Source organism: Vibrio sp. Vb0888, from assembly GCF_033338835.1.
GTDB classification, from domain to species: domain Bacteria; phylum Pseudomonadota; class Gammaproteobacteria; order Enterobacterales; family Vibrionaceae; genus Vibrio; species Vibrio alginolyticus.
In genome coordinates, this window is the sequence record NZ_JAWOTL010000012.1 from 1 (window position 1) to 57,671 (window position 57,671).

The following is a 57,671-nucleotide window of genomic DNA, read 5'->3' on the forward strand; positions in this document are numbered from 1 at the left end:
TCGAATAACTTTTTGTAGGATAAAATGAACGAAACAGATCTTGTAGAGTGTTTGGTCTAGCGAGTTTTGGGGCATTTTCGTGTTTCATGCCCCGTCAGCACACTGTTGGACATTTCTGAGTTAGCGATGTTGCTAAATTAGCAATCAATGAATGAGTTTAAGTATGGAAAAATCGCTTAACTCAGTGCCCAGTACTTAAAGGTACAGATCAACAGCTTGTTATAACTTTCTAACAAACAGCTCTGAGTTCTTCTTCAATTTTCGGTCTAACTTTATGCCAACCTCTCCTTCATTACAGGTATCTACTCCCTTACCATTAACTTGCAAGGATTCGACTTTAGCTCTTGAATAATCTCCTTGTTTTCTTACGATCAAGGTGTCGCCTACAGCTAGAGTTATATCATTTAAATTTACGATAGCAACTTGACCGTTCATGAAGAGTTCTTGAGGAACACCAATAGATACTAGGTCTGTAGGCTCTAGAGTAATTAGCCCTGTTTTAAAAAGTGATTCTCTAACATCTGATTTTTGCAAAATCCCGTCTTCAATCAGGAAATATGCTTTATAAAGATCGTATGTGGTTAAAAGCCCTCGCTTATCGTGGCCTGCATCTTTGACTTGATTCTCGGTAAACGGGGGGTTGGATCTCGATTTTGGTGGCATGTATCGCTGGTGATTGACAATATATAGTCCGAACACATCAAATTTTCCTCGTTGCTCGGCGCGTCTATACCTAATCTTGCTAATTTGAGAGCAGTCTTTGTCTGTCGATGTACCTCCAATGCCTTTAATCTCGATGACTAAAAACCGATCCCCACAATCAACCTGAATATCCTCTTCAAGAATATCTGGATTTGTATCGTCAAAGTTAACTACCGACTCAAACTCCAACCACTTGAGATAATGTTCAATCGACGATACTAATGCATCACCAGTTTCAGAAATTAAATCTGTCAGAAACTTGAACTCACTCTTTAATTTGAGCAGAGAGTTCTCGTTTTCAGTAATATCTTTGACGTATTTTTCCTCTATATCGGCCTTTTCTTGCAATAACTCGCTCTCTCCAGGCAACAAATAGTCCCCACTTTCTAACCAGCCGAATTCACCATGAAATGGGAATATATCTGGCATTATTTCTGGTAGGTATGTCTTAAGGAGACTAGCAACAAAGCTTCCTTTGTTCTCAATGTCTGGGAAGACTAATACCAGTGACTCGTTTTGGAAATGCGCGTAACTTACAATTTCATCTCTTTCATTAAGTAACAGTGGTATAAAATTACGGTCTTTCTGGTACTTTCCGTCCTCCCAAACATCAGGGTGGTTAAACACACTTCGGTACTCAATTCCATCTAAGTGTTGATTAAACAGCGGAGATAGTTTTGAGCCTTTTTCTGGGAGGGCAACCTTACGGCCATGTCGGTTTTTAGAGCCAGAAAAGCCTTTATAGAATGTATGGTTAGAATATGACTCTCGGCGTGTAATACTAGCCTCGTATGCTGTTATTTCTACAAATTGGTATTCAGAAGAAATTGCACTCCCGCAAAATGCGATCACTATTGCCTTCTTCCATGCCAGCTCATTTATTTCATCAGAAACGATATTAATGGATAATGGCCTAGGGTCGAAAACTTGTTCGGGGTATATGCTAAGCAAGGCATGAGCTTTGTTTCCAGTTGTATTTTTTAGGCTATGCAGGCTAGCATCAAAATCTTCTGATTTCTCAACAGTCAGATCCAACATAACGATGTCAAATTCATGTAGATTGCTAGGATAGTCATGGTGCAGCTTCAGGAGTTTTTCTTCATGACGTTTGTTCGCAACTTTCACAGTTGAACCGAAACTAGCAGTTACATAGTTAAACCTTAAGTTTTCCAGTTCTTTTTCTACATCTTCCTCGAAATCAAAAAGGCATATCATGGGATGTTTGTGGGGTTCTTCCACAACTACGGCAGTCACTTCTTCTATGGACTCATCCTTGCTTTTTGATTTGTGTATTTTGAACATTACCACTCCTACTGATGTGAATTCTGACTCGCTGATTTCTTTGAGATATGACGCTTTTTAGACAGAATCTTTCTGCTTTTGCTTTCGGACTATCTTGCTACTATCACGTATGCAACTCAAGCAATATAAGCACGTTATGTGATTGTTGGCCTTGCATGACGGAAAGAGTCCACCTGAAACTCTTACGCTGTACAATTAGGTTTAGTAAGGCAAAAAGAGATGAACAACATATGAATAAGTTTTTAGTCTAAGTAGAAACGGGGCAGAAAGATGGTTCAATCAATCGGATTTAATCGAGAGGCCATTGGAATACAGATATGTTTAGTTTAGTGCAGACTTACTGCACAACAGTTGCTGGGCTGTCTACCCCATACTTAGCCCGATAAAGCATCTAGATCTTTCTGCATTGCCGTCCTGAGGCTTTGTAGTTCTTCCAGATACTCTGACACTACCATTCCATCTTTTAATTTAGATTCAAGTTCATCTAGCCCCCTATCGAAAGCTTCATATGCCATTCTTTGACGAACTCTATTTTCAACACCATCGACATCTACCAATTCCGCAAATGCGAGATCAATATAATGATCAAGGCTATCCAAACTCTTATGGTTAGTATATTGCTGGACTTTCTTCTTAAATATACTACCATCAAGTAGAGCGAGCTTTAATTCTGACTTGTTTGAAGCATTAAATTCCTTTATCAAAGAAATAAACAATTTAGTTATAAATCTATGTCTAAACATTTGAGCACAGGCTTTTTCTTCAATCCCAGCCGCTCTTCTCAAATTTCCCACTTCATCGCTTAAATATTTTGCTGTTAATTTTATGCCTGTTTTTACACTTATAAAAACAAATCCATGATCATTTGACTCTCCAATCGTATCTTCGATTAACTTGCTTCTGTGTATTTCTATATATTTAATTAATGCTCTTAAGTCTTGATGTAAGATTGGTATAAATCTATATCCAGAGTCGTTTTTTTTCGTTATTAATTTAAGCATGGGGTTCTTCATTTCCTCAGCTTTTAAAACATCTTCAACTTTCAACTCTACAAGCTCCGCAACTCTTCCTCCAGTTGATTCAAGACCTCTTAATAAAGCTTCTCTACGCCTAATTAGTGCTTTATCTGACGTTACATTGATAATTGCAGAACGTAATGCATCAATCGATGCTTTTGAGATTGGTTTTCTTTTTTTCAGAGGACTAGGTGTATCAAATGAGCAATGCCACCATACTTCTTGTTTAACTATAGTTTTACCCTTCCTGACATTTCTGACCCTTTTGCTCGCCAATATCCTAGCTGGTAAAAATGTTGAGTCATCATTCTCCTTCGCTATAAAATCAAGAAAATCAAGCCAACGCCTAGCGTTTGAAATTAAAGTATTACTGACTCTTTTGGGCGTTAAAGAGTTGGTTTTCTCATCTCTTTGAATCTGCATGAGTTCAGAAAAATGATCGGAAGTTAAGTCAATAAAATCTACTTTATGCTCATAGCAATATCTAACTAATGCACTTATTGAAGATGCATATTGCTTAACTGTACCTTCCGATTTTCTTTCAGATACTTTTATTAAATACTTATTTGCAGCAACGCAGGCCTTCCCACTTGGTAATGTCATAAAAGGGAAATTTTTGATCACTTTTACTACAGGTTGTAAATCCCTTCCAACAAAATGGATGTTCCGATACTCTGGTATAATTTGCCACAACTGAACTTTAGACATAGACACCTCTAAATTTCAGAAACATTATTTTCCTTATCACTATCTTCAGGAAAAATATCTAATAGAGATAATGTCGAATTTAACTTTTTAACTGCATTTTTAGCTCGATGTTCCCTAAGTTTTTGGTCATCTATTTTAGAAATAGATAGGATTTCAGATTTAGCTCTATCGATTATCTGAATCCATACCAAATGCTCTTCTTTGTACAAATCGACCAAATTATCCCTTGATTTCAATGCATTATATAGACCTTGTTTAGTTCTTCTGTTCTCTTTTTTTTCTACACTTGGAGATGTGTTCAAGGTTTCTAATGCACTGATCCTCAAACGATTTATATACTGATAACCTTCAGAAAATAATATTTTTGCTTGTCTCTTTTGAGTATTAATTGAAGAAGGTGATACTTCTAACCTTTCCCCATTAATAACAATATGGCCTTCAAATCTAGCCAGACCGCCTTGGGACTCTAAAGATTTAATGAGATATGTAGATTCATGATATTTCTCTGGTTCTTTAATGATATCTTTTAAAATCAATTCAATATTTTTTAACGAATTAACTTTTTTCTCTGATAGCTTATTCATCATTTTCACCAACTATTTTAACTAATAGTTTATGCTTTTTCCCTTCAAAATCAGTTATAAACTCATAATCAAATATAATCGATCCTTTTGATGCTTGGTAATTTATATAATCTTCAAGCTCCTCTGAATCAAGTAACTCCACATTATTTACATTGTATTTTTGACATATATATGACTTGAGCTTTGGAAAGCTATCAATGTGTTCTGAAACATACTGAACCTCCACATCACGTAACACCTCACCTGTAACTGACTCTGTAATATAACGGTGGAGATGTTCTATATCTGTCTGCCCTAAAAACCAACGTAAAACATCTAGCCCCTGTTGGGATTCACCTGAAGACCATACGTAAAGTTGAACGAAAAATCGTCTTAGTTGATGCGGACGTAGATAATATCGCAGTCCATCTACTACTTCTGTTTCAAAATAGTCACAAGCCTTATCCATCGCTTGATATAAAGAATTATAAAAATTTGCCTCAGAAATTCTGACAGGATTAATATACGGATAGGAGAAAATATGAGGGATACTAGATAAGTATCCACAATCAATTAGTACTTTTTGGATTCGCTCCAAATTTTCAAGCATAGAAATACATAGCTCATCCATTGGGCGAGCAATTTTATCCCGTAATCCTCCTAAATTTTGAGTCGCTTTTTCTCTATCAAATATCACATAACGATTTTTTTTATCAAATGCACTACCATGCTTGATGGATAGATATTCACCAACTCTCCTTGCGGCTAAAGCTCCAAATATAATGGCCACTAGCCCAAAGTATACCGATATTAAATCAATTAAACTTTTGTTCTCCCTCAACTCTTTCGCAGTCCACCTCTGACCTCTTCCGAATTGATTACAACCTAGCTCTTTTATTTTAGGATGAATGCAAGTTATGAACTCTCTATCCGATATGAACTCTCTGAGCCGAGTTCTATCTTCTGAAGAACTTTTACTAAGTGCTTTATCATAATCTCGACTAGCTACTAGCCTAACCACACTATCGTATGATGAGACTAACTCTTCACCGTAATTTAAATGAAAATCGATGCATTTCTCGATCATATTAAATACAATAGGAAATGGAATACTTTTAAACCTTCCTGAGTTCTTAACTTTAACACGAGAAAAATCCACACAATCAATTATATTATCTTCAGGTACGTAGATTCCATTCTTTCTAAAGTCATGGCTAGATAACAACTTTAATGATTGCCAAGCAGAACGAAAATTAATAAAAGCCGTTTTAGATATTAACTCATCTTCTGGGGTATCTTGAACATTAATCCTTCTATACTCAATATGATATGGCGATTTATCAACTAGATGAAAAGCTTCAACCCAATCTCCCGATTTACTAATCTTCCCTCCCCAAATGGTTTTTGAACCAAGCAACTCCCTTCCTAACTTTGACACTTTTAAAACATATTTATAATCGGCGCTAGTTTTTGTATCTTCTCTAAAAAAGTCGTTAGATAGTAACCAACTTCTCATAATAGATAAATTATCTACATATTTACTATCAATCAAATCAAATGCATAAGAATTTTTACCAGTAAGTAAATCATAGCTAATATCAGACCTATCGGCACTATTATTACGAATAGAATTTACAGCATTAAAATAAATATATGACAACGCTCTATCTTTAAAGTTGTATATGGTCTCATATGTATCTTTTGAGGAAGATAAAATCGAGAACAATTGTATCACATCATCTTCAGATAATATTCTTAAACCATATTCTGATATTTTAATATATCCATCTCTTAGAATGAAATAATCAATTATTTTACAGATGTAAGGAAGTTTATCTCTTGTAGTTATTGGGGATGGCTTTACAATTAGCTTCCCGCTACTATTAGTAGATAGGTATGCTATTATCCACATCTTAAACGTATTTAGCAATGAACCATGACTTTCGCTAGTTAGCAACTCTCCATTGGGTAATGTGATATTAAAGTCTACTTCCGTGACAAACTTTCCTGTTGAAGTAGAAGTGTCAAACCGCCAAATATTTTCTATAAATTCGCTTTTAAGGTAAGGATGTTTCTTGAACCGCTCAACACCTGATTCAAAAATATTATTAAGAAAACCCAAGTCATCATGTAAATTCATGTCAAGCCCTTAACTATTTTTCCATCTCTTTCTCTGCCGTGTCTAAGTAGCTTTTTAGAAGAACATCATCTGAGTTTCTTATATCTTCCATTATAAGTTCACTAAGGCTGAGATAATAACTATCTTTGATAGATAACTTGTCGTCTTCAATAGTCCCATTTTGAATCGCTAAAAGAACCTTTAAAACTTCAACATTTATACCGACAAGAACTTTACCTTTCGCATCGTTTTCTGCAAAATCTTTACTATCACTTTTTTCAATTTTTAAGGAATGATTGAATAAAAACCTCTCAAGCTCTTTTATATTATTAAAGCAAGACGCCTTAAGAAGGTTTTTATTATCTTTCATTGCTTCACAAATAATTCCCTTTTGAAATATTCGAATCCAACGAGATTGAAAATACTTCAATATTGGGTCGGGTAAATAATGAGAAAGCAAGTCTTGTCTATATTTGTCATGCCCTAGATTTTTAGCCATTAATGATACATCTTTATCTTTCAAATAGCCTACAACAGCACATGATGCTCTAAACCTAGTTAAAGTAAGGTTTTTATTTAGATTATTCAGAGCCTCTTCACTTTTATTGGCATGTGCATTTTTTAGCTGTTCGAATCGAGATTTAATATATTTTTCAGATAATGAAGTAGAACCACTCACACATGGTCTTGGATGAAAAAATGCTTGACCAGTATTAATAAATAATTTTCTATAGTTATCATCCCCTTTCTTCTTTAAATATTCTCTTGGTCTAGAGGTGATAACCAATAGCTTTTCAACTAGCTCTTTTGAAACAGAATTTAATTTGATGGTTTGTTCAGCTTTGCGTCCATTTTTACGTAATTTATATCCCTGAAGATAATAATTATTATCAAGCTTATAAAATCCAACTCTATGCCCGTTCTTATCATATAAATCAAGGTTGTATAAGAAGCTATCCGTTATATCATTGTGTTCTTTTATCAGGAGTATTGATATTGGAATTTCGAAATACGATGTCGGCATTCCAAAACTTTCAGCCAATGATGTTTTACTACTATAAACCTTACGAATATTTCCATTAGAATCTATCAATCTTTCATAGCAATTAAGTCGATATTTGACGCGAAATTCATCTCTGGATAACTCAATATCCTCAAATTTAAACTTATGATTGTTATCTGAATATCTTGCCCATAAATCATTGAATTGATTTTTAGCCCAATTTATTACAATGTTATAATCATCTTCTATATCATCGAATATAGATTCTATAGCCTCATCATCAGTCAAATAAATCGGGACATCAGTAAGCAATTTTTCTTTAACCTGAATTATTTCCCCTGTAGGCGCATCTTTTATTTTCTTTATCTTTGCTTCTGAACCTGTCTTATACTCTGTAGGTATATATGTAATATCTATATTAGGTCTAGCAAAGAAGCCTGTTTCAAATAAAGTGTAGAAAAGAGCTGGAGAACCGTCATTCCAACGTTTCTTCGTTGTCATAAGGCAATTACCAGATTCTACATTTTTTTTAAAAAAATGAGCACAGAATCCACGCCAAATATCATCTGAAACATCCGAATTACTTTTTAAATCAAAATAATTTAAACCTTCGACTGAAGATAGATATAAAAAATATGCTGAAAATAAGGGGAGATGATTCTCTAATGCTTTAAATCCACCTAAAACACTGTTCGTATATTTTTCTAGTTGTCTAGCGGCATCAGCGCCTTCATTTTTCCATATATAAGTAAGATCTAGGAACCTCTCTTTACCACTTTTAGATTTTATTACCCACCAACTATAATAGTCCGCTTTATCACTATCTATAGTGGGCAAATCAACAGCGTCAAACGGTATATATATATCAATTAATCGCTTTTTCTTATGATAATCACCAATGCCAAATTTTGATGACAAAAATCTTAAGCATTTTCGTGAAAAATTGAGATATCCATCGAAGGTTGCAGGGCTTACATCGACCAAAATCCCATCTTTAATGCTCTTAAGAAATCGCCCAAGAAAGTCGGTAACATGCCCTAATTTTATCGATGTTTCACTTACACGGTCATCAAACACATCGGAATAGACGTACATTAATTTTGCATAAAAAACAATCGATGATTTACCATTGTTTAGCTGTTCGATGAGAGGGGAAAGAGTCTGAAGAAGAACATGGTCAGACTCCTCAATGTTCAAAAAGAGGAGTTTGTTTTTATTATGGACAATTGTCCGTTTTGATAGCTGCTCCATTTGCACCACAATGTCCTATAATTTCAATCCTATAGAACAATATAGACAACATTGGGAAAAAGGCAAAAACTCCATAGACACGGCCCATGTCGTCTTCGCCTTTACGGTATGGGTTATTCAACCAGGCATCATTTAGGTTGGCATTGGCATCCCAGGTTTTCGTGCCCAGCTTACGAAAATCTTCCGCATTATCGTAACCACGAATGTACCCTAGTAGCTCTGCAACAGCTGCTTTCCAAAAACTTTTACGTGTGGTGACCAACGGAAATTGATTGTTCGCAACATCGTAGGTTAAATCCGCGTTGATTACGGTCAGGCAGCGCTTGCCTGTACGCTCATTTTCAACCCAAACACCTTGGTCAACGATGCGTTGACACAAATCTAAATACTGTTTCACACCAATACCTTACTTCGTCTTTTGTGGTAATTCGTCTTTGTAATGACCACGTTTGTATGCCCAAACTATCATGAGGACACCGATAACCACCATTGGCAGAGATAAAATCTGTCCCATGGAAATAAAGCCACCGAATAAACCCAAATGAGCGTCTGGTTCGCGCACGTATTCTACTAGGAAACGGAAGGTTCCGTAACCCGCAAGAAAGAGTCCTGAAACAGAACCTAGAGGACGAGGTTTCTTGATGAACCAATTCAAAATGAAGAAAAGGACGATGCCTTCAAGCGCCATTTCATAAAGCTGTGATGGATGACGTGGCAGTGGACCGCCATTTGGGAAAACGATCGCCCAAGGCACATCCGTTACTCGGCCCCACAACTCGCTGTTCATGAAGTTACCTAAACGCCCCATACCCAAACCAAATGGCACAAGCGGCGCGATAAAGTCAGCAACACCGAAGAAAGTTCGCCCGTTTTTGTGTGCATACCAGAACATCGCAGTAATCACACCCAGTAAGCCCCCGTGGAAAGACATACCACCAGTCCACACTTTAAATAGATACAAAGGGTCAGCCAGGAAGAGCTCAAAATTGTAGAAAAGCACGTAGCCTACACGGCCACCAATCACCACGCCAAGGAAGCCTGCGAACAACAAATCAGAAACCTGCTCTCGTGTCCAACCACTTCCAGGCTTATCCGCACGTCGGTTCGCTAACCATAGAGCAAACATAAAGCCAACAAGGTACATCAAACCGTACCAACGAACCGAAACAGGACCAATAGAGATTAAAACCGGATCAATATTGGGAAATTCAATATATCCCTGAGACATAAATCATTCTCTTCTTATCACAACAAAATAAATATACCCAAGTAACCTCTAGATGCTTGGTTCAGCGAGAATGACTTGGGTACAAACTTAGAGCAGCATGGTCGCTGCAACAAACATTAAGAACACCGCGAATATCTTTTTTAATACCGCTGTTGGAAGGTTAGTTGCGAGCTTCGCACCCACTTTTGTTGTGAGCATCGAGGCCATAGCAATCGCTAATAAAGCGGGAAGATAAACATAGCCAATACTGTATGAAGGTAAGCCTTCCACTTTATAGCCATGTAAGATGAAGCCGATCATACCAGAAATAGCAATCACGCAACCACAAACGGAGGATGAGCCCACCGCTTTACGCATCTCTATCCCATGTTTATTTAAAAATGGTACCGACAGTGAGCCACCACCAATACCAGCAAGGCTTGATACGACACCAATTCCCGTGCCGTAAACTACAGTCACAGGGCTGCTCGGCATAGGTTTACTGCTCGTAACTTTAATGGAACGAAACATTTGTACTGACAGGCAAAGAACAATGACACCAAACACTTTCGGCAAATAGTGTGTAGGGATCCACTCAGCAATATTGGCACCAACAAAGCCACCAATGACCACACCAGGCATCAACCATTTTACGACAAACATATCGACATTGCCGAGCTTAAGGTGATTCATCGCCGATGAGCCAGACGTGACAATAATACTCGCTAACGAAGTGGCTAAGGCCATGTGCATACTCATTTCTGGAGAGATCCCAGCAAGAGGAAGCAAATACAACAAGGCAGGAACAACAATCAAACCACCACCGATACCGAGTAACCCCGCCATCACACCCACAAAAGCGCCTAGCGCCAACAATAACAAAAATAAAGAGACGGTCACGATTTCCTACTTTTTACCTGCACGGATAAAGCCCGCAAAGCCCTGTTGAATGAAGAAGTCATGCATCATTTGATGAATGTCCTCCCCATAGGACTTTGTCATTGCTTGCTCCGCTAATTTTTCTAATTCTTCTTGTTGGCTATGACGAATCAAATATTTCACCTTAGCCACATTGGAGGTGTTCATACTCAAACTGGTATACCCTAACCCAAGTAAGAGAAGAGCGCCAAATGGATCACCCGCTAGCTCACCACAAATACACACGGGCACCTGATATTTATCACACACCTCATGGATTTGCTTAAGCGCTAACAGTACCGCAGGATGCATAGATTCATAGACATCCGCTACGCGCGAATTGTTCCTATCTACCGCTAATAAATACTGAGTTAAATCGTTTGTCCCGACAGAAACAAAATCAACACGGTGAGCGATCGTTGGCAACAGATACACCATCGATGGTACTTCAATCATGACCCCAATTTGTGGGAATTGAATTCTATCATCAAGCAAAACGGCTTCGCTGTGAGCTTGATTAATCAAGCTAATGGCATCGTCTAGCTCTTTTACCCCTGACACCATTGGCAATAAGATACTTAAGTTTCCGCTTTCTGCACTCGCTCTTAACATTGCACGCAGCTGGATCAAGAAAATGTCTGGATGATCCAATGTAAAACGAATGCCACGCCAGCCTAGAAACGGATTATCTTCTTCGATGGGCAAATACGGCAAAGGTTTGTCACCACCAATATCCAAAGTACGCATCACTACTCGTTGATTCGGATAGCTGTTAAGTATTGCTTGGTATTGATGATACTGTTCATCTTCCGAAGGAAAGTGATGCTGAAGTAAAAATGCAATCTCAGTTCGGTACAACCCAACACCATCAACACCTGTGTTGATGGCAATATTACTGTCTGCACTGAGTCCCGCATTCAGCATAATTTCGATATGGTGATTATCTTGCGTAACCGCAGGGAGTGCGAGGTCCTTGTTTACCATGGCAAACAGTTCAGACTCTTCGCTTACTAAGCTGCGATACTCTCGCAACAACTGGCGGTTTGGCTCTAAGAAGATCTCACCCGTATAGCCGTCGACTATCCCGAGTTTGCCATTCACCACATCCGGATTAATGTTGGCGCCCATGACTGCAGGGACCCCAAGAGCTCGAGATAAAATGGCAGCGTGAGAGTTTGCGCCTCCCTCTAATGATACGACGGCTAACAAAAACTCTTTAGGTACAGAAGCGAGCAAGGTGGCAGTGAGTTCGTTCGCCACCAAAATAATGGGACGATCAATTGCAGAATTTTCTTGCTCACTGTTGTGCAGAAAATAGAGCAGCCTTTGCCCTAACTCTCGGATATCTTGCGCTCTTTCACGCATGTATACATCCGACATTCTTGCAAATCGATTCGAGTATGACTCTACAACTTGGCGTAACGCCCAGTCTGCCCTGTCTCCTTTTTCAATCTGCTTCTTCAAATCACCGCGAAGCATCGGATCATTCAGTAAGTGAGTAAACAGATCGAAGATCGCCAGCGCATCTTTGTTGATTTCACTGTCCAGTTTTTTCCGCATGCGGCGAAAGTCATTTAACGCTCGCTCTATGGCCACCAGTAGTGTCTCGTGCTCGCGTTCCTTATCTAACGTGGACGAAGGGAAAATATCCGATAAACTCGGCTGGGTATTGTCGAACCAAAACTCTCCAATCGCGACACCAGTAGACGCAGGCAAACCTTTTAATACCGTGGGTTTAGATGCTAACTGCCAATGCCCAAGATTCTGCGCATGTGCAATGAGCACCGCTAACTGAGCGGATAAGGTAACAAGAAACGATTCTTCCATTTCACTAAACAAGCGCGGCGTTTTTTGTTGGATCACCAACACACCTAAAACTTGTTTACGATGAATGATTGGAGTAGCTAAAAAAGAGTGGTAAATCTGTTCGCCGAGTTGAGGAAAGAATTTGAACTCGGGGTGTTTTGAGGCTTCGGCAAGGTTAAGGGGTTCAGCGCTTCGTTTTACCAACCCAACCAAGCCTTCATTGAAGTTGATATGAATACTATCACCTTCAAAAATAAGGCCTTGAGTTGCCATTAACTCAAGGCGCTGCATTTCTTCATTAGCAAGATAGATAGTACAGCACTCAGTACTAAGGGCAGCACAAGTCTCTTTCACCAATATATCGAGTGCCAGATGTACATCATCGACCCTAGAGACTTTCTCAACTATTTCCCTTAGCTGACTGAGCATGATTATCCTCTACGTTGCTTTTTTCTTTTCCCTTTCGCTTTTCTCTCTCGAAAAGGCATGGCTAAGGATGCAAATTCTTTCATCGCTCGTCGATAAACATCTCGCTTGAAAGAAACAACTTGCCTAACTGGATACCAGTAACTTACCCAGCGCCAACCATCAAATTCAGGGGATTTTCCGCGTTGCATATTAATGCGAGACTCATCGCATTCTAATCTCAGCAGAAACCATTTCTGTTTTTGGCCGATACAAACAGGCTTGGAGTCCCAACGCACCAATCGCTTTGGTAGCTTATATCTTAACCAATGACGACTTGTTGCAATGATCTTAACGTCTTTTTTCGTTAAACCGACTTCTTCGTATAACTCCCTGAACATGGCTTGTTCAGGGGTTTCACCTTCGTCAATCCCACCTTGTGGAAATTGCCATGAGTGTTGCCCGTATCGTTTAGCCCAGAAGACCTGACCATGGTTATTACATATCACAATACCAACATTAAGTCGGTAACCATCGCCATCTATCACTGGCTAACCTCTATGAATAAATTTTTTATTACCGTGATTTTTCCACATATCCCCATTACTAGCAAACTTACTGATGTGATATGAGCAAGATTTATTACCTTTTCAGCATTTTTGGATATCTTTTAATCAAACCATACCTTATCAACACAAGAGTGAGACATTGCCCACATTTATTCACCTTTTCTGTGAATAACTTTGTGAAGAATTCAATTCAAATGAGTAATTCAGTTCAATCCCATCAAATGAAAAACAAATGAATAAACAAAAAAACAAACATAAAGCATTGATAAAAAAGTATTTATTTTTAAAAATAACGATAATTCGATCTTCAATTTCTTGATGATCTTTTCACCAAACTCAGATCGGTCAAAGATCCACCAACAGGCTATTTATCCACACTTACCTGCTATTCGTTTAGATGATTACAACAAAATCAACCCCAAAAATGCATTTTAACCCCTGTTTATTCATACAGACCTCGTCAGGATCTTATCAATACCTCCTCCACCTGTGGATAAGTTATGAATTGATCGTTCTTACACCGCCTCGGTGAAATCTTAAACAGTAGATTTGGTCGGAGTTTGATAAACTATATTTTTTGTAATACCACCTTGTAACTATGAAACCAGAACCACAAACAGAAGCAGAGCTATTGGAACGAGCGCATGATATGGCAGGACTCAGTTTTGCTGAGTTGGCCGCCGAGGCGAATATGATTGTTCCTGAAAACTTAAAACGTGATAAAGGTTGGGTGGGTCAATTACTCGAATGGCACTTGGGCGCTCCAGCTGGCAGTAAACCTCAACAAGATTTCGCAAAACTAGGGATCGAGTTGAAAAGTATTCCGATCAGTTACTCTGGCAAACCTTTAGAAACAACCTTTGTTTCTGTGGCCCCCCTCACTGGTGTTCATGGTCTTACATGGGAAACAAGTCATGTTCGGAACAAGCTATCTCGTGTGCTTTGGGTACCCGTAGAAGGAGAACGAGAAATCCCACTCGCTGAAAGACGTGTGGGCAGTCCACTCATTTGGTCACCAGATGAAGAAGAAGAACGGATTTTGCGAAATGACTGGGAAGAGTTAATGGAGATGATCGTCTTGGGAAGATTTGATCAAATTTCCGCCAGACACGGAGAAGCGCTGCATCTTCGCCCTAAAGCCGCAAATGCAAAAGCGCTCACCGAAGCATATAACTCAAATGGTAAGCCGATGAAAACTCTGCCCCGAGGCTTTTACCTTAGAACACAGTTTACTGAACAGATCTTACTCAAGCACTACATTAACACTCAACCAGAATAAAACTATATCAGCTATTTAGTGCGTCACGAGCGATAACTCAATATCGCAGTACGAGGCTGCCTCTTCAGTGCCACATTCGTCATACGCATTACGCAGCCTTAAATACGCTTTATCGACCCCTAGCCTCAATAATTCTTCTTTTACTAAGTCTAGAGAGCCAAAATGTATCGGGTCTTCACCGTCTTTAATCGGCTCAAGTTGATGCTTGTACTCCACAGCTAAAAGATAGTCAGAGACATCAGAACACCCAATCACAAATACTTTGGGAGTTTTATAAGTATCTTTATGTGGACCATGTAGCCACATGTCCAATTGATGCTTCTGCATAACATACCTCCTTCACACGATTATTTAAGTGTAGTTAGGCTAACTGTAGCTTTCGAGTTTGCTCTCCCTTTATACGTAAATCATTTGCGATTGCGGCTAAAAATCCCCTATATTGGAGTCACTTATTTAGTCGGTAACTCTTCAAGGACGTGATATGCAATACACAAAACTACCGCACTCATCACTTGAGATCAGTAAAATCTGCCTCGGCACTATGACGTTTGGCGAGCAAAACACAGAAAAGGACGCCTTTGAACAGCTCGACTTTGCCCTCGATCATGGGGTGAACTTCATCGATACCGCAGAGATGTACCCTGTACCGCCAAACTCGGAAACACAAGGGCTCACCGAGCAATACATCGGTAATTGGTTAGCAAAAAGCGGCAAAAGAGAGAAAGTAGTACTGGCAACAAAAGTGGCAGGCCCTCGCAATGTTCCTCACATTAGAGACAACATGAGCCTTAATCGTCGCCACATCCATACAGCAATTGATGACAGCCTTAATCGTCTACAAACCGATTATGTCGATTTGTACCAACTACATTGGCCGCAGCGTCAAACCAACTGCTTTGGTCAACTCAACTACCCATACCCTGACAAACAAGAAGAAGTCACGTTAATTGAAACGTTGGAAGCGCTTACTGAATTAGTGAATGCAGGTAAAGTGCGCTATATCGGCGTATCCAACGAGACGCCGTGGGGTGTGATGTCGCTATTGCGTTTGGCAGAAAAACACGATTTGCCAAGAATTGTCTCCATTCAAAACCCATATAACTTATTGAACCGCAGCTTCGAAGTTGGCTTGTCTGAAATCAGCCATTACGAAGGCGTTCAGTTACTTGCCTACTCTCCTTTGGCATTTGGCTGCCTGAGTGGTAAATACCTAAACGGGGCAAAACCTGAAGGCGCTCGATGCACTAAGTGGGAGCGTTTTGCGCGCTACTTCACTCCGCAAGGTGTTAAAGCGACCGAAGCTTACGTCAATTTAGCTCAAGAGCATGGTCTAAACCCTGCACAAATGGCGCTCGCGTTTGTCAATCAGCGTCCATTTGTTGCTTCTAACATTATCGGAGCAACAAACCTAGACCAATTAAAAGCCAATATCGACAGTATTGATTTGCAACTTAGCGACGAACTACTTACTGAAATTCAAGCAATAGGTACAACTTACTCGAATCCTTGCCCTTAACAGTACCACCTTCAAACGAAAACAGCTGATCTTCAAGATCAGCTGTTTATCCAATGAAGTCATACTTCATATAAAAAGTTAAGCGTGTTGAATGACTCGTTAGCAACTCAGTCAGCCCAACACGCTAACGATTACGTCATTATTCGCGACGTTAAGACTCGACGAAGGTGACGAACTCGACGTTCAACTTTTACTGCATCCGGAACATTGGCACGTGTAGAACGACCATCGCGATCTAAACCAATATCTCTCAATAGATGAACATTCGTCCATGGAATATCATGAGCAGTTCGGCGTATGGTGCGCTGCCATTGCTTTTCTTCGCGTTTAAGGTCTGCTTTCAATAGCAAAGTGGCCAATTGTAGGTAAATAGAGTGACGCATAATATTTTCTCCGATTATCGATGTATTCGACTGGGAAAAATAGTGCGTAAAATGAACAGAAATATTCTGTTGATACTAAGCCGCTACTTTTCCGCAGCCTAGTAATAAATATGATAGGTTACGGATTAATTTTTATCTTGTGAGCCAGTGGTATTGGTATCATCCGATTTAAGGGTTATCGGAGCGATAGGCATACGATCAGCGCAAGCAGTGGTGTTAACAACGTAATGTTTCATCTTGCGCCTCCTAGCTAAAAATTAATCCGTTTATGAAAGGTATAACTCATTGAGTTACGGTTAAATTGTAAGCTTTGATGGATATATATCAAACATTTTTTGCCTTTTTGATTAAAAACAAATCAATACACCGCAATTTAGTTTCATATACTTTTACGTATAACATATTCACCTGAGGAATATATAAATTTGCGGATTTTATAAATCAAACCAAACAAAAATAAAAAGAGCGGCTCTGTGGCCACTCTCTTTTATTGTATTTATTCGCCTATTTAACACAGGGAAAGGCCAACTACATGGCTTGTTCGGAAATCAAGTTATGTTTATTAAGTAGTCGATACATGGTTGCACGCGAAACTCCGAGCTCTTTCGCCGCATTTGAAACTTGACCAGAATGAGATTCCAAAACAACCAGCAACGCATCACGTTCACTCTTCTCTCGGATTGATTTCAAGCTGCGCTTTGAGTCATTACGTTGAGGTAAATCTAAGTGATGCTCTTCAATCATTACGCTGTCGGACATTAATACCGCTCGCTTCACTTGGTTCATCAGCTCACGCACATTTCCAGGCCAGAAATAACGTGTCAGTGCCTTGAATGCATCCTCAGAAAAGCTTTTTGCTTGCGAGTTGTACTCTTTTGAGAACTCTTGTAAGTAGAAACGAGCCAGCAATGCGATGTCACTCGCACGTTCTTTCAAGCTAGGGACATTGATGCGCAAAACGTTGATGTAATGGTAAAGCTCTTCATTGAAGTCACCGTCAATCAAAGCTTTTTCAACATCTGACGAGTTAGCAGCAAGAATACGCACGTTAACCGCTTTTACGCCATCTTTGGTATCAATGGTGCCTTCTTGCAAGAATCTCAGCAGATTCATTTGCTGCTCTTTTGAAATGGTAAGAATGTCGTTAAACAACACGGTGCCGCCATCTGCTTGTTCAAGCAGGCATGCTTCCATATCTTCATCGGCGTTAATACCAAATACTTCAGCTTGGAAACGTTGTTCATTGAGTGCGCGACAGTTAATTGCCATAAACGGTTTATGAGAGCGTGAAGAGACTTTATGGATGGCCCTAGCAACCGCCTCTTTACCAGTCCCACTTTCCCCAGAAATCAGAATGCTGACGTCCGTTGGACCAATGCGCTTCACTTGATCGCGTAAACGTTTCATCGGGATAGATTCACCGATCAAACCCATATCTAAACTGCTACCAAAACTAGGCCAAACTTTTTTCTCCAATTTAAGCATGCCAAGCTGGTGACCTATTGTGCTTAATAACTGTGCATCTGGGATCGGCGCTGTGAAAAAATCGATACAAAAGTTAACAATGAACTGGCATATGGTGTCAGTGCCAAGCTGAGATTCACGAATAAACGCTAACCAACGTACGTGTTTGTGAGAGCTGACTAAGTTCGCCAAACCATTCAAGCTGAACTCGTCATGGCTGAGATCAACAATACCGATACATGGACCAATATCTTCTAACAGCGTATTAGCTTTGCGTAAGTCACCGACTTGGTGACACTTCCAGCCCACTTGCTCCAGTACCGATAACCAAGGCTCATAAGTACCGCCAACTACCACAAGCGATCCCGGGATGGAATCCATCTTAAACTGCCCAGCCATTCTCTAACCCTTTTTCATTGTTAATAGAAATTTTGTGCCACAAACTTATCTTTGCGAGCGGGTAACATTATCGAGACTCCGCCCCCTCACGTCTGTCTCAGTATTAAGACTATGCAATAGATTGAGATTTGGCGAATGTTTATTTGCATATCCCATTAAAAAGCAAATGCAACAACTTGAATTAACTTAACTAAAAGGCAAAAAAAAACCACCCGAAGGTGGTTTTTTACTCATCCTATCGAATTACGCTTGCGGGCGCATTGCAGGGAATAGGATCACGTCACGGATAGTGTGCGTGTTAGTCAGTAGCATAACCAAACGGTCGATACCGATACCTTGGCCTGCTGTTGGCGGTAGGCCGTGCTCTAGAGCAGTGATGTAGTCTGCATCGTAGAACATTGCTTCGTCGTCACCAGACTCTTTCGCTTCAACCTGTGCTTTAAAGCGTGCATCTTGGTCTTCAGCATCGTTAAGCTCTGAGAAACCGTTCGCTACTTCACGGCCACCGATAAAGAACTCAAAGCGGTCTGTAAAGAACGGGTTATCGTCGCTACGACGAGCCAACGGAGAAATATCTGCTGGGTAACCAGTGATGAACGTAGGCTGCATTAGCTTAGGTTCTGCTGTTTCACCAAAGATCTCTTCAAGAAGCTGACCACATGTCCAGAAAGGTTCTACTTCAACGTGAACAGATTTCGCGATAGAAACCATTAGATCACGGTTTTGTAGGTCTTCTTCTGTTAGCGCTTGGATTTGCGAGTGGTCTGGGTTGTAGTGCTTGATTGCTTCGAACATGCTCATACGAGTGTAAGTACCACCAAACTCAACCGTTTCATCACCGTAAGGCATTGACGTTGAACCTAGAACTTCTTGCGCCACTGAACTTAGTAGTTCTTCAGTTAGGTCCATCAGATCTTTGTAGTCTGCGTACGCCATGTAGAATTCCATCATTGTGAATTCTGGGTTGTGGCGTGGAGAAAGGCCTTCGTTACGGAAGTTACGGTTGATTTCGAATACGCGATCAAAACCACCAACAACTAGACGCTTCAGGTATAGCTCTGGCGCGATACGTAGGTACATTGGCATGTCTAGTGCGTTGTGGTGCGTGATGAATGGACGCGCACTCGCACCGCCAGGGATAACGTGCATCATTGGCGTTTCAACTTCCATGAACTGCTTAGAGATCATGAAGTTGCGGATTGCAGACATTACTTTAGAACGTACTACAAACGCTTGACGAGAGTCTTCGTTAACGATCAGGTCAACGTAACGTTGGCGGTAACGCATCTCTTGGTCAGTTAGACCGTGGAACTTCTCTGGAAGTGGACGTAGTGCTTTGGTTAGCAACTCGTACTCTTCCATGTTCACGTATAGGTCACCTTTACCAGACTTATGAAGTGCACCTTTAACACCGATGATGTCACCGATATCTAGACCTTGGTATTTTTCTTTAAGTACTTTTTGAACCGCTTTGTCAGCGTAAGCTTGGATACGGCCAGAAGTTTCTTGAATTACCAAGAATGGACCACGTTTAGCCATGATACGGCCAGCGATTGCTACTACGTGGTTAAGCTCTTCTAGCTCTTCCTTCGTCTTTTCACCGAACTCTTTCTGAAGGTCGCCCGCTAGTGCGTCACGACGGAAGTCGTTTGGATGGCCGTTCGCTTTGCAGCTCTTTCGGATTGCATCCAGTTTAGCGCGGCGTTCAGCAATCAGCTTATTTTCTTCTAGTACAGTTTCGTTTTGAACAGCATCAGTCATTTTCGATGTATCCTGTTTTTGTCGGTGAAAAGCTTTATAGACCTGATTTCAGGCTAGCTTCAATAAATTTGTCCAGATCGCCATCAAGAACCGCTTGAGTATTACGGTTTTCAATGCCCGTACGGAGGTCCTTAATACGTGAGTCATCCAATACGTAAGAACGGATCTGGCTACCCCAGCCAATGTCAGACTTAGCGTCTTCATTAGCTTGTTTTTCCGCATTTTGCTTTTGCAATTCAAGCTCAAATAGCTTCGCTCGAAGCTGTTTCATTGCCTGATCTTTGTTCTTATGTTGAGAACGGTCATTCTGACACTGAACCACTGTGTTCGTAGGTACGTGCGTAATACGTACCGCAGATTCTGTGGTGTTTACGTGCTGACCACCTGCGCCTGACGCACGGTAAACGTCAATACGTAGGTCGGAAGGATTAATGTCGATGTCGATGTTTTCATCAATCTCTGGATAGATGAACGCAGAAGCAAATGACGTATGGCGACGACCGCCTGAATCGAACGGAGATTTACGAACAAGACGATGAACGCCCGTTTCAGTGCGTAACCAACCGTACGCATACTCACCAGAGATGCGAACTGTTGCCGACTTAAGACCCGCGACTTCACCTTCAGAGACTTCAATCACTTCAGCTTTGAAGCCCTTCGCTTCTGCCCAACGTAGGTACATACGCAGCAGCATGTTAGTCCAGTCTTGTGCTTCTGTACCACCAGAGCCAGCTTGCAAATCGATGTAACAATCAGAGCTATCGTGGTCTCCAGAGAACATACGACGGAATTCAAGCTTTTCTAGCTTCTCTTCCAACTCAGCAAGTTCTGGTTCAATTTCGTCAAATGTTTCTTGATCTTCTTCTTCTACAGCCAGCTCAAGAAGACCTTCTACATCTTCCACACCTTGCTCTAGTTGATCAATGGTTTCAACAACCGCTTCTAGTGATGCACGCTCTTTACCCAGTGCTTGCGCACGCTCAGGTTCGTTCCATACATCTGGTTGTTCAAGTTCTGCGTTGACTTCTTCTAGACGCTCTTTCTTCGCGTCATAGTCAAAGATACCCCCTCAGGACATTTGTGCGCTGAGACACGTCCTGCAGACGGTTTTTAATTGGATTGATTTCAAACATGTTTACTCAACATTTTAGAATAGAATTTAACCGAGAAATTCTACTGAAAAATGTGACCGAGATACAGGAAAATTTCGGATGAGAAATCAGATTGCGGTGAGAGAGAGCACGGTCATAAAATTTTACGCCCACTTAGGGGCAACCGTACTCTATAAGAAAGGTTAATCTAGGTATTACTTAGCTTCGATATGGTCGATCATCAATTGCAATGATTGATTACCACGAAATTCATTCACATCCAGCTTATACGCGAGACGTACTGTTTTAACCGATGCATCTGGCCATCGGCGTAGATCAACATTGAATGCAATGCCGTCGATCATCACATTGGTAGGGTGACCTTTATAAAGCGGCTCTAACATCAATTTAAGATGCTTCTCACCCACCAGCTTTTGATGCAGTACTTTAAACTCACCATCAAAGATTGGTTCAGGGAAGGCTTGTCCAAAAGGGCCACCCGATCGCAGCTGTTCAGCAACATGCATAGAGAACTCTTCCGGCTTAAGTTCGCCATCTGACATGATCACGCCTTTTAGCGCCGCTTCATCGAGTTCCTTTTTTACCACTTCATCAAACAAACGACTGAAACGCTCAAAATCCTGCTCTTTAATCGTTAAGCCTGCTGCCATGGCGTGTCCACCAAACTTGATGATCAAACCCGGGTTTTGCGTGTCGATGAAATCCAACGCATCGCGCATGTGTAGCCCCGGAATAGAACGACACGAGCCTTTAATCGTCCCTTCTCCACCATCAGCAAATGCAATGACTGGACGATGAAACTTCTCTTTAATGCGCGAAGCCAAAATACCAATCACACCTTGGTGCCAATCACGTTGGAATAAGGCTAAGCCATAAGGAAGCTCATTGCCTTCACCAAACTGAAGGCGCTCACAGAAAGCCATCGCTTCTTGCTTCATGCCTTCTTCAATCTCTTTACGAGTCTGGTTTAAGCCATCCAATTCACTTGCCATGCGACGAGCTGCGTGGATGTTGTTACACATCAGCAGTTCAACACCGAAAGACATGTCATCAAGACGGCCTGCTGCGTTAATACGTGGACCTAAAGCAAAGCCAAAATCGGACGCAACTAAACGACGCGCATCGCGCTTAGCGACCTCAATTAACGCTTGGATGCCGGGACGCGCTTTGCCCGCACGAATACGTTGCAAACCTTGGTGTACAAGAATGCGGTTGTTTTCATCCAATGGAACGACATCGGCGACGGTACCCAGTGCAACAAGGTCAATCAGTTCCATCAACTTGGGCTCTTGCATCCCCTGTTCTGCAAACCAATTGTGTTTTCGCATATGAACGCATAGTGCCATCATGAGATAAAACGCGACCCCCACACCCGCAAGCGCTTTAGATGGAAAGCTACAGCTGTCAAGGTTTGGGTTCACCATTGCATCCACATCAGGCAACACTTGTCCTGGTAAGTGGTGATCGGTAACGAGCACGGTAATGCCATTTTCTTTTGCGTAACGCACGCCTTCGATTGATGAGACGCCGTTATCCACCGTCATGATCATCTCAGCGCCAAGCTCTAGGGCTTGGTCAACGACTTCTGGGCTTAACCCATAACCGTCTTCAAAACGATTTGGCACTAGATAATCCACATTGTGACTACCAAGCATGCGCAGCGCGAGCACTGATAATGCTGAGCTTGTCGCGCCATCAGCGTCAAAATCACCGACAACGATGATGCGTTTTTGTTCTTTTATCGCCTGAAACAAAAGATCGACAGCTTGCTCAATCCCCCCGAGTTTTTGATATGAATGCAACCCACGGGCCGACGTTTCTAATTGTGAAAGATCCGTTATCCCACGGTTGATGTAGATACGTTTAAGAATCGGAGGAATGGAATCAGGAAGAAGGGAAAGATCTGGTTCAGGACGTCGTTGAATTTCTATCATGCTTGAAAGAGCCGACAACTTTGCCGGCTCTGCTCCTAATGGATTATAGTTGCTTTAAACGTTTCAATAGCTCTGCAGGTGGTAGGTAGCCACCAACCATTTCGCCATTCGGTAAGAAGATTGCTGGCGTACCAGAAATACCCAATTGGCGACCTAGATTGTAATGCGCCTGGATGGTTTCTTTACACTGTTTTAAGTCTTTCGCAGGGTTATCAAATGTACGATTCACTTTCGCGTTGTGCATTGCCGACGCCGGATCTTCAGCACACCAAATCGTTGCCATTTGCTCTGCCACAGGGCCAGTTGCACCTTGGCGAGGGTAAGCCATGTAACGCACTGTAATACCTAGGTCATTATAGCCTTGCATTTGGCTATGCAGACGCACACAGTAACCACAGGTGATATCAGTGAATACAGTCACAACATACTTTTCATCGTCGGCTTTGTATTCGATCATGCTATCGGAGAACTGAGCAATTTTCTCGGCGTTAAGCGGCGCTTGACGCTCTGCTATGACATCTTTGTAACTGCCATCATCATTAATGGCATAAAGCGTACCAGCGATAAAATGGCTACCATCATTTGAAGCAAACAGGATCCCGCCATTGGTTTGAATTTCCAATAAGCCAGCGACGTCTGATGGTTGAATATCAACGATAGATAAACCAAGCTTTGAGAACTTAGTTTTTAATGCTGCTTCATCAAAGCCGCTTTGTGCAGCTGGCGCCACTTGTTGCGCAGGAGTCTCCGTTTGAGCCTGACTTTCTTCTGCACCACAAGCGGTAACAAAAAATGGTAAAGTCAGCAGAGTTAGTCGGCGTAATACGCTCATGAAATTCACCTTAATGTAAAATCGTTTTTCCAAGAAGACATGGATGAATCTAACCATTGTTATGCTCTTGGGTGGTGTTGACTGTGGATCTGCTTCAATCGTTCAGTCGCCACGTGAGTATAAATTTGCGTGGTCGATAAGTCACTATGTCCTAAAAGCATCTGTACGACCCTGAGATCTGCGCCATAGTTCAATAAATGCGTGGCAAAGGCATGACGCAGTACGTGCGGCGACAGCTGATCAGTATCAATCCCTGCTATCAAAGCATAGTACTTAATACGGTGCCAAAACGTCTGACGAGTCATTTGCCTTGCGCGTTTACTAGGAAAAACAATATCGGATGATGTATCACCAAGTAACGCAGGGCGCCCTTGTTGAATGAACGTCTCGATCCAATCGACCGCATTTTCCCCCATAGGAACCAGGCGTTCTTTACCACCTTTACCTGTCACGCGCACCACCCCTTGGCGCAAGCTAACATTTTCCATGGTCAAACTGACGAGCTCTGTCACACGCAATCCTGTTGCGTAGAGTAGCTCTAGCATCGCTTTATCGCGCAATTCTATAGGGTCATTCGGGTCTGGCGCTTCGAGCAACGCGTCCACTTGTTCTTCACTAATATCTTTGGGTAAACGTTGTGGCAGTTTAGGGCTAACCAAGAGCGCACTCGGGTCATCAGCGCGCACCTTCTCACGATGCAGGTATTGGAATAAACGGCGAATCGCCGACAACATACGCGCACGAGACGTCTGTTTGTAATCTAAATCTACAAGGTGGCTTTGATATTCTTGCAAGCCAGACAAACTGATAAAATCAAGACGGTATCGATGTTTTTCCATCCACACGAGCAGCTTCATTAAATCGTTTCGGTAGGAAGCCAACGTGTTCTCTGATAGGCCACGCTCCATCCACATCGCATCTAAGAATTGCTCAACAAGCGAAAAATCTTGTTGATTGACAGGCTGTTGTGCCGTCATGAATGCTTCCTTATCTGTTTATATTTACAGTATTTAGATTAAAGCACCTGCCAATCCAATACCATAAAAAATCATCCCACATAGGATATTCGCTGCAATCTTCCTCAATTTATGGTTAGAATCTTCCACAACAGCAACACAAATAACGACGAATATAATGAAAATCGGACTCTTTTACGGCTCAACGACCTGCTACACAGAAATGGCAGCAGAGAAAATTCGTACCCTTATTGGTGAAGACCTTGTCGACATTCACAATGTGAAAGAGACACCGTTATCACTAATGGCGGACTACGACTTATTACTCCTTGGCATCTCAACTTGGGATTTTGGTGAAATTCAAGAAGATTGGAACGCGATTTGGCAAGACATCGCGACCACGCCACTGAAAGGCAAAGTTGTAGCGCTGTTTGGCCTGGGTGACCAAGAAGGTTACGGAGAGTGGTATTTAGATGCGATGGGCTTACTTCACGATGAATTACAAGCCACAGGCGCAACCTTTATCGGTTACTGGCCAAATGAAGGCTACGAATTTGAAGCATCGAAAGCACTGATCGAAGATGGCAGCAAGTTTGTTGGACTTGCGTTAGATGAAGACTCACAGTACGAACTGAGTGATGAACGCATCGAAAAATGGTGTGAACAAGTTCTTGTGGAATTCCACGACACGCTTTAATAGCGCAAACACGTCATCATTAAAAAGTAAAAAGCCCGATGAAGTAATTCATCGGGCTTTTTATTATCTTGATAACGCGAAGTGATTACGCGGTTTCTTGTGCTAGTTCTGGGCGAGGTTTCGCGATGAAGAACATGCACACGATAGCCGCAAATGTTGGAAGCACCCAACCCATGCCGACTTCGAATAGTGGCAACATGTTAAACGCAGAAACATCAATACCCGATACTTTTGCCGCATCAACCAACGCAAACAACAGAGATACAAGCAGTACCGCGCGGTAAGCAAAACGTGGATTTGGCAGTTTGCTGCGCACAAATGTTAGTGCAACCAACGCAATCGCCACAGGGTACAGCGCAAACAATACTGGCACTGACAGAGAAATCAGCTGTGCAAGACCAACGTTTGCAACCAATGCACAAACAGAACCATTAATCAGTACCCATTGCTTGTATGACAGTGGTGTTTTCGAGCTGAAGAAATCTGAACACGCAGAAATCAAGCCAATCGCGGTTGTCAGACACGCTAGCAATACGATGACAGACAGAACGATTTGACCGTATGGACCAAACAACGCTTGAACGTATTGGCTAAGCACTAGGCCGCCATTATCAGCACCAGCAGCAACCGTTGCACTCGTCGCACCTAAGTAAAATAGTGAGATGTAAACAAACGCAAGACCAGCAGCAGCAATACAACCTGCATAGATCAGATATTTAGTAGTTGCAGAGCGCTCAGTAATGCCTTTACCGCGCAGTGCATCAACCATCAGCATACCAAACATCAATGACGCGAACGTATCCATTGTGTTGTAGCCTTCTAAGAAGCCTTTGGTCAGAGGCTGCGTTAGGTATTCACCGTGCGCGCCAATCATATCGCCCTGAGGATCAAGGAAGACAGCGACAGCAAGAATGATCAAACCAACGAACAATGCTGGTGTCAGTACTTTACCGATAAGATCGATCAAACGGCCTTGGAACCATGAGAACATCATCGCTGCGATAAAGAAGATCACTGAGAACGCTGTCAGATGCGTTTGTGACGCCTCAAGGAAGAAAGGTTTCACCGCCATCTCGTAAGCCACTAGGCCAGTACGAGGCGCTGCAAACGCAGGACCAATGATGATGAAAATCAGTGCAGCCATAAGAACTGCCGCTTTTTTCGGAAGATCTTGCGTCAAGTGATCCCAAGAACCACCAGCAACAGCAATAGCAACGATAGTAATAAGAGGTAGACCTACCGCTGTTAGCAAGAAACCAAACATAGCTGGCATTAAGTTTTCACCCGCTAACTGACCCGCTAGAGGTGGAAAGATAATATTGCCCGCACCTAAAAAGAACGCAAATAGCATAAAGCCTACTGCGATAATATCTGTTAGTTTTAACGTCTGCTTCACAGATAACCCTTGTCTTTTAATTAATGAATGTTGTGTATGCTTAGACCACTTTTTGTATACCTAAAGTCAATAAGTACACGTGGTTCAATCTATAAAATTTTCGCCGCATAATGACGAAAGACTCATCATTTGGCAACCTTTAAGAAAAAAACACCATATTAATTTAGTTTTCAAACTTAAAAGCAGTGGATATAACCAGATCCAAATAAAAGACCAGTTCTTTATCTCGATCAATTAACAATACAATTTAATAACCAACAAAACAACAATCTATACAATTAATAAACAATAGAGCAATCCACTTAATTATTGAGCAAATATAAAACAATCATGAAGAACAAAAAACTGAAAACTAAAGGCTTCAATTTTAAGCAATTTTGTATTGAGGGTGGCGAGAGTGGTATGCCAGTCAGCACAGATGGGGTAATGCTTGGTGCTTGGATTCAAAGCCCTAACGACGCTAAAATTCTCGATATTGGCACTGGCACTGGCCTGCTTGCCCTGATGTGTGCTCAACGCTTTACAGAAGCTCAAATAACCGCGGTCGATATCGAATTAACAGCCGTTGCTGCCGCGCAAAAAAATATGGCCCAGTCTCCTTGGTCAGATCGTGTAAGTGTGCATCACACCGACATACTGCACTTTACGCCGACACATCCATTCCAACGCATCATTTGTAACCCGCCCTACTTCAACAGCGGCGAGCAATCGAAACACAGTCAACGTGCAACCGCGAGGCACACTGATACGCTAGGCCATAACGCATTGCTGCAGCGTTGCTATCATTTGCTTGATGACGAAGGGAGGGCTAGTTTTGTGTTGCCAATCACCGAAGGCGAGCAGTTCATTGAGCTAGCATTAAACCAAGGTTGGTATCTATCGAGGATCTGTCGTGTGCAACCGTCAGAAAAGAAACCAGTACACAGACTGTTATTTGAACTGTCAAAACGACCTTGCGATTCGCAAACGTCACATTTAATTATTCGTTCAAATGACGGCTATAGTGATGATTTCATCCAGTTAACTCGCGAGTTTTATCTTAAGATGTGAAATAACATGTGATCCTTATCACCAATCACTTTATAATGTGCGACCTTTTTGTATTCTATGCTGTTGTGGCGAACCATTAACCAAGCTTTGCTTGTGGAGAACTCATTGTGATCAGAACCTTTGCTGAACTTGATCTAGACCAAAACCTACTTGAAGCCATTGAAGAGATGGGTTACGAACGCCCAACAAAAATTCAGGCAGAAGCGATTCCACAAGCGTTGGACGGTCGTGACATTCTAGCGTCAGCGCCAACAGGAACTGGTAAAACGGCCGCCTTCGTCCTGCCAGCATTGCAATACTTGCAAGACTTCCCTCGTCGTAAGCCTGGGCCTGCGCGTATTTTGATCCTAACGCCTACTCGCGAACTGGCGATGCAAATTGCCGATCAAGCACGTGCTTTGGCAAAAAATACCAAACTCAACATTTTCACCATCACTGGTGGTGTTCAGTACCAAGAGCACGCCGACATCCTTGCAACAACACAAGACATTGTGGTTGCGACACCTGGCCGTTTAAAAGAATACATTGATGCAGAACGTTTTGATTGTCGTGCAATCGAATGGTTAATCCTTGATGAAGCAGACCGTATGCTAGATATGGGTTTTGCTCCTACTGTCGATCGCCTATCTAACGAATGTCGCTGGCGTAAGCAAACCCTTCTGTTCTCAGCAACGTTAGAAGGGAAAGGCGTAGAAGGCTTTACCGCTGATCTGTTGAATGACCCAGCAGAGATCGATGCAAAATCGCCGCTGCGTGAGCGTAAGAAAATTGCTCAGTGGTACCACCGAGCTGATGATGCTGAACACAAACTGGAATTACTAAAACACATTATTACTCAGCAAGCTGAGCGCACTATCGTCTTTTTAAAGACTCGTGAGCGTTTGGCTGAGCTACGAGCGCAGCTTGAAAGTGCACAGATTCCATGTTCTTGGATTCAAGGTGAAATGCCGCAAGATCGTCGTAACAATGCGATTTCTCGCTTCCGCGATGGAACTGTGAATGTGCTGCTCGCGACGGACGTTGCTGCGCGTGGTATCGATCTTCCGGATGTATCACACGTTATCAACTACGACATGCCGCGCACGGCTGATGTTTACCTTCACCGTATCGGCCGTACGGCTCGCGCAGGTAAGAAAGGTAACGCTATCTCAATCGTAGAAGCACACGACCAACCAATGATGGATCGCGTTGCACGTTACGTGAAAGAAGACATCAAAGAGCGTTTCGTGAAAGAGATGCGTCCTAAACACAAAAAGCCTGTGTTTAAGAAGAAAAAGAAAAAAGACGACAAGAAAAAAGTAGCGAAAAAGAAAACCGCTAAGAAGAAGTAATCTTGTTGGGGCCAAGTAGCTCAAGCTAGAAAATAACAAAGGGTTGGCAATGCCAACCCTTTTTCGTTTGTGCTGATAGAGATTAACGTAGACTACGTCTCAATCAGCTTTATTTTTGCTCTTCGCGTTTAAATACTAACTCTGTTGGCGTCGATTCATCTTCCACAAAGTAGTAACCCGCCGTATCAAACTTCGCCAGGTCTGCTACGCTCTCAACACGGTTTTCAATGATGTAACGCGCCATCATACCGCGCGCTTTCTTCGCGTAAAAACTGATGACCTTGTATTGACCATTCTTACAATCTTTGAATACTGGCGTGATCACTTGCGCATCTAAATTCTTTGGCTTAACCGCTTTAAAGTATTCATTTGATGCAAGGTTGATAAGGACATTATCACCTTGAGCAGAAATCGCTTCGTTAAGCTTGTCCGTAATAACGTTGCCCCAAAACTGGTACAAGTTCGTACCCTTGTCGTTTGCAAGCTTGGTACCCATTTCAAGACGGTATGGCTGCATCAAATCAAGTGGTTTTAGTAAACCATAGAGACCCGATAGCATACGCAGATGATCTTGAGCATATTCGAAGTCCGCTTCAGATAAACTTTCGGCGTCTAGCCCTGTGTAAACGTCACCTTTAAATGCAAGAATGGCTTGTCGTGAGTTTTCCGTGGTAAACGTTTCACTCCACTCTTGGAATCGGCCCACATTTAAATCGGCAATCTTGTCGCTCACTTTCATTAAAGAGGCAACATCAGCAGGAGTCAGTTTGCGGCATACATCGATAAGCTCTTTTGAGTATTCGACCAACTCAGGTTGAGTAAATTTTTCTGTCGCTAACGGAGACTCGTAATCAAGAGTCTTCGCTGGAGAAACTACGATAAGCATGACTTTCCCTTCTCTAATTTTGTTTTTAATAGGGTACAAAAAAAGCCATGCATTGTCTGCATGGCTTTTTACATCGTACTAATAGCTTTCAACTATGAGTGATAGCTCACTTAGTCTTTTTTATCGTTGTACCAAATGCCTTCTTCAAGCTGAGATTTCAGCTCTGGGAAATCATTCGCATCAAATGTTGGCACTTTGCCTTCACCAAGCTGGCGATTGTAATCTTTGGCCAGTTTAATCACGATGCCAGATAGCAAGATGATCGCCACCAAGTTGACTATCGCCATCAGACCCATAGAGACATCAGCAAGCGACCATACGACTGGTAACGAAGCTAGTGCACCAAACATAACCATACCAAGAACAATAACGCGGAAAATGCTTAAGCCCGCTTTATGATTGTGCTCTAGGAAGATTAAGTTCGTTTCAGCATACGAGTAGTTTGCAATGATTGAAGTAAACGCAAAGAAGAAGATTGCCACAGCAACAAAGATGCCGCCCCAATCGCCAACTTGTGAGCTCAATGCACGCTGAGTTAGCTCGATACCCGTCACTTCTGTTGCTTGACCGACATACTCACCAGACATCAGGATGATAGCCACTGTTGCAGAACAGATAACGATCGTATCCATGAACACGCCTAGCATCTGTACGTAACCTTGAGACGCTGGGTGTGGTGGGTAAGGTGTTGCTGAAGCTGCCGCGTTAGGTGCAGAACCCATACCTGCTTCATTCGAGAATAGACCGCGCTTGATACCGTTAATCATTGCCTGTGCAATTGCGTAGCCAAGACCACCTGCTGCTGCTTCTTGCAGACCAAATGCACTCTTAAAGATAAGCATCAATACATCAGGTAATTTCTCTAGGTTAGAGAACATGATGAACAGCGCTAGGGCTAGATAAAGTAGTGCCATGATCGGAACGATCATCTCAGCAACTCTTGCGATACGCTTGATGCCACCGAAAATAACAATTGCAGACAGTAAAACAACGGCAATACCGACATACAGGTTATTCCAACCAAATGCGTTGCTCATTGCATTGGCAATTGAGTTAGCTTGTACGGCGTTGAATACCAAACCAAAAGCGATGATTAGGAAAACTGAGAACAACACGCCCATCCAACGCATGCCCAGGCCTTTTTCCATGTAGTAGGCAGGGCCACCACGGTAGTTGCCATCATCATCTTTGGTTTTGTATAACTGCGCCAGTGTGCTCTCAGCAAACGATGTTGCCATACCAAGCATTGCAATCAGCCACATCCAGAAGATCGCACCAGGACCACCCGCAGTCAATGCAACTGCAACGCCCGCCATGTTACCTGTACCAACACGTGCAGCAAGACTAGTACAAAGCGCTTGGAAAGAGGAAATACCAGCTTTGTCTGCTTTACGGCTGTTCTTAAGAACAGAGAACATGTGGCCGAAATGGCGGAACTGAATGAACCCTAATCGAACGGTGAAGTAAATACCAACACCAACAAGAAGATAAACCAGAATCGAGCCCCAGAGGAGATCGTTCATCAAATTGATTAAGTCTGTCATGTGTACCTCAAAGTGAGTTGCGCCAGTCTATGCGTCCTAGCCATCCACCAAATTGCCTGCTAAGTGTCAAAGTGTGCTTAGCTTTTTAAGTAATGTTTATGGGCAATCTAGAATCGTAAACGTCGCTTCATGCATCCATTTTACGTACCAGCGTATTTTTTGACGGGCGGATAATGCAACCTAGGAGCGCAAAAATCAATATGCAACAACAAGAATAACATTGTTATTTTTCACTATAAAGTCACCAAAAAATAACATAAATAGAAGACTTAACACTCAAACTGCGCAACATTTCAATTACCAAACACCAACATAAATAATTATTCTTCATTAAATGGAATGGTAAACCGTATAAACAAGAACAAGCTAGTATTCACAAGGTGTTACATAAATTTACGCTAGTGACTTACCATCTAATTGAACACTATTTCATCAAACTGATTTTATGCAACTTTAACCTTTGCGCAGTGCCCCCATTCATCAAATCGAATTAACATAGAAAATCTCTCTATTTAATCGTTTTCTTGAGATCGTTTGTGCATTTTTTATCCACATCGTTGCAATAAAAAGTGTGATTTTGAGAATATTTTTGCACGAAAATGTCATGCTACCGACACAAATGCGAAATATATCATGGTTATTCTCACGGCTATTGTGGTACTAAAAAAACTCCACAAGGACTGGTTACAACAGTTTAGCTTAAGAAAGGTAAAGGTGGCTTATGGAAGGCTTTCAACTAGATGACATTTTTAATCTGGATACTACCTCAACAACCAAATCTCGTGCCAAACCAGTAAAGCGAAAGTGGCGTGAAATAGAAGAGATGAACGACAGACGCAATTTGCTTAAAGAGCTGCGCGAACTTGATGTCTGTACCGATTATAACTTGGAAGACATTAAACTCTAATTCAAACAAAAGGCACCTTACAGGTGCCTTTTGTTTTTTGTTTACAGTGACCGTAAACACCGTGAGTTTATGTACCAAGGTTTAAGTATGAATACCATTATTACTCAATGAGAATCTTCCGTACTTTTTGCCGAGAAATATGCACACTAAATTTTTGGTTGATTCCCAATAAATAAGAAATGTATCTCACAAACCCGAGAGACGGCTTTCGCTCGCTCAGGTTTCATCATTCAGTCTTAAACATATTCAGTATCACTTTGACGAACACGTTCGGCCAACTGCTTATAACGATCAGCAATCGTGTCACCAAACACAGGGTCATCCTCACTGACGCTCCATAAGCTCTCGACATGCTGCCAATCTTCTGTGGTAAATAACTCTTCAATGAGAGGCAAAATTTTTCGCTCTTCTAGCTCCAAGTGGTGCCTTTGCGATTCTATGAAATCTTCTAGGTGAGCGACAAACATGTCTTGTGGCACAACAGCATCCTGAAGGATCATCTCTATCACGGATGAAAACTCTCTGGTTTTACTCGCTAACTCTAGATGTTCTTTCTCTAAATTTTCCATGGTTTGTTGCTTACCATAGTGTTCAAGAAAGTGGTGATAGAGGATATCTTCTTTCGGGTGGTGTACTTTCTCCGAATGATTAGAGAGGTAATCAACAATCTCGCTTACTAACGCATAGTTGATTACACGTTCTTTTTTTATCTCATTAAGCTTATGGCGCAGTATCGCCAACAGACGAACCATATAACCATGTTCGCGTCGAATTCTTTCGATCATCATAGCGTCTCTCCTTAACACCTACTTTTAGTAAGTGTACATGAGAAATTTACTATCAGCCTCGAGCGTGCTCAAAAAAACAGCGATCATACCATCCATGATCGCTGTCTCTTCATTTATACCGTTAATGGCAAATGCCAGTTAATTGGTGCTTTTTCTTGTGATGTAAGCAACTGGTTTGCTTGAGAGAAATGCTTACAACGGAAAAAGCCTCGATGTGCAGAAAGTGGCGATGGGTGTGGGGCAGCTAACACATGGTGCTTGTTGCGATCGATAAAGCGCCCTTTCTTCTGCGCGTGTGCCCCCCACAGCAAGAACACTACACCTTCTTGATGCTGATTAATGGCTTCAATCACTCGGTCAGTAAACGTTTCCCAACCTGTCTTTGAATGTGAATGCGCTTTACCTTGCTCCACCGTTAATACCGTATTGAGTAACAATACGCCTTGTTCAGCCCAGCTTTGCAAAAAACCATGTTGAGGGATTTGGAAACCTTCAATATCTTGCGCCAGCTCTTTATACATATTAACCAGTGACGGTGGCGTTTTAATGCCAGGAAGTACAGAGAAACACAGGCCATGCGCCTGATTTGGGCCGTGGTATGGGTCTTGTCCTAGAATCACGACCTTAACGTCTTTGAACTCGGTAAAACGAAACGCGTTAAAGACATCTTTTGCGGGAGGAAAAATAGCTTTGCCTGCGGCGCGTTCGGCTTCAACAAAACTCAAGGTGTCTACAAAGTAGCTCTGCTTTTTCTCTTCGCCGATCACATCGTGCCAAGTGGGTGACTGATTCATGGAAAGTTCCTGTCCTAAATTTTGCTTCTATTCTAACGAGCGAAACTCAAACAAACAAAAACTTACCACGAACTTGAGACAAGTAATAAAAGACTAATGCTTCTGTGGCGTTCGAAAATGCCCCTGTCCGGTAATGTGACGATTAGGCATCGGTAAGCGAAGCACGCGACGAGTGTAAGCATAAGGAGTAAAAGAGAGTGGTCGAGACATATTGGCATCCTTCTTTGCTAATTCAGAGATTGATGTTCAATGACTAAGAAAGAAAGGTGCCAACTTTGTGGTTACGCCATTAACTGTCAATGGCCGCTAAATGGAATTGACGCAACGTGTTGATCTCTTGCTGCCAAATATCTGGATCAATTGTTTCTAAAATCAGAGGGATACCATCAAAACGAGGGTCTTTCGCGATGTACTCAAAGCAATCCCACCCGATCTCTCCTTTACCTAGAGAATGGTGGCGATCTACTTTGCTGGCAAACTCTACTTTTGAATCATTTAGATGCATTGCTCTTAAATAGTGCATACCTACGATACGGTCGAACTCTGCAAAGGTGCGCTCGCAATCTTCTTTTGTACGTAAGTCATAACCAGCCGTAAAGGTATGGCAGGTATCAATACAAACGCCGACACGATCTTTATCTTCCACTTGCTCGATGATTTCAGCAAGGTGCTCAAACTTCCAGCCTAAGTTAGTGCCTTGACCTGCCGTATTCTCGATAACAGCGATCACATTCGGCACCGCTTTATGCGCAAGATTGATCGACTCGGCGATCGTCGCGAGGCACTCCTGTTCAGAGACTTTTTTTAGGTGACTACCCGGATGGAAGTTAAGCAAAGTCAGCCCCAACTGATTACAACGCTCCATTTCATCAATAAATGCCGCGCGGGATTTATTCAGCTTTTCTTCTTCCGGCGCACCCAAGTTAATCAGATAAGAATCATGGGGAAGAATATGTTCTGCTCCGAAACCCAGCATTTTACAGTTCGCTTTAAACGCACTGATGGTTTTTACTTCTAAAGGCTTCGCCACCCACTGGCGTTGGTTTTTTGTAAATAGTGCGAATGCATTTGCGCCAATTTCACGAGCTCTCAACGGAGCTTGATCGACCCCACCAGCAGCAGAGACATGTGCACCAATGAGTTTATTCCCAAGCTTGTTTTTCATGTTTGTCATTTAATCACTTTAGACTTTCAGTATTGCTACCTAAATACAGATAGTTGCGTTAACCAGTTTAAACTTTAATCTCAATTTGTAGTAAATTTACAACAAAACAAGTTATTAAATATTTTTTATATTATCAAATAAATTGTAATTAGTTTGTTTTCAAAGGTTTTATTGATTTAACTCAATAAAATTACCTTAATAAAAATAATGTTTTTGGTTGTTTTTTGACTCAAATCAATATTAAAATAGTGGATATTAGCTATATAATACTCAGCTCAACGAAAATTCGAAAATTAACACCAATAATCACCACGTAAGTGGTCTAGGAGATAGTGATGATCCAAGGTATCCAAATTACAAAAGCGGCAAACGACGACCTACTAAACTCTATCTGGCTATTAGATAGCGAAAAAAATGAAGCTCGTTGTGTTGCTGCAACTGCTGGCTACGAAGCAGACCAAGTTATCGCAATCAGCGACCTAGGTGAATACGAAAGCCGTGAAGTTGCAATCGAAACTGCTCCTCGTATCGAAGGCGGCCAACACCTAAACGTGAACGTGCTTAAACGCGAAACACTAGAAGATGCAGTTGCACACCCAGAGAAATACCCACAACTAACTATTCGTGTTTCTGGTTACGCAGTACGTTTTAACTCGCTAACTCCAGAGCAACAACGTGATGTAATCGCTCGTACTTTTACTGAGACTCTATAATCTCTCAGTAAACTAGCTCGCTAGAATTTAAAAAGCTTGGTCAGCAATGACCAAGCTTTTTTTGTTTCAGAATCCTTCTAACCCCTTTCTATAGTGGAAAGCAACTCGCCTCTAAGGTGCATTTCTTTGCGAAGGATCTTTCTGAAACGCTTGCGCTACAGAGGTTGGATCAAGCCTATCTCTTTGCAGTGACGCCCCTTCTGCCCACCAAATCAATTGATGCATAGTGCGATTCATATAGTTGTCCCACTGCGTCTGCTCCGACTCATCCGCAGCAACGCCCTGTTCATCAAAGACTTCTTGCGCTTTCGGAATGTGGATCATCGCAGAGACAGGTAGACATCCAAGTTCAGATAAGAAGGTACGCATAGAAACGGCAGCTCTAACACCACCCCATTGTCCGGCAGAATAGGTCACGATAGCACTCGGCTTGTAAGAAAACAGCGAACTGCCGAAATGGTTAAGCATGTTCGCCAAAGCAGGACTCATCGAATGGTTATATTCCGGGCTAACCATCACATACCCATCCGCATGTTTGATTTTGTCTGCTAGCTCACTTAGGTGCTGCGGAACTTTAGAGCGGTGATAAGCAAACTCGGGCTTAAACACATCATCAAAGTCGTAATTCAAAGGGTCGATGATTTCGACCGTATGTTGCGAATGTTGACTCGCGATGAGTTTTTCACACGCTTTACTGACTCGCATTCCTAAACGGGCTGGTCGTGGTGGCGTGCTGTCTCTCACTGAGCCAAGAAAAATCAAAAAATGCATGCTTCTCTTTCCATCTCATTTAGTTAAGTTCGTTTCTCAATCATAAAGAGAGTCAAAACTTACCGACAATAAAAAAGGTGAATGATTACTCATTCACCTCTCGTTATTTCTGTTTTTGATACTTACTATACTTTGAAGCTTACTGCACGCGGCGCAGTACTTGTTTCAATGCGTCAAAGTCTGCGTCGAGCTCTTCCGATAGCAGCTCCATCGCAGCGTGCTTCGCTAGTGGCGCAGGAAGCTCGATATCGGATTCTAGAATATCATCCACGACTTCTTTGAACTTCGCAGGGTGAGCAGTACATAGGAACAGACCGGTTTCACCGTCTTGCAATTGTTCTTCAAGCACTCGGTAAGCAATCGCACCATGCGGTTCGCATAGGTAGCCTAGAGCATGTAAATCTTTCACTGACTGTGCGCTTTGCTCATCAGATACTGCGCCTTTACCTAACGTCTCCAAGCCCCACTCTTTCACGCGGCACAGCTCTTCAATACGAGGCCAGTTGTTTGGTTGGCTCACGTCCATCGCGTTCGATGTTGTTGCGACTGTTGGTTTTGGCTCCCACTTACCTGTTTCTAGGTAGCGAGGAACAGTGTCATTGGCATTAGTTGCCGCGATAAAGCGCTTGATAGGCAAGCCCAGCGCTTTTGCCAGTAGACCAGCAGTTAGGTTACCAAAGTTACCACTTGGTACTGATACCACTAGGTTTTCACGCTCTTGCTTGCTCATTTGCGCAGCTGCTTCAAAGTAGTAACAGATTTGCGCCATCAAACGGCTGATGTTGATTGAGTTTGCAGAGTTCAGACCGATCTCTTCACGCAGTGCTGAATCATCAAAAGCTTGCTTAACCAGTGCCTGACACGCATCGAAGTCGCCATCGATCGCGACAGTGTGAATGTTTTTACCAAGCGTACAGAATAACTTCTCTTGCAGTGGGCTGATTTTTCCTTTCGGGTAAAGAATCACAACATTGATGTCTTCCATACCGTAGAAAGCATGCGCAACGGCTGCGCCAGTATCGCCAGACGTTGCCGTCAGAATGGTGATCTTGCCGCCGTCCGAAACCGCAGCAAGAGATTGCGCCATAAAGCGACCACCAAAGTCTTTAAACGCAAGCGTTGGACCATGGAACAGTTCCAGTGCATAAACACCGTCTTTTACTTGGTTGATAGGCGCAGGGAATTGAAACGCAGCATCAACAAGGGCATTCACTTGCTCCTCTGTAAGTTCATCTCCAATTAACGCCGATAGAATCTTAGTGCTACGAGAGACAAAGTCTTCTGCAAGCAGCGCATCGATATCTTCAAATTTTGGTAATTCCGATGGAAAAAATAGACCTTGGTTACGGCCTAACCCTTGGCGAACGGCTTGGCCAAAGGAAACTTGTTCATCATTTTCTTTTATATTGTAAAGCTTCATAGCTCACTTCCTGTTACTTTCGAACCCTGCTTATCTAGACGACAAACGTGGACGAATCCTTCTTCGTTTTGTACGTAGTTTTGTTCTAACCAGCGAGCAACTCGCTCAGCGACATCTTTCTCTTTGCAAATACTGAACAGTGTCGGACCACTGCCAGAAATACCGGTTGCCAATGCACCCGCAGACGCTGCGTATTGACGTGCATTCGCAAAACCTGGAAGCAGTTTCTCACGATACGGTTCTGCGATCACGTCTTTGATCATTTTTGCAGCAAGTTCTGGCTGACCAGAATGACACGCATGAATAAAGCCCGCAAGGTGGCGACCATGAGCAATGATATCTTGTCGGCGGTATTGAGATGGTAGGATCTCACGCGCTTCCGCCGTTGATACCTTGATACCCGGATACGCCATCACCCAGTACCAATCATCAAAGCAAGGTACTTCTTGACTGATGATACCCAACTCTTCAAGCATCAGTTGCACACCACCAAGGTAACATGGCGCAACGTTGTCGTAGTGAATACCACCAGAGATCTTGCCTTCCATCTCTCCCATCAGCGCTAGTAATTCTGTCTCTTTAAGTGGCTGTCCATGGAATCGGTTCAATGCATCTAATGCAGCAACGATAGAACATGCACTTGAGCCTAAACCAGAGCCAATTGGCATGTTCTTTTCTAGCGTCATCTCAAGTGGTTTTAGCTCAACGCCTTTTTTGTCTAACTCACGAGCAAACACAAGCCAACAGTCGTAGACGATGTTCTCTTTTGGTTCAGTTGGCAATTTCTCAACAAAATCACCCGCCGTTTTAAGGCTGAACGGGTCAGCCCCAGATTTCACCAATACACGGTCACCCAATAGTGTGCCGTCCATTGGAGACACGGCAGCCCCCAGCACATCAAAGCCAACGCTTACATTACCAATTGATGCTGGGGCATAAACCACTACATCCATATCACTTGAACTCATTATTGTTATACCCCTAGTTTCCAACCTAAAGTACGCATCACGTCAGAAAATACACCCGCAGCCGTTACTTCGGTGCCTGCACCATAGCCACGTAACACTAGTGGGATTGGCTGATAGTAACGGCTGTAAAATGCCAGTGCGTTTTCACCGTCCTTGATTTTATACATTGGATCGTTTTCATCCACCGCAGCGATGCTTACTGTGCACTTGCCCTCATTAATCTCACCAACGTAGCGCAGTACTTTGCCTTCTTCCGCTGCCTTTGCAGATAATTCTTTAAAGTAGGCGTCTGCTTCAGGTAAACGCGCCATAAATTCATCAACGCTACCAGAATCATCAAAACCTGGTGGCAGTGCTTGATCAACCACAACGTCTTCTAGTTCTAGAGACATGCCTGCTTCACGAGCTAGGATCAGAAGCTTACGCGCGACATCCATACCAGAAAGGTCATCACGAGGATCCGGTTCAGTAAAACCATTTTCTTTTGCGATATTAGTTGCTTCACTTAGGCTCATACCTTCATCTAACTTACCGAAGATGTATGACAGAGAGCCAGAAAGAATACCGCTGAAGCGCTCTAGCTCATCACCCGCTGAGATTAGGTTTTGCAGGTTTTCGATTACCGGTAGACCCGCCCCCACAGTTGTTTCGTACATCAGCTTGCGACGAGAGCTGCGCGCAACATCGCGAAGCTGATGGTAGTAAGCCATGCTTGCTGTATTTGCTTTTTTATTTGGTGTAACGACATGGAAACCAGCAGCTAGGAAATCAGCGTATTGATTCGCAATATCTTCACTTGATGTACAGTCAACCAATACTGGGTTGATGATGTGGTTACGTTGAACCAAAGAAATCAAACGCGCTAGGCTGAACTCTTCTGTCGCTGCCGACATACGATCACGCCAATGATCGAGTGGCAGACCTTCACTATCAAGCAGAAGACCTTTGCTGTTTGCCAAGCCACACACGCGAATAACGATGCCTTTTTCCGCAAGCTTCGCCTGTTGACGCTCGATCTGATCCACCAGCTCACCACCAACGCCACCAATACCAACCACGAATACGTCTAAGAAGTGCTTAGAGTTGAATAGGTTTTCGTGACACGCTTTGATCGCTTCAGAGATTTTATCTTCAGGAATCACGGCTGAGATAGCACGCTCAGATGAGCCCTGTGCGATGGCTACAATGTTTACGTTCACTTCAGCAAGAGATGAGAAGAAGCGAGATGCAACACCGCGCGATGTACGCATGCCGTCACCAACCAACGTTATGATTGAAACATTATCAATAAACTCGACCGGCTCTAATAAGCTATCTTTCAGTTCCAACTCAAACGCATCGGCCAGTACTTGTTGCGCTTTTGCTTTATCTTCTGCCTCAATACAGAAGCTAATGCTGTACTCAGAAGAAGACTGAGTAATAAGAACAATAGACACACCAGCGGAAGACATTGCGCCAAATACGCGGCTTGCCATGCCAACCATACCCTTCATACCTGGGCCGGAGACGTTAACCATAGTTAGGTCGTTTAGCGTCGTGATACCTTTGATCGCCAGATTGTCTTCACCAGTGTCTTGCCCAATCAAAGTTCCTGCACCTTGTGGGTTAAAGCTGTTTTTGATCAGACATGGGATGTGGAACTGTGCGATTGGGGCGATGGTTTTCGGGTGCAGAACGGAAGCACCGAAGTAAGAAAGCTCCATCGCTTCTTGATAGCTAAGAGATTTAAGTAGGCGAGCATCTTCGACTAAGCGAGGGTCACAGTTGTACACACCATCTACGTCTGTCCAGATCTCACAGCAATCTGCGCGCAGACACGCCGCAAGAACCGCCGCCGAATAATCAGAGCCATTGCGACCAAGTGTTACCAATTCACCTTTCTCGTTACCTGCGGTAAAGCCAGGCATGATATTCACATGGCCCAGAGGAAGAGAGTTTTGGCGGAAGTTTTGCGTTGAAACATCTACATCGACCATGGCTTCAAGGTGATCACCTTTTGCGTATAGGTATTCAACTGGGTCGATAAGATGTGCAGGCTGGCCTTTGGCTTCTAACACCGCTTTCATCAATTGAATCGAAACGCGTTCGCCTTTGCTAATAATACGTGCATTAACATTGTTTGGGCACATGCCAAGAAGATTGATGCCATGAACGAATTGGCGTAATTGAGAGAGAGAAGTTTTCACTTGGTTATCGAAAGCTGAACCATCGATATTGGGTAGTACTGCTTGGACTTGAGTGAAGAGCGTTTTAAACGACTCCTCCAACTCTTTGATTTGTAGTTCTGCTTCACCATTGCGCAATGCGCCTTCAATGACCGCAACCAATTTGTTTGTTGTTTTACCAGGAGCGGAAAGAACAACCGCCACTTCTTCTTGTTGAGCGTTATTGGCAATAATGTCTGCCGCTCTCAAAAAGCGATCTGCATCAGCTAGTGATGATCCGCCAAACTTCAATACTCGCATCCCTTCCTCCGGTATATCTTCTTAAATTTGTCTAAATTCTGGATAAAAAAGCATAAAAAAAGGCCTGTATCTTGTTGGATACAGGCCTTTTTTGTGAATTTCTTTCGCTCAGCAGCCTGCCCCAACATGTGTCGTGTCGGTAATAATAATGGTCGTGGTCATTACTACTAGGCTGTTAGATGGCATAAATAAATATTCAACGTTAATTGTGTTTGCTTAACTCTACGTTTACCGAGTTTCTGATACATAGTCAACAAAAAATTGTTTGTTTTTCCATCTTTCAGAGAATTCTGCTAAGCAATGTCATTGATATTTATAGTTAATTACACATTATTGATCATTTAAAAATCTACAGTTAGTTTTTGTAAAGGACTTAACCATCATCACCAGTTCGGTTTTTTATCTAATAACTAGTCTGATCTTTGCCATAAAACGTACGATCAAATAATTCGAGAGGGTTGTGACACATAACAACAACTTAACTGTGACTTATGTTCATAGGATCGAATTATTTAGAAAATAGGTGAGCTAGCTTTCATATTCTATGCTTTAATAGTGAGAAGCTTTGGGCGCATACTAATAAAAAAGTTGACACAAGGAGTGGTGAACATGAAAAGAGGGCTTTTTCTGTTGCTGTTTTTTGTGCCTGGTGTTTGTCTAGCAAACGAGCTTCCGCCGCTTCCAGGTAAAACATCCCCTTCTCCTCATAAACTATTCATTTCCAGCGACAGTTATCAGTCTGACAGTTTTGATGTTTGGAATATCGATACGGGTTACGCTTACGAACTTTTTGATTCGGTAGACGTTTATGTCGGTGCGCGAGTCAATAACTCTCCTACCAAAAATCAAAGTGGTTTTTTGAGTGGGATCAGCTATCACTTTAATGATCGTGTCACGCTGAAAAGTACAGTTCGCTCTTACAAGAAGGAAACAGCGGAAGGTATTCGCCAAGACGACAGTAGCCTCGCGGCTGAAGTATCAAGTCGCGTAAAAATTACCGATAAACTGGATCTTCACGCGACTCTTGATTACCAAGATTGGCAACAAGGCTTTGAGGTTGGTTTAGGCTTTCGTTTTTAGAAGTCCAGCTTTTGCTTAGAAATCAACACACCGTTCCAGTCCGCGTAAACGTAGTGCTTAGGTTGAACGATTTGGTTTTGCATCGTTAAGGTTACGTTTACCTCTCCTATCCCGCGTTTCTCTGTTTTAAACGGGTTAGTTCCAAGAGCTTGAACGCCAATGTCCATTTGAGATATTTGTGCTACGTCGCGTATTGCACCATAGACAATGATACCTTCCCACCCATTTTCTATTCCGAGTATCGCTAATTGATCGCCGAGTAATGCTCTCTGACACGATCCATGTCCGTCAACAATCAATACTTTACCCGTTCCATCTTCGCCCAGTACTTCACGCACTTTCGAGTTATCGTGATAGCAGCGCACCGTAACGATTTCACCGTAAAAAGCGCTACGTTGACCAAAGTTCTGCAATGGTAAAGTAAGCAAGCTCACTTGGTCTTCAAATTGGTCACAAATATCGGGTGTAATGTCTCTCATATTTCCTCCGTGAATTTTCTCACCCAAGCGGTGCTTCAGTGAGCAGTATCCTTTTCTATACCTTCTATACGAGCCGAGGTTTAATGGAGCCTAACGTATGAAAAACTTTCGGCTGCGAGCACGCAATAAGATAAAGTTGGTCATTAATGACGTAATAAATCGCGTTTTGTTGAAAGTCACTCGCCAATTCAACGGCTACCTCTGGCGACAACTCGACGGCAAAGCTTTCCTCATACCATGTAAAAGCGCTATCACCTACCGTGACAGGCGCGTAATTAACGTGCTGTAGCTGTTTTTCTAACGCGTGATTGTTTATGCTGTTCTCTTCTTTGGACCTCAAGTTACTGTATGGGTTCCAAGCGGTTATCACAGCATAGTTTGAAACACGCCACTCGGCTTCGAATCTGAAAAAAGATTCTGAATAAGCATTCCATAACGATGCGTCTATGTTCTTATTACTTTTTTCTATCATAAGTCTTAAACGATTAATAACAGTTACATTTCATCAATTGATATAAATCAACAAACTGAATGGAATTAACATTTGAGCATTGTTAGCATGCTGTTAACAATATAAAATCCGCTCAATATCTTAGGGTGTTTACGTTTCAGGCCCCACTGAAAGCAGGAAATGAAAGGTAAACAAGCCCTTTAGAATAAACGTCGCCATTGGATACTGGTGAGTTGGCAAAATTCCATGGAGGGCGGATAACTGAAAGAAGTGTTTTTTTGATCAACTTGATTTATTATCAAAATCACATTACCTGTATGTTATATTTTTGCCTAGAATTTATTCTATTAGCACAATTTTGTCACAAATTTAGGTACCGCCAATGCAAACCCCGCAGATTCTTATCGTTGAAGATGAGCAAGTAACTCGTAACACTCTTAAGAGTATTTTTGAAGCAGAGGGATACGCTGTTTTTGAAGCCAGTGACGGTGAAGAGATGCACCAAGTGTTGTCTGATAACTCAGTCAACTTGGTTATTATGGACATTAATCTTCCAGGCAAGAATGGCCTTCTACTAGCGCGTGAATTACGCGAGCAAGCGAACATTGCTTTAATGTTCCTGACAGGCCGTGACAATGAAGTAGACAAGATCCTAGGTCTTGAGATTGGTGCAGATGACTACATCACTAAACCATTCAACCCACGTGAACTAACTATTCGTGCACGTAACCTACTTAGTCGCTCAATGAGCTCTAACGCGGTGCAAGAAGAGAAGCGCTCGGTAGAAAAGTATGAATTCAACGGTTGGGTACTAGACATCAACAGCCGCTCTCTAGTAAGCCCTGCTGGTGATAGCTACAAGCTACCTCGCTCTGAGTTCCGCGCATTACTGCACTTCTGTGAGAACCCGGGTAAGATTCAAACTCGTGCAGATCTTCTTAAGAAGATGACTGGTCGTGAACTTAAGCCACACGACCGTACTGTAGACGTAACGATTCGTCGTATCCGTAAGCACTTTGAGTCTGTTTCAGGTACGCCAGAAATCATCGCCACTATCCACGGCGAAGGTTACCGCTTCTGTGGCGATCTAGAAGACTAGATTTAACCGCTAATATGCAAAGGGCTTGCTCATTGAGCAAGCCCTTTTTGTTTTAGGTCTAACGACTAATGCAACATCATTGCGGTTAATAAACCTTGTTAATCTTCACGTACTTTTCGACTAACCAACGCTGTTTACCCGCATCGTCTAGAAGCACTGCGATATCAACCGATTTTTCTGTGTTCACATCAATGTGAGACGAGAACGCCACCTCCCATCGGCTTTCACTGTGCGTTCGAGTATCTAAAGACGCACTGTCCACCAACCACTCTTTTTGCCCCTGTTTAATAATAAGAGCTTCTGCCGTTAGATTTGCAGGAAGTAACTGATCTCCTTCGAGGTAAAGTGCACCTTGAATACTTTGCTCTTCCACGTCCCCAATATTCGGCATGAGGTTCACCCATAAATTACTTTTGAGCTCAACATTAACCTCATTAATCGTAATCTGACTGTTTTGTTGCCAATTCACATTTGGAACGGAACTACAGCCTGCCATCAATGCCATGGCTAATGCCAATGGTGCGATTCTTTTCATGTTATTTCCTTTGTTCCAACCAACTTTTGAGGACTTGAATATCGTTTTGGTATTCATTTTTGATCTCTTCAACCCAGTCTGAAATGTTTTCCCACCATGCTGGCATATCGGGCGATTGCGCTTTTTGCGCCACACTTTGGATACGTTTCAGGCCAATTGAACCTGCAGCACCTTTGATTTTATGCGCTTCAGAAACAATCCCATCTTGATCTTTCGCTGTCATGTTCGAATCTAAGACATCGATATAGTCTGGCATCATATCTTCAAACATTTTTATGCTGTCGTAGACAGGTTTTGCACCAACAATGTCGACGTAAGACTCTAACATATCCATATCGAGCAAATGTGTCTCAATCACAGGAGAAGGCACTGGCTCTTCCACTGTTTCGGGACCGCTCACCACTTCCTTAGGTTGTTCTAACTGGTGAGCGAAGAATTTATCAATCACTGACTGAATAGCATTCACTGCCAGCGGCTTACTGATCGCATCATCCATGCCGTTATCTAAGTATTCACGACGATCTTTCATTACATTAGCAGTTAAGGCGACCAATGGAGGAAGATTGTTATAATGCTTGCGGTAATAATTGGCGACATCAAAGCCCGTCATATCAGGCAGTTGGATATCCAACAACGCTAAGTCGTATTTTTCTGGCACAAAGTTCACTAACGCTTCTTGGCCCGTCATTGCCACGGTGACAGAGTGCCCTAGGCTCTCTAGTAACGATTTAGCCACAGTTACGTTAAGCTCGATGTCTTCGACCATAAATATGTTGAGGCGCACATTGTCGCGTTTCGCATCAATGACTGGCTCAGCTAGTTCAACAATCGGAACGTGGATCGATACAGTAAAAGTGCTACCAAAGCCTTCCTCACTGGTAACCGTAATGTCACCATCCATCATATTGATCAGTTGCTTAGATACCGCCAAACCAATACCTGTACCGACCGCATGCAGGTTGTCCTTGCCTGATTTCACTTGGTAGTACATCGCAAAGATCTTATCTAGCTCTTCGTCTGGGATACCAATACCTGTGTCTTCCACTTCCATAATAATGGTCGCAAAATCGTCTTCGACATCCGCGCTCACTGTCATCACAACGCCACCTTCCTTGGTGAACTTCATTGCGTTGCTGACCAAGTTCCAAATCACCTGACGTAGACGGGTTGCATCCACTTCAATTGCTTTTGGCAAGTCGCTTAAACGTTCTAAGTCAAAGCGTAACCCTTTTTGTTCCGCCATCAGAGCTGAGATACTCTCAATCTCTGCGACGAAGTCTTCGAAGTTAAGTGGCGCAGGTAATAGTTCTAACTTACGGCGATCAAATTTATCCATATCGATAATATCGTTGAAGATGTTACCTAGAGTAATCGCACTCACATTGATGGTCTGCATGTGTTTACGCTGCTCTTCTGTCAACGGACTATCTAGAAGCATACGACTTAAGCCTACAATGCCATTCAGCGGCGTTCGCAGCTCATGACTGATGGTTGAGATGAAGGTAGTTTTGTCGCGGCTTGCTTTCTCTAACGACTCTTCATGGCGCTTACGTTCAGTGATATCACGACCGAACCCAACGAGACCAAGGTGGCGGCCATCTTTGCTGTAAAATGGCACTTTACGCAGCTCAAAGTAATGCTTGCGACCATCTGGGTATTCGAGCCATTGCTCGTAAGTAATCGCTTGATTATCGGCAAAAACCTTTTGGTCAGTATCAACGATATGCTCGGCGATTTCTTTGCTATACACATCCCAAGGGCTTAATCCGACTAACTGGTGCTCTTTCTTGCCCGTTAGCTCTTCCATCGCGCGGTTACAGCCAGAGAAAACACCATCCGCATTGCGGTAGTAAATTAAGTCTGGTGAGGCATCAATAAATGAACGCAGTAATGCGGTACGTTCTGCCAACTCTAATTGAGTACGTTCGCGTTGGAACACCTCATTTTCGAGGTCTTGCATCGCCTCTTCACGTGCTTCTTCCGCTTTAATACGCTCTTCAATTTCTTGGTTAAGCTTTTCAATGTTTTGTTGAAGTTGGTAATTCAGCTCTTGATCTCGCGAACGCATGTCCTTCAGTTTGGACACCAGCTTAGTTAAACGCTGGCGAGACTCTTCTAGTTGATCGACAACCACAGAGAGGAAGTAAACCGCCCAAGGGGTGATCAATAGACCAAAAAACACCGAACGGACAATATCGATATCATCTACTCGCCCTTTGAGAGCTAAAGTAATCCCTACCTGCACCACAACAGCTAATGCCACCAGCGCAAGGGCTAGCAAAATAGAGAAGCGAACAATCCCCAGTTTGACTAGCAAGTCGACATAATACTGGGCGAGGTTTTTCATGGGTTTCATTAACTACTCCATGGTGGTGGCTAGATAGCGCCATTCGATGATGAAAAACAGGTAAATGCACTCGACCTAACGCAATTTAGGTCTGTTTGATTAGTGAAAAACACACGGTGCGATCTGCGCTTGTGACACGAGATAGAAAGATAAACCAACGAGCGCACAGGCTTCTGTAAGTTTAACGTGTTTAATACGGTGATTTAAACAATCAGCTATCAACTTAGAGCAAGCGGTCACAAAGCGTTAGCAAGAACTGGGGTGAATACAGGTGCGATTACGTCCATCAGCTTTAGCTTGGTATAACGCACTGTCAGCCATAGCGATGCCCATTTCGGGTTCATCACCATGCTGAGGAATGTAAGAGACCAGACCGATACTGACGGTAAGGCGTTCAGATGCTTCTGAACTGTCGTGTTCCATATCAAGCTGTAGAATTTTCTCATGAATACGCTGTGCTACGTTGCGCGCACCTTCCGTGGTGGTATTCGGCAAGATAAAACCAAACTCCTCGCCACCATAACGCGCAACACAATCCGAAGAACGATTGATGACTTGTGTAAACACGGTAGCGACACTGACTAACGCTTCATCACCTTGTTGGTGACCGTAACAGTCGTTGTAATCTTTGAAAAAGTCGATGTCACATAACATGATGGTGAGCGGCAGCTTTTCTCGAGCGTGGTGGTACCACAATACCTGCAGTTGTTCGTCGAAACGGCGTCGGTTCGATACTTGAGTTAAGCTATCCATAAAGCTCAATTTTTCTAACTCTAGGTTGGCTTTTTCCAACTTTTGTTCTGCAAGATAACGCTCAGAAATATCACGCGCCATGATCAGCACACCATTCGTTCCTGATGCTTTATCTTTAAAAGGCGATTTCACCACATCAAACCACGTACTTTTACCATCACTACTCACGACTTTATCTATGTATCGAACTGGCTCTAACTGGCGTAATGCTTCTAAGTCACTGTCTGCTAAGCGCGCGTACATCTCTTTAGGAATCACGTCTTGGAGGCGCTTACCTATCAAATCAGAAATTTTTGAAATGCCTAACGCCTTAACAAAAGGCTGATTACACGCTTGATAGACCATGTTCTCATTGAAAATACCAATAGAGTCCGGACTGGCATCCAGAATCGTTTGTAAGATAGTATCTCTTTGCGCTAGCGCCACCTCTGTATCTTTGCGACGCTCCATTTCATCTCGCAGATTCTGTTGCATCTTGTGCCATTCAGTCACGTCATGACTAATAGACAGCGTACCGATAAGCTCACCACTCGGCGAAACAAGAGAGTTTTGATTGACTTCCAATAAGCAACTTCGACCTTGTGGATCCGTTGTCCATTTACGTTCGCTTTTTCTGGTCATCTCACCCAAGGCCTTGGATGCGCAAGCTTCTTCCCTTCGCCCTTGCCAGAATTGATCAAATGCTCGATTGGTCGTTAATAGATTGCCTTGGCGGTCTTGGGTACAAATCAGCTCTGAAAGTGAGTCTAATGCCGAACGTGCGATGATTAATTGGGCAAGTTCTTGTTGCTGCTCTTGGTGAGTGGCTTGATATGGCTGAGCATAAAGAATCCAAACTCGATGATTGCGCAATAAACTCTTTCTGCCTGACAGCTCCACTTTAATAGATTCACTATCAGATAGTCGCCAGTCAAAAGCCTGCTGACGAAAATGACGACTAGAGAAGCGATCGAGAAACTGCTCAAGCTCATGAATATCGAATAAAGCAGGATACAAATACCCCGTTCCCAAAGAGCGAATGCCTAACAACTGCATCGCAGCCTGGTTAGATAGCAAGAGCTGAGCATGGCTAGTGTCCACCACTATGACTGGATAGGGAGAATCCGTTACTAGTTGCTTAAGTGATGTCTGAAAGTGCAAATAGATCAGTGCTAACGCGCACACGCCTGCGATTAACAACAAGACGACATAGCCATAACCGCCTTGACCACCCCAAAGCCAATTGAGTAACTGATCCATCGTTTAAACCTTCAAAGAACACTGGTTAAAATATATCAGTTATTTATTGAGCGATCTGCTATTAATTCCGGTTTAGTATAGATAAAGGCATTCCCCGTAAGGCTCCCTTGAGCACCATGAGCACTGAGATCTCGACCAATTTCCGTCATCGCTAGCCAACGGTTTTCACACCACAGAGGCGATAATAACGTGGGCCTCCTGGCTGCTGATGAAACGCGATGATAAATCACATCTGGTGGTGTCATACGAATCATTTCTCTGGCGATCGCAACATATTCTTCTAATTCAGGGGCTTCTAGCTTTCCAGCACGCCAAGCTTTCGCCATGGTGCTACCTTCGACAATATGCAAGCCATGTAACTTGATGCCATCCGTTCCCACGGCCAACACTTTTTGCAGCGTTTCAATATTTTCGGCGCGGGTTTCTTTGGGTAAACCCACAATTAAGTGAGTACAAACCTTGATTCCGAGTGTTCGAGCACGCTTAGTGATTTCGGCATAACACTCAAAGTCATGACCACGATTGATACGTTTGAGGGTGTCGTTGTTGGCGGTTTGAAGACCTAGTTCTAGCCAAATTTCATAACCTTGCTGTACATAGCCCGACAGTAAATCCAATACCGCATCAGGGACGCAATCCGGACGCGTCCCCACACAAAGACCAACCATGTCTGCAGCCTTTAGTGCTTCCTCATACATGTTTTTGAGAACTTGTACTTCTGCATAGGTACTGGTGTAGGCCTGAAAATAAGCGAGATACTTCTTCGCTCTGTGAATTTCACCTGCGCGATCTTTTAACTGTTCGTGAATGCTTTTTATCTGGACTTCTTCATCTGCAAACGAAGCCACATTGCAAAATGTACATCCTCCCCGCCCAATCGTGCCATCGCGGTTAGGGCAACTAAATCCACCGTGCAATGTTAACTTATGAACCTTTTCACCGTATCGACGCTGAAGATCTTGGCCGATTGTATTGACCAACTCATGTAACTGCATAAATTCTCACCAACAATAAATCGTAATCAATCTCACTACGATCTGTGTAAATAAATTACATCCCTGCAAGAAAAAACACACAATATTAATCAATTCAAACACCCATCATGCAGGTCAAAATCAATAAACTTGCATAATTAAAGACAAAAATCGTTCATGTTGCGTAAATGTTAAACTAAAAATGCATAATTAAACGAAAAAATTGGGTCACAACGCCGACTTTTTCATTGCATTCTGAAGTGACAAAATTGTAGGATACTTACACAACCCCGTTATTTTTGTGACTTTTATTACAAAGCACACTGCGGGATTTGTCGGTGTTATCCCACTCCTACCTATATAAATCACTAGATAGTGATAATAAATAAAGGGATACCACCAAGGATTGTTTTTCTCGCAAAACTTTTCCTGCGAGATACGGAAAGGAATCAAGACCGGTCAACCTAGATCGGTGGCGATAATAAATATAAAGGACAAGACGTAATCAATAGTCTAGGTAGTATTTGCTGCCCGGTACTTTTGCGTCGACATTGAACTGGAAGGATGTATCTATGGTAGATAGAGAGCAAAATCCACAGGGTCTGTACACTCCGGAACTGGAGCATGACGCTTGTGGTATCGGTTTTGTTGCTCACCTTAAAAACCGTAAATCTCATGAAGTAGTGACTCAAGCATTGGATATGCTGGCTCGCATGGAACACCGTGGTGGTCAAGGTTGTGACCCATGCAGCGGTGACGGTGCGGGTATCTTGCTACAAAAACCTCATGAATTCCTATTAGAAGAAGCCGTTAAGCTAGGCATTAAACTGCCTTCGTTTGAAAAGTATGGTGTTGGTGTCGTTCTTTTCCCGAAAGACGAATACAAACGCGAACAATGCCGTGACATTCTAGAACGCAACGCACAGCGTCTAGACCTTGAAGTTATCGGCTACCGCGTATTACCAACCGACAACTCCATGATTGGTGCCGACCCTCTAAGCACAGAGCCTCAATTTGAGCACGTGTTTATCTACGGCGGCCCTGGCATCACGCCTGAAGAGCTAGAGCGCAAACTGTACGTACTTCGTAACTATACTGTACGTGTTTGCCTAGAAAGCGTTTCGAACATTGGTGACGACTTCTACATTAACTCCATGTCTTACAAGACATTGGTATACAAAGGTCAGTTAACGACCGAGCAAGTACCTCAGTACTTCCTTGATCTACAAAACCCGACCATGGTGACTGCACTGGCGCTGGTACACTCTCGTTTCTCTACCAATACCTTCCCGAAATGGCGTCTTGCACAGCCTTTCCGTTACATTGCCCACAACGGTGAAATCAATACAGTTCGCGGTAACTTGAACTGGATGAAAGCCCGTGAAGCAATCCTAGAATCAGACCTGTTTACTCAGGCTGAAATCGACATGCTTCTTCCAATCTGTCAGGAAGGCAGCTCGGATTCATCTAACTTCGATATGGCACTTGAGCTCCTAGTTCTTTCTGGTCGCAGCCTGCCACACGCATTGATGATGATGATCCCGGAAGCATGGCAAGAAAACAAAAACATGGATCCTAAACGTCGCGCGTTCTATCAGTACCACGCGAACATCATGGAGCCATGGGATGGTCCTGCTTCAGTATGTTTTACTGATGGTGTTCAAGTTGGTGCGACACTAGACCGTAACGGTTTGCGCCCTTCTCGCTACACAGTGACCAAAGATAACTTCCTAGTGATGGCATCTGAATCTGGTGTTGTGGATATTGAACCAGAGAACGTAGAGTTCCGTGGTCGTCTACAACCGGGTCGTATCTTCGTTGCAGACCTAGAACAAGGTCGAATCATCTCTGATGAAGAAGTGAAAGACACCATCGCAACGGCACAGCCTTACGAGAAGTGGGTAGAAGAAAACCTACTGAGCTTGAAGAAGCTGCCAGATGCGAGCAACCAGTTCAGCCAACCTAAGCCAGAACACCTTCTACACCGCCAACAAGCGTTTGGCGTAAGCACTGAAGAAGTGAACGAAATCATCGTTCCAATGGCGAATGATGCGAAAGAGCCATTATCAGCAATGGGTGCCGACTGGCCTCTTGCGGTTCTATCTCATCAGTCTCAACATCTTTCAAACTACTTCAAGCAGCTGTTCGCACAGGTAACTAACCCACCGATCGACCCGATCCGTGAGCGTATGGTTATGTCGCTGAACACTTACTTGGGTAAAGACCAAAACCTTCTGACTGAAACACCACTTCACTGTCAGAAAGTAGAATTGGAATCGCCTGTTCTAGCCAACTCTGAGCTTGAAAAACTGCGTGCGATCGATAACGAGCACCTACAAGCGAAAACGTTGGATATCGTATTCCAAGCTAGTGAAGATCAAGGCAAACTTGAGCGTGCATTAAAACGTATCTGCCAATACGCAGAAGACGCGGTTATCGATGGTTATTCAATCATCCTACTCACTGACCGCGCAGTGAATTCAAACCACGCGGCGATCCCAGCAATGCTGGCTGTTGGCGCAGTGCACCACCACTTGATCCGTAAAGGTCTACGTGCGAAGTGTGACATCGTGGTTGAAACTGGTGACGCGCGTGAAACGCACCACTTTGCAACGCTACTTGGTTACGGTGCGAATGCGGTTAACCCTTACCTAGTGATTGAAACCATCATTGAACTTCAACGTACGAAGAAGTTGGATCCAGAAGCGAACCCGCGCGATCTGTTCAACAACTACCGTAAAGCGATTAATGGCGGTCTTCTGAAGATCTTCTCGAAGATGGGTATCTCGACGCTACAGTCGTACCATGGCGCACAAATCTTCGAAGCCTTGGGCATCCACAAATCCGTGGTAGACAAATACTTCACTGGTACGGTTTCTCGTATCCAAGGTCTCACCCTTGATGATATCGCCAAAGAAGTGCTGATCCGTCACCGCATCGGTTACCCACAACGCGAAATCCCAATTCAAATGCTGGATGTTGGTGGTGTTTACCAATGGAAACAGCGTGGTGAAAAGCACCTATTCAACCCAGAGACTATTTCTCTACTGCAAGAGTCTACGCGCAACAAGAACTACGATCAGTTCAAGCAATACGCGACAGCCGTAGATAAACAAGGTGACAACGCGGTAACTCTGCGTAGCCAGCTAGAATTCATTAAGAATCCAGCCGGTTCTATCTCTATCGACGAAGTCGAGCCAATTGACAGCATCGTGAAACGCTTCGCGACGGGTGCTATGTCATTCGGTTCTATTTCTTACGAAGCACACTCCACACTGGCTGTTGCGATGAACCGTCTTGGCGCGAAATCGAACTCTGGTGAAGGTGGTGAAGACCCAATGCGTTTCGAGCGCAAAGAGAACGGCGATTGGGAACGCTCTGCAATCAAGCAGGTGGCTTCAGGTCGTTTCGGCGTAACCTCTTACTACCTAACTAACGCTGAAGAGCTGCAAATCAAAATGGCTCAAGGTGCGAAGCCAGGTGAAGGTGGTCAGCTACCAGGCGATAAAGTAGACGATTGGATCGGTGCAACACGTCACTCTACTCCGGGCGTTGGTCTTATCTCGCCACCGCCACACCACGATATCTACTCAATCGAAGATTTGGCTCAGCTTATCTACGACTTGAAGAACGCGAACCGCGCAGGCCGTGTAAACGTGAAGCTGGTATCAGAAGCAGGCGTAGGTACGATCGCTTCTGGTGTAGCGAAAGCGAAAGCGGACGTTGTACTAATCGCAGGTTTCGACGGCGGTACAGGTGCATCACCAATGTCTTCAATCCGCCATACAGGTCTTCCTTGGGAACTTGGCTTGGCAGAAACGCACCAAACGCTACTGAAGAACGGTCTACGTAACCGTATCGTGGTTCAAGCGGATGGTCAGATGAAGACACCTCGCGACCTTGCAGTGGCAACACTACTCGGTGCAGAAGAATGGGGCGTGGCAACCGCAGCCTTGGTGGTTGAAGGTTGTATTATGATGCGTAAGTGTCATAAGAACACCTGTCCTGTTGGTATCGCGACTCAAAATAAGACACTTCGCGAGCGCTTTGATGGCCGCGTAGAAGACGTCGTAACCTTCTTCCAATACATGGCACAAGGTCTACGTGAAATCATGGCTGAACTTGGCTTCCGCACTATCGATGAGATGGTCGGTCAAGGTCAGAAGCTGAAGATTCGCCAAGACATTTCTCACTGGAAATACAAGAACCTAGATCTGTCTCCTGTTCTCCACGTTGAGCAACCACGTGAAGCTGATGGTGTATTCAACCAAGCTCAACAGAACCACAACCTGGAAGAAGTGCTAGACCGTAAGCTGATTCAAGCAGCTATCCCTGCACTAGAGAAAGGCGAAGCGGTGAATACCGAGTTCCCTATCGTCAACACGGACCGCTCTGCAGGTACCATGTTGTCGAACGAAATCTCGAAAGTGTACAAAGATGCCGGTCTACCTCAGCCAATGAACGTGAAGTTCAAAGGTTCTGCGGGTCAGTCATTCGGCGCATTCCTAACTAAGGGCGTGAAGTTCGAAGTAGAAGGCGACGCGAACGACTACTGGGGTAAAGGCTTATCTGGCGGTACCTTAGTACTTTACCCAGATGCAAAATCAAGCATTGTCGCGGAAGACAACATCGTGGTTGGTAACGTGTGTTTCTACGGTGCAACCTCGGGTGAGTCTTTCATTCGCGGTATGGCTGGTGAACGTTTCTGTGTTCGTAACTCAGGCGCGAAAGTAGTAGTAGAAGGCGTCGGTGACCACGGTTGTGAATACATGACTGGCGGTGCAGCCATCATCCTTGGTTCAACAGGTCGTAACTTTGCCGCTGGTATGAGTGGCGGCGTGGCTTACGTATGGGATAGATCAGGTGACTTTGAGTCAAAACTGAACCCAGAGCTAGTAGACCTAGATCCAATCGAGCAAGAAGACAGAGATCTATTACTCGACATGCTAACTAAGCATGTTCAATTCACAGGAAGTGAAGTCGCTCAGTCTTTCCTAGACAACTTTGAAGCAAGCCTAGCCTCTATGGTTAAGGTAATGCCGCGTGACTACAAAGCGGTTCTTCAAAAGCGTAAAGCTGAAGCACAGTCTCAAGGAAACGAAACTCAAGTGGAGGCCGTATAATGGGTAAGCCTACTGGATTTTTAGAGCATGGTCGTGAACTACCACAGAAGATCGACCCAGCTGAACGCATTAAGAACAACAAAGAGTTCGTCCTGAACGAGGAGTTTGGTGACAAAATCAATACTCAAGCTTCTCGTTGTATGGATTGTGGTGTGCCGTTTTGTCATAACGGCTGCCCTATCGGTAACATCATCCCAGAGTTTAACGACGCGGTTTATCGTGATAGCTGGGAAGAAGCATGGAACATTCTAAGCTCAACCAATAACTTCCCAGAGTTCACTGGTCGTGTTTGCCCTGCTCCGTGTGAAAGTGCTTGTGTACTTGGTATCAACCAAGATCCAATCACTATCTGTAATATCGAGAAAACCATCGTGGAAACGGCGTATCGTGAAGGGTACGCCAAACCAAAAACACCACGCTCTCGAACTGGCAAAACCGTTGCGATCATCGGTTCGGGCCCTGCTGGCCTTGCGGCAGCAGAGCAGCTAAACAGCGCTGGTCATACTGTGACGGTATTCGAGCGAGACGAGAAAGTAGGCGGTCTGCTACGTTTTGGTATCCCAGATTTCAAACTGGGTATGGATGTGATTGATCGTAAGATCAACCTAATGGCAGAAGCGGGTATTGAATTCAAAGTTAACCAACATGTTGGTGTTGATGTGAATGCTCAGCAGCTGCGTCAAGAGTTCGATGTGGTTCTACTAACCGGTGGCTCAACGGTTCCACGTGATTTGCCCGTTCCGGGTCGTGAACTAAAAGGCGTTCACTTCGCGATGGAATTCCTAGGTCAAAACAACCGTCGCGCCAATAACATGGACCTGAAAACGGAAGAAATTCACGCTGCGGGTAAACATGTTGTGGTTATCGGTGGTGGTGATACGGGTTCAGACTGTGTGGGAACATCAAACCGTCACGGCGCAGCAAGTGTAACTCAAGTGGAAATCATGCCGATTCCACCAGAAAAGCGTCCTGCCAATATGCCTTGGCCTCAATATCCAATGATCCTGCGTACTTCGACATCTCATGAGGAAGGTGTCGATCGTCACTGGAACATCCTCACCAAAGAGTTCATCGGCAATGACAAAGGTGAAGTTACTGGTCTTCGTTTGGCTGATATCGTTTGGCAAGATGCGAAACCAGGCGAGCGTCCAGGCTTCAAAGAAGTTGAAGGCAGCGAGCGAGTGATTCCGTGTGATATGGCATTTCTAGCGATGGGCTTCCTACACCCTGAACCAACAGGCGTACTTGCTCAACTGGATATCGCACTAGACGATCGCGGTAACGTAGCAACTCAAGATTTTGCTACTAACCAAGAAGGCGTATTTGCTGCTGGTGATATGCGAACAGGCCAATCTTTGGTGGTTCGTTGTATCAATGAAGGCCGCGAATGTGCCCGTGCTATCGATGATTACCTAATGGGTGGCACAAACCTAGAAGCAAAAGCAGATTCACTGATGCTTTCTGCTTAACGAAGCAGTCATGCTTCTCTCT

Annotated in this window: 45 protein-coding genes, 1 pseudogene and 1 other annotated feature; of the genes and pseudogenes, 11 read left to right on the forward strand and 35 right to left on the reverse strand. The window is 43.2% G+C overall.

From position 1 onward, the window contains the following. Positions 1–219: 219 nt before the first annotated feature. The 10 genes and pseudogenes from R7P72_RS16405 to rppH all read right to left on the reverse strand — a co-directional run bounded on the left by R7P72_RS16405 (position 220) and on the right by rppH (position 13,548). Positions 220–2,004, reverse strand: coding sequence for a hypothetical protein (locus tag R7P72_RS16405; RefSeq protein ID WP_020196718.1), 1,785 nt, complete (start codon positions 2,002–2,004; stop codon positions 220–222). Between the two features lie 374 nt (positions 2,005–2,378). Continuing rightward, the gene (locus tag R7P72_RS16410) at positions 2,379–3,728 is read right to left on the reverse strand and encodes a tyrosine-type recombinase/integrase (RefSeq protein ID WP_020196719.1); all 1,350 of its coding nucleotides are present in this window, start codon (positions 3,726–3,728) and stop codon (positions 2,379–2,381) included. Between the two features lie 8 nt (positions 3,729–3,736). Continuing rightward, positions 3,737–4,315 carry a hypothetical protein gene (locus tag R7P72_RS16415; protein WP_115385741.1) on the reverse strand — a complete coding sequence of 193 codons (579 nt, stop codon included), beginning with the start codon at positions 4,313–4,315 and terminating at the stop codon, positions 3,737–3,739. Continuing rightward, entirely contained in the window at positions 4,305–6,431 is a 2,127-nt protein-coding gene (locus R7P72_RS16420; protein WP_020196721.1) for a site-specific integrase, read from the reverse strand. The genes R7P72_RS16415 and R7P72_RS16420 overlap by 11 nt, the downstream gene beginning before the upstream one ends. A gap of 13 nt (positions 6,432–6,444) precedes the next feature. After that, positions 6,445–8,664, reverse strand: coding sequence for a hypothetical protein (locus R7P72_RS16425; RefSeq protein ID WP_020196722.1), 2,220 nt, complete (start codon positions 8,662–8,664; stop codon positions 6,445–6,447). Between the two features lie 67 nt (positions 8,665–8,731). Beyond that, positions 8,732–9,061: pseudogene (locus R7P72_RS16430) on the reverse strand (thymidylate synthase); the annotation flags it as partial. 9 nt (positions 9,062–9,070) lie between these two features. Continuing rightward, positions 9,071–9,892 (reverse strand): prolipoprotein diacylglyceryl transferase, encoded by an 822-nt coding sequence (gene lgt, locus R7P72_RS16435; protein WP_318110725.1) that lies wholly within the window; start codon positions 9,890–9,892, stop codon positions 9,071–9,073. An 87-nt stretch (positions 9,893–9,979) separates the two neighbouring features. Further along, a complete protein-coding gene (locus tag R7P72_RS16440; RefSeq protein WP_005385965.1) occupies positions 9,980–10,771 on the reverse strand; it encodes a sulfite exporter TauE/SafE family protein in 792 nt (263 codons plus the stop codon). Between the two features lie 6 nt (positions 10,772–10,777). Next, positions 10,778–13,024 (reverse strand): phosphoenolpyruvate--protein phosphotransferase, encoded by a 2,247-nt coding sequence (ptsP, locus tag R7P72_RS16445; RefSeq protein WP_104975865.1) that lies wholly within the window; start codon positions 13,022–13,024, stop codon positions 10,778–10,780. A 2-nt stretch (positions 13,025–13,026) separates the two neighbouring features. Next, a complete protein-coding gene (gene rppH, locus R7P72_RS16450; RefSeq protein WP_005381953.1) occupies positions 13,027–13,548 on the reverse strand; it encodes an RNA pyrophosphohydrolase in 522 nt (173 codons plus the stop codon). Positions 13,549–14,167: 619 nt separating this feature from the next. Here rppH and mutH point away from each other — a divergent pair. Next, the gene (gene mutH, locus R7P72_RS16455) at positions 14,168–14,848 is read left to right on the forward strand and encodes a DNA mismatch repair endonuclease MutH (protein ID WP_017821501.1); all 681 of its coding nucleotides are present in this window, start codon (positions 14,168–14,170) and stop codon (positions 14,846–14,848) included. Between the two features lie 15 nt (positions 14,849–14,863). On the opposite strand, the gene R7P72_RS16460 is transcribed toward mutH, so the two are convergent. Beyond that, entirely contained in the window at positions 14,864–15,175 is a 312-nt protein-coding gene (locus tag R7P72_RS16460) for a DUF6482 family protein (protein WP_005381772.1), read from the reverse strand. Between the two features lie 154 nt (positions 15,176–15,329). Between R7P72_RS16460 and R7P72_RS16465 the strand changes: the two genes are divergently transcribed. After that, positions 15,330–16,364, forward strand: a complete 1,035-nt coding sequence (locus R7P72_RS16465) for an NADP(H)-dependent aldo-keto reductase (RefSeq protein ID WP_005381774.1) — start codon at positions 15,330–15,332, stop codon at positions 16,362–16,364. A 131-nt stretch (positions 16,365–16,495) separates the two neighbouring features. Here the strand turns inward: R7P72_RS16465 and R7P72_RS16470 are convergent, their stop codons facing one another. The 7 genes from R7P72_RS16470 to xerD form a co-directional block, all read right to left on the reverse strand. Continuing rightward, positions 16,496–16,747 carry a hypothetical protein gene (locus R7P72_RS16470; protein WP_005381776.1) on the reverse strand — a complete coding sequence of 84 codons (252 nt, stop codon included), beginning with the start codon at positions 16,745–16,747 and terminating at the stop codon, positions 16,496–16,498. Between the two features lie 528 nt (positions 16,748–17,275). Next, positions 17,276–18,610, reverse strand: a complete 1,335-nt coding sequence (vpsR, locus tag R7P72_RS16475; protein ID WP_017635067.1) for a cyclic-di-GMP-binding transcriptional regulator VpsR — start codon at positions 18,608–18,610, stop codon at positions 17,276–17,278. 243 nt (positions 18,611–18,853) lie between these two features. Next, the gene (gene lysS / locus R7P72_RS16480; RefSeq protein WP_005381781.1) at positions 18,854–20,371 is read right to left on the reverse strand and encodes a lysine--tRNA ligase; all 1,518 of its coding nucleotides are present in this window, start codon (positions 20,369–20,371) and stop codon (positions 18,854–18,856) included. Between the two features lie 34 nt (positions 20,372–20,405). Beyond that, positions 20,406–21,504, reverse strand: a protein-coding gene (gene prfB / locus R7P72_RS16485) for a peptide chain release factor 2 (protein WP_100068604.1) whose coding sequence is annotated in 2 segments (ribosomal slippage) — positions 20,406–21,428 and positions 21,430–21,504 — 1,098 coding nt in all. Because the reading frame shifts where the segments join, the coding sequence is not laid out codon by codon here. A 173-nt stretch (positions 21,505–21,677) separates the two neighbouring features. Next, complete coding sequence (gene recJ / locus R7P72_RS16490; protein ID WP_005381784.1) at positions 21,678–23,417, reverse strand: single-stranded-DNA-specific exonuclease RecJ; 1,740 nt, start codon at positions 23,415–23,417, stop codon at positions 21,678–21,680. A gap of 43 nt (positions 23,418–23,460) precedes the next feature. Then, complete coding sequence (gene dsbC / locus R7P72_RS16495) at positions 23,461–24,249, reverse strand: bifunctional protein-disulfide isomerase/oxidoreductase DsbC (RefSeq protein ID WP_005381786.1); 789 nt, start codon at positions 24,247–24,249, stop codon at positions 23,461–23,463. A gap of 59 nt (positions 24,250–24,308) precedes the next feature. After that, entirely contained in the window at positions 24,309–25,226 is a 918-nt protein-coding gene (gene xerD, locus R7P72_RS16500) for a site-specific tyrosine recombinase XerD (protein WP_005381788.1), read from the reverse strand. A gap of 157 nt (positions 25,227–25,383) precedes the next feature. Here xerD and fldB point away from each other — a divergent pair, with 157 nt between their 5' ends. Beyond that, positions 25,384–25,902, forward strand: coding sequence for a flavodoxin FldB (fldB, locus tag R7P72_RS16505; protein WP_005381790.1), 519 nt, complete (start codon positions 25,384–25,386; stop codon positions 25,900–25,902). A gap of 85 nt (positions 25,903–25,987) precedes the next feature. Here fldB and brnQ read toward each other — a convergent pair whose 3' ends face one another. Continuing rightward, positions 25,988–27,298: a branched-chain amino acid transport system II carrier protein gene (gene brnQ / locus R7P72_RS16510; protein WP_005381792.1), complete on the reverse strand. Its 1,311-nt coding sequence runs from the start codon at positions 27,296–27,298 to the stop codon at positions 25,988–25,990. Positions 27,299–27,628: 330 nt separating this feature from the next. Here brnQ and R7P72_RS16515 point away from each other — a divergent pair, with 330 nt between their 5' ends. Both R7P72_RS16515 and srmB read left to right on the forward strand, forming a co-directional pair. Next, the gene (locus R7P72_RS16515) at positions 27,629–28,348 is read left to right on the forward strand and encodes a tRNA1(Val) (adenine(37)-N6)-methyltransferase (RefSeq protein WP_104975862.1); all 720 of its coding nucleotides are present in this window, start codon (positions 27,629–27,631) and stop codon (positions 28,346–28,348) included. Positions 28,349–28,455: 107 nt separating this feature from the next. Then, positions 28,456–29,679: an ATP-dependent RNA helicase SrmB gene (gene srmB, locus R7P72_RS16520; RefSeq protein WP_005381797.1), complete on the forward strand. Its 1,224-nt coding sequence runs from the start codon at positions 28,456–28,458 to the stop codon at positions 29,677–29,679. Between the two features lie 109 nt (positions 29,680–29,788). Here the strand turns inward: srmB and yaaA are convergent, their stop codons facing one another. After that, positions 29,789–30,565 carry a peroxide stress protein YaaA gene (yaaA, locus tag R7P72_RS16525; protein WP_005381798.1) on the reverse strand — a complete coding sequence of 259 codons (777 nt, stop codon included), beginning with the start codon at positions 30,563–30,565 and terminating at the stop codon, positions 29,789–29,791. 110 nt (positions 30,566–30,675) lie between these two features. Next, a complete protein-coding gene (locus tag R7P72_RS16530; RefSeq protein WP_005381800.1) occupies positions 30,676–32,109 on the reverse strand; it encodes an alanine/glycine:cation symporter family protein in 1,434 nt (477 codons plus the stop codon). A gap of 721 nt (positions 32,110–32,830) precedes the next feature. On the opposite strand from R7P72_RS16530, the gene R7P72_RS16535 reads away from it, so the two are divergent. After that, on the forward strand, positions 32,831–33,016 hold the full coding sequence (locus tag R7P72_RS16535; protein ID WP_005381805.1) for a DUF3545 family protein: 186 nt from the start codon (positions 32,831–32,833) through the stop codon (positions 33,014–33,016). Positions 33,017–33,252: 236 nt separating this feature from the next. Here R7P72_RS16535 and R7P72_RS16540 read toward each other — a convergent pair whose 3' ends face one another. The 3 genes from R7P72_RS16540 to nfo all read right to left on the reverse strand — a co-directional run bounded on the left by R7P72_RS16540 (position 33,253) and on the right by nfo (position 35,772). Next, a complete protein-coding gene (locus R7P72_RS16540; RefSeq protein ID WP_005381807.1) occupies positions 33,253–33,804 on the reverse strand; it encodes a hemerythrin domain-containing protein in 552 nt (183 codons plus the stop codon). A gap of 113 nt (positions 33,805–33,917) precedes the next feature. Continuing rightward, entirely contained in the window at positions 33,918–34,598 is a 681-nt protein-coding gene (ung, locus tag R7P72_RS16545) for a uracil-DNA glycosylase (protein WP_318110726.1), read from the reverse strand. 289 nt (positions 34,599–34,887) lie between these two features. Next, the gene (gene nfo / locus R7P72_RS16550) at positions 34,888–35,772 is read right to left on the reverse strand and encodes a deoxyribonuclease IV (RefSeq protein ID WP_005381812.1); all 885 of its coding nucleotides are present in this window, start codon (positions 35,770–35,772) and stop codon (positions 34,888–34,890) included. 326 nt (positions 35,773–36,098) lie between these two features. Here nfo and grcA point away from each other — a divergent pair, with 326 nt between their 5' ends. Further along, positions 36,099–36,476: an autonomous glycyl radical cofactor GrcA gene (gene grcA / locus R7P72_RS16555; RefSeq protein ID WP_005381814.1), complete on the forward strand. Its 378-nt coding sequence runs from the start codon at positions 36,099–36,101 to the stop codon at positions 36,474–36,476. 111 nt (positions 36,477–36,587) lie between these two features. On the opposite strand, the gene R7P72_RS16560 is transcribed toward grcA, so the two are convergent. From R7P72_RS16560 to thrL, 5 genes are all read right to left on the reverse strand, one after another. Next, positions 36,588–37,247, reverse strand: a complete 660-nt coding sequence (locus R7P72_RS16560) for an NADPH-dependent FMN reductase (RefSeq protein WP_005381816.1) — start codon at positions 37,245–37,247, stop codon at positions 36,588–36,590. A gap of 139 nt (positions 37,248–37,386) precedes the next feature. Continuing rightward, positions 37,387–38,667 carry a threonine synthase gene (thrC, locus tag R7P72_RS16565; protein ID WP_005381818.1) on the reverse strand — a complete coding sequence of 427 codons (1,281 nt, stop codon included), beginning with the start codon at positions 38,665–38,667 and terminating at the stop codon, positions 37,387–37,389. Beyond that, entirely contained in the window at positions 38,664–39,620 is a 957-nt protein-coding gene (gene thrB, locus R7P72_RS16570) for a homoserine kinase (protein WP_005381819.1), read from the reverse strand. The genes thrC and thrB overlap by 4 nt, the downstream gene beginning before the upstream one ends. Positions 39,621–39,640: 20 nt before the next feature. After that, positions 39,641–42,100 (reverse strand): bifunctional aspartate kinase/homoserine dehydrogenase I, encoded by a 2,460-nt coding sequence (gene thrA, locus R7P72_RS16575; protein WP_213907309.1) that lies wholly within the window; start codon positions 42,098–42,100, stop codon positions 39,641–39,643. A 53-nt stretch (positions 42,101–42,153) separates the two neighbouring features. Next, positions 42,154–42,273, reverse strand: a sequence feature (Thr leader region). Further along, entirely contained in the window at positions 42,209–42,286 is a 78-nt protein-coding gene (gene thrL / locus R7P72_RS16580; protein ID WP_074192076.1) for a thr operon leader peptide, read from the reverse strand. (Overlaps the previous feature by 65 nt.) A 423-nt stretch (positions 42,287–42,709) precedes the next feature. Here thrL and R7P72_RS16585 point away from each other — a divergent pair, with 423 nt between their 5' ends. Continuing rightward, positions 42,710–43,180, forward strand: a complete 471-nt coding sequence (locus R7P72_RS16585) for a ribonuclease regulator (RefSeq protein WP_213907308.1) — start codon at positions 42,710–42,712, stop codon at positions 43,178–43,180. On the opposite strand, the gene R7P72_RS16590 is transcribed toward R7P72_RS16585, so the two are convergent. Together R7P72_RS16590 and R7P72_RS16595 are read right to left on the reverse strand one after the other, a co-directional pair. Continuing rightward, positions 43,177–43,659, reverse strand: a complete 483-nt coding sequence (locus R7P72_RS16590; RefSeq protein WP_005381822.1) for a putative 4-hydroxy-4-methyl-2-oxoglutarate aldolase — start codon at positions 43,657–43,659, stop codon at positions 43,177–43,179. The genes R7P72_RS16585 and R7P72_RS16590 overlap by 4 nt on opposite strands. 64 nt (positions 43,660–43,723) lie before the next feature. Then, positions 43,724–44,131: a DUF3293 domain-containing protein gene (locus R7P72_RS16595; protein ID WP_005381823.1), complete on the reverse strand. Its 408-nt coding sequence runs from the start codon at positions 44,129–44,131 to the stop codon at positions 43,724–43,726. 361 nt (positions 44,132–44,492) lie between these two features. Between R7P72_RS16595 and arcA the strand changes: the two genes are divergently transcribed. Beyond that, positions 44,493–45,209 carry a two-component system response regulator ArcA gene (gene arcA / locus R7P72_RS16600; protein ID WP_005381824.1) on the forward strand — a complete coding sequence of 239 codons (717 nt, stop codon included), beginning with the start codon at positions 44,493–44,495 and terminating at the stop codon, positions 45,207–45,209. An 85-nt stretch (positions 45,210–45,294) separates the two neighbouring features. Here arcA and R7P72_RS16605 read toward each other — a convergent pair whose 3' ends face one another. The 4 genes from R7P72_RS16605 to R7P72_RS16620 form a co-directional block, all read right to left on the reverse strand. Continuing rightward, positions 45,295–45,744, reverse strand: coding sequence for a hypothetical protein (locus tag R7P72_RS16605; protein WP_005381825.1), 450 nt, complete (start codon positions 45,742–45,744; stop codon positions 45,295–45,297). Position 45,745: 1 nt separating this feature from the next. Next, complete coding sequence (arcB, locus tag R7P72_RS16610; RefSeq protein ID WP_005381826.1) at positions 45,746–48,100, reverse strand: aerobic respiration two-component sensor histidine kinase ArcB; 2,355 nt, start codon at positions 48,098–48,100, stop codon at positions 45,746–45,748. A gap of 237 nt (positions 48,101–48,337) precedes the next feature. Then, positions 48,338–50,083, reverse strand: a complete 1,746-nt coding sequence (locus tag R7P72_RS16615; RefSeq protein WP_005381828.1) for a GGDEF domain-containing protein — start codon at positions 50,081–50,083, stop codon at positions 48,338–48,340. A 35-nt stretch (positions 50,084–50,118) separates the two neighbouring features. Continuing rightward, on the reverse strand, positions 50,119–51,078 hold the full coding sequence (locus R7P72_RS16620; protein WP_318110727.1) for a TIGR01212 family radical SAM protein: 960 nt from the start codon (positions 51,076–51,078) through the stop codon (positions 50,119–50,121). Positions 51,079–51,629: 551 nt separating this feature from the next. Between R7P72_RS16620 and gltB the strand changes: the two genes are divergently transcribed. Both gltB and R7P72_RS16630 read left to right on the forward strand, forming a co-directional pair. Beyond that, complete coding sequence (gene gltB, locus R7P72_RS16625) at positions 51,630–56,180, forward strand: glutamate synthase large subunit (RefSeq protein WP_318110728.1); 4,551 nt, start codon at positions 51,630–51,632, stop codon at positions 56,178–56,180. Next, on the forward strand, positions 56,180–57,649 hold the full coding sequence (locus R7P72_RS16630) for a glutamate synthase subunit beta (RefSeq protein WP_005381831.1): 1,470 nt from the start codon (positions 56,180–56,182) through the stop codon (positions 57,647–57,649). The genes gltB and R7P72_RS16630 overlap by 1 nt, the downstream gene beginning before the upstream one ends. Positions 57,650–57,671: the final 22 nt, after the last annotated feature.

Bases quoted from the DNA above. Each gene is read 5' to 3' on its own strand.
- R7P72_RS16630 (WP_005381831.1), top strand. From the start codon at position 56,180: ATGGGTAAGCCTACTGGATTTTTAGAGCATGGTCGTGAACTACCACAG.
- R7P72_RS16585 (WP_213907308.1), top strand. From the start codon at position 42,710: ATGAAAAGAGGGCTTTTTCTGTTGCTGTTTTTTGTGCCTGGTGTTTGT.
- arcB (WP_005381826.1), bottom strand. From the start codon at position 48,100: ATGAAACCCATGAAAAACCTCGCCCAGTATTATGTCGACTTGCTAGTC.
- grcA (WP_005381814.1), top strand. From the start codon at position 36,099: ATGATCCAAGGTATCCAAATTACAAAAGCGGCAAACGACGACCTACTA.
- mutH (WP_017821501.1), top strand. From the start codon at position 14,168: ATGAAACCAGAACCACAAACAGAAGCAGAGCTATTGGAACGAGCGCAT.
- R7P72_RS16410 (WP_020196719.1), bottom strand. From the start codon at position 3,728: ATGTCTAAAGTTCAGTTGTGGCAAATTATACCAGAGTATCGGAACATC.
- R7P72_RS16465 (WP_005381774.1), top strand. From the start codon at position 15,330: ATGCAATACACAAAACTACCGCACTCATCACTTGAGATCAGTAAAATC.
- fldB (WP_005381790.1), top strand. From the start codon at position 25,384: ATGAAAATCGGACTCTTTTACGGCTCAACGACCTGCTACACAGAAATG.
- arcA (WP_005381824.1), top strand. From the start codon at position 44,493: ATGCAAACCCCGCAGATTCTTATCGTTGAAGATGAGCAAGTAACTCGT.
- R7P72_RS16425 (WP_020196722.1), bottom strand. From the start codon at position 8,664: ATGGAGCAGCTATCAAAACGGACAATTGTCCATAATAAAAACAAACTC.
- thrB (WP_005381819.1), bottom strand. From the start codon at position 39,620: ATGGATGTAGTGGTTTATGCCCCAGCATCAATTGGTAATGTAAGCGTT.
- R7P72_RS16605 (WP_005381825.1), bottom strand. From the start codon at position 45,744: ATGAAAAGAATCGCACCATTGGCATTAGCCATGGCATTGATGGCAGGC.
- gltB (WP_318110728.1), top strand. From the start codon at position 51,630: ATGGTAGATAGAGAGCAAAATCCACAGGGTCTGTACACTCCGGAACTG.
- R7P72_RS16420 (WP_020196721.1), bottom strand. From the start codon at position 6,431: ATGAATTTACATGATGACTTGGGTTTTCTTAATAATATTTTTGAATCA.
- R7P72_RS16530 (WP_005381800.1), bottom strand. From the start codon at position 32,109: ATGACAGACTTAATCAATTTGATGAACGATCTCCTCTGGGGCTCGATT.
- thrC (WP_005381818.1), bottom strand. From the start codon at position 38,667: ATGAAGCTTTACAATATAAAAGAAAATGATGAACAAGTTTCCTTTGGC.
- yaaA (WP_005381798.1), bottom strand. From the start codon at position 30,565: ATGCTTATCGTAGTTTCTCCAGCGAAGACTCTTGATTACGAGTCTCCG.
- lysS (WP_005381781.1), bottom strand. From the start codon at position 20,371: ATGACTGATGCTGTTCAAAACGAAACTGTACTAGAAGAAAATAAGCTG.
- R7P72_RS16615 (WP_005381828.1), bottom strand. From the start codon at position 50,083: ATGGATCAGTTACTCAATTGGCTTTGGGGTGGTCAAGGCGGTTATGGC.
- xerD (WP_005381788.1), bottom strand. From the start codon at position 25,226: ATGACGGCACAACAGCCTGTCAATCAACAAGATTTTTCGCTTGTTGAG.
- R7P72_RS16515 (WP_104975862.1), top strand. From the start codon at position 27,629: ATGAAGAACAAAAAACTGAAAACTAAAGGCTTCAATTTTAAGCAATTT.
- ung (WP_318110726.1), bottom strand. From the start codon at position 34,598: ATGAATCAGTCACCCACTTGGCACGATGTGATCGGCGAAGAGAAAAAG.
- R7P72_RS16415 (WP_115385741.1), bottom strand. From the start codon at position 4,315: ATGATGAATAAGCTATCAGAGAAAAAAGTTAATTCGTTAAAAAATATT.
- R7P72_RS16620 (WP_318110727.1), bottom strand. From the start codon at position 51,078: ATGCAGTTACATGAGTTGGTCAATACAATCGGCCAAGATCTTCAGCGT.
- nfo (WP_005381812.1), bottom strand. From the start codon at position 35,772: ATGACAAACATGAAAAACAAGCTTGGGAATAAACTCATTGGTGCACAT.
- R7P72_RS16470 (WP_005381776.1), bottom strand. From the start codon at position 16,747: ATGCGTCACTCTATTTACCTACAATTGGCCACTTTGCTATTGAAAGCA.
- thrL (WP_074192076.1), bottom strand. From the start codon at position 42,286: ATGCCATCTAACAGCCTAGTAGTAATGACCACGACCATTATTATTACC.
- R7P72_RS16595 (WP_005381823.1), bottom strand. From the start codon at position 44,131: ATGATAGAAAAAAGTAATAAGAACATAGACGCATCGTTATGGAATGCT.
- lgt (WP_318110725.1), bottom strand. From the start codon at position 9,892: ATGTCTCAGGGATATATTGAATTTCCCAATATTGATCCGGTTTTAATC.
- R7P72_RS16460 (WP_005381772.1), bottom strand. From the start codon at position 15,175: ATGCAGAAGCATCAATTGGACATGTGGCTACATGGTCCACATAAAGAT.
- R7P72_RS16590 (WP_005381822.1), bottom strand. From the start codon at position 43,659: ATGAGAGACATTACACCCGATATTTGTGACCAATTTGAAGACCAAGTG.
- dsbC (WP_005381786.1), bottom strand. From the start codon at position 24,249: ATGAGCGTATTACGCCGACTAACTCTGCTGACTTTACCATTTTTTGTT.
- recJ (WP_005381784.1), bottom strand. From the start codon at position 23,417: ATGATAGAAATTCAACGACGTCCTGAACCAGATCTTTCCCTTCTTCCT.
- R7P72_RS16405 (WP_020196718.1), bottom strand. From the start codon at position 2,004: ATGTTCAAAATACACAAATCAAAAAGCAAGGATGAGTCCATAGAAGAA.
- R7P72_RS16540 (WP_005381807.1), bottom strand. From the start codon at position 33,804: ATGATGATCGAAAGAATTCGACGCGAACATGGTTATATGGTTCGTCTG.
- vpsR (WP_017635067.1), bottom strand. From the start codon at position 18,610: ATGGCTGGGCAGTTTAAGATGGATTCCATCCCGGGATCGCTTGTGGTA.
- R7P72_RS16560 (WP_005381816.1), bottom strand. From the start codon at position 37,247: ATGCATTTTTTGATTTTTCTTGGCTCAGTGAGAGACAGCACGCCACCA.
- thrA (WP_213907309.1), bottom strand. From the start codon at position 42,100: ATGCGAGTATTGAAGTTTGGCGGATCATCACTAGCTGATGCAGATCGC.
- R7P72_RS16535 (WP_005381805.1), top strand. From the start codon at position 32,831: ATGGAAGGCTTTCAACTAGATGACATTTTTAATCTGGATACTACCTCA.
- ptsP (WP_104975865.1), bottom strand. From the start codon at position 13,024: ATGCTCAGTCAGCTAAGGGAAATAGTTGAGAAAGTCTCTAGGGTCGAT.